This is a genomic window from Streptomyces sp. NPDC050535 (assembly GCF_044457665.1).
Taxonomy (GTDB): domain Bacteria; phylum Actinomycetota; class Actinomycetes; order Streptomycetales; family Streptomycetaceae; genus Streptomyces.
This window is the reverse complement of the sequence record NZ_JBITHE010000018.1, coordinates 1-56,657: the sequence shown is the minus strand read 5'-3', so window position 1 is coordinate 56,657 and position 56,657 is coordinate 1. Positions and strand designations below refer to the sequence as shown.

Genomic DNA, 56,657 nt, shown 5'->3' with positions numbered 1-56,657 from the left:
CCCTTCTCGGCGGCGACGGCGTCCCCGGCGAGGTGCGCACGGAACCGCCGCTTCTTCAGCACCCCGAGGGCGGCCTCACGGACCTGCTCCGGCTCCGCGGCGGTGCGCCAGGTCGCGTACGCGGGCAGCCGGTTCAGCCGCTTGGGCGCGCCCGGCGGACGGCCGCGGAGCTGCCCGACGAACTGCCAGGTGCGCGGCACGATGCAGCCGATGAGCGAGACGAAGAGAAGGATGTAGATCGCCGAGAACCACACGGAGCTGTAGACGTGGAACAGCCCGAGCTTTCCGAAGACGGGCCCGAGCACGCTGTGCGCGTCCTTGAAGTCCTGCACCTTCACCGCGTCGGTCCCGGACTGCGGGATCAGCGAGCCGGGGATCGCCCCGAGCGACAACAGGAACAGCAGGAGCAGCGCGATCCGCATGGAGGTGAGCTGCCGCCAGAACCAGCGGGTCCAGCCGAAGACCTCGCGCCCGGTCCAGGCCAGCCGGCCGGCCGCGCCGGGCCCGCGTACGCCGCCGAAGGAGCCGGGGACGACGGTGTCCACAGGGGCTGTGGACAGTTGGGATCCGGCCGCGCCGAGTTCGCCGTCGGCGCTCACACCGACATGCCGGCTGGCGGGCACCGGTTCCGTCGCCTCTTCACCGCCGTCGGTCGCCGTCTTGCCGGTGTCAGTCGTGCTCATCGATCAGATCCCTACCGTGAAACCGTTGGACCAGACCTGCATCTGCTGAACGAGGCTGTCCCACGCGCCGGTCAGCAGCAGGAGGCCGGTCACGATCATCATGCCGCCGCCGATGCGCATCACCCACGCGTAGTGGGCCTTGACCCAGCCGAAGGCGCCGAGCGCCTTGCGGAAGGCGACCGCGGCGAGGACGAAGGGCACCCCGAGACCGGCGCAGTACGCGACGGTCAGTATGGCCCCTCGGCCGGCGCTCGCCTGCTCCATCGACAGAGCCTGCACGGAGGAGAGCGTCGGGCCGATGCACGGGGTCCAGCCGATCCCGAAGAGCGCGCCGAGGAGCGGCGCGCCGAGGAGGCCGGTGACCGGCCGCTTGTGGAAACGGAACTCGCGCTGGGTGAGCCAGGGCATCATCCCCATGAAGAAGACACCCATGAGGACCATGAGGACACCGAGCACCTTGGACAGCGTGCTCTGGTGCTCGTACAGGGTCGAGCCGAAGTATCCGAACAGCGCCCCGCCGGAGACGAACACGACGGTGAAGCCGAGCACGAACAGGCTCGCCCCCACCACCATCCGCCCGCGTCTGGCCTCCGCCAGATCGGTGCCGCTGACCCCGGTGACGTAGGAGAGGTAACCGGGCACGAGCGGCAGCACGCAGGGCGAGAAGAAGGAGATGAGCCCGCCGAGTACGGCGATCGGCAGGGCGAGCAGCAGTGCCCCGTCGTAGACCGTCTGGTTCGTGCCGGTCGGCGCGGCGAGCGCGGTGGCGAGGTGCGTGGACCCCGCGAGCTGCGCGGACGTCGCGAAATCCGTGGACGCGGCGAGGAGGGACACGGCAGGTCACTTCTCCGCGAGGACGGGAGCGAGCATCTCGCGCAGCTTGTCTTCGCTGAGGGCCTGAAGCGTGCGGGCCGCGATCTTCCCGTCCCGGTCGATGATGAGCGTCGACGGAATCGCCTGCGGGTTCAGCGTGCCCTTCTTGAAGCGGAGCATCAGCTTGCCCGTCGGGTCGTACAGACTGGGGTACGTGACCCCCTGCTCCTCCTCGAACGCCTTGGCCGGAGCGGTGCTGGGGTCGCGGGTGTTGATGCCGACGAACTGCACGCCCTGGTCCGCCGTGTCCTTGGCGACCTTGACGAAGTTCGGTGCCTCGGCGCGGCACGGCGGGCACCAGGAGCCCCACACGTTGAGGACGACGACCTTGCCCTTGTAGTCGGCGACGTCGAGCTGCTTGCCGTCGACGGTCTCGCCGGAGAGGTCGGGCGCGTCGGTCCGCTCACCCTTGGCGACGGTGGCGATGCCGTTCTTGCCGGCGACGAAGTTGGTGTTGCCCGAGCCTCCGGACGTACCCCCGGAACCGCAAGCGGACAGGGCGAGAGCGGCGACGGCGGCTCCGGCGGTCAGCAGGGCGGTGCGACCACGGGTGCGGTTCGAACGCTGGTCGGCGCGGCAGGCAGCACTCATGTGAAAAGTTTCGCATGTCCGTTCCGGGGATCTTGCGCACCCCCCTTGCGGACGGAAACCCGCATTTCAGGCGGCCTTTTCAGACCCCTTGGAGGACTGTGTACCGACATCGCCGAGGAAGGACCTCCAGCCGCCGGCCGGCTCCTGCCCCACGTCGAGGGACTGCAGCCCGGCCACCACCTCGGGTTTCTGCACGTCCAGCCACTCCACGAACTCCCGGAAGGAGACGAGACGGACGTCCTCGCCCTTCTCCTTCTCCCGCGCGATGTACTTGAAGGCGTTCTCGACGGCGTCCATGTAGATGCCGCCGTTCCACTGCTCGAAGTGGTTGCCGACGAAGAAGGGTGCGCGGTTCGTCTCGTACGCGCGCTTGAATCCGGCGATGTAGGACTGGCTCGCCTGGGTGCGCCAGGCCGGGTAGTTGTAGGCGGGCGCGTTGGTCGAGTTGACCGACTGGTTGGCGAGGATGTTGTAGTCCATCGACAGCACCTCGAAGCCGCGGCCCGGGAAGGGCATCGCCTGGAGCGGCAGGTCCCACAGGCCCTGCCGCTTGCGCGGCCAGACCTGGAGGCCGCCGGGCGAGGAGGCGTCGTAGCGCCAGCCGAGTTCCCTGGCGGTGGGCAGCAGGTTGTCCCGGCCCAGCAGGCACGGGGTGCGTCCGCCGATGAGTTCCTTCTCGTAGTCGAAGGGCAGCGCGGGCAGATCGGTCCAGCCGCTGTTGGTCCGCCACTCCTTGACGAAGGACTTCGCCTGGTCGATCTCGCTGCGCCACTGCGCGGCCGTCCAGTTGGCGACCGTGCCGCTGCCGGCGCAGAAGTGGCCGTTGAAATGCGTGCCGATCTCATGGCCCTCGAGCCAGGCCTGCCGGACGAGTTTCAGCGTGGTCCTGATGTGGTCGTCGGTGAGATAACCGATGTCCGAGGCGCCCTGGGGATTGTTGGGCGGCGAGTACAGACGCTTCTTCGACTCGGGCAGCAGATACAGCCCGGAGAGGAAGAACGTCATGTGGGCGTCATGGTGCTTGGCGAGTTCGAGAAAGCGGGAGAAAAGACCGGTCCCGACCTCTCCGGCGCCGTCCCAGGAGAAGACCACGAACTGCGGCGGGGTCTCGCCGGGTTCGAGCGGCACCGGCTCCGCGTGCTGTCCTGGCTGCTTTCCGGTGAAGGCGGTGGAGCCGTCGCCGAGGGGTCGCACGGGGTGCTTGGGGGCACCCGGCGGTCCGTCGGCGGAACCGCCACCGTGCTCCGCGCCCTCTTGCTGTGCGGTACCGCAGGCCGCGAGTCCCAGCGCGGCGGCGGCGCCCGCCCCGAGACCGATCATTCCCCTGCGACTGATGTCCCGCATTCCGTCCCCGCTTCCTCGCGCCTTCTCGGTCGGCTCCGGCCGACACCTCATGAGAGGGCGCGAGGAAGACGGGGGTTCCGCCAAACTCGCCCATATTCAACTGTTTTTACGAAAATACGCTCAGATGACTTGAATCAGTACGCTAAGTAATGATGTGTGCGCCTTGGGCGGCTTACGCGCCGAACGCCTTGTCCTTGCCCTTCACCGGCTTGGCGCCCGCGAGGAGATGGGCGGGGACGAGATCGCGGGCGGGCTCGGTGTAGCCCACGGAGACGATCCTGTCGCCGCGGTAGGTGAAGGACGTCAGGGACGCCAGCGTGCACTGCCGCTTGCGCGGGTCGTGCCACAGCCGCCGCCGCTCCACGTAGGAGCGCACGGTCCAGATGGGCAGCTGGTGCGAGACGCACACCGCCTCGTGCCCACGGGCCGCGTCCTTGGCGGCGTCCAGCGCCCCCATCATCCGTACGACCTGGTCCACGTACGGCTCGCCCCAGGACGGCCTGAAGGGGTTGACGAGGTGCTTCCAGTTCTCGGGCCGCCGCAGCGCGCCGTCCCCCACACCGAAGGTCTTGCCCTGGAAGACGTTCCCCGCCTCGATCAGCCGGCCGTCGGTCGACAGGTCGAGCCCGTGCGACTTGGCGATGGGGGTCGCGGTCTCCTGCGCCCGCTCCAGCGGGGAGGCGACGACATGCGTGACGTCCCGTGACGAGAGGTGCTCGGCGACCCGGTCGGCCATCCGCCGCCCGAGCTCGGAGAGGTGGTACCCCTCCAGCCGCCCGTACAGAACGCCGTCCGGGTTGGCCACCTCACCGTGCCGCATCACGTGTACGACGGTGATGTCCTCGTTGCGCTCGCTCATGCCGTGGCCTCCGCTGCTGCCCGTGCCGCCGCCGGAAGGGCGTCGGCGATCCGTTGAATCGCCCGGTCGTCGTGCGCGGTGGAGACGAACCAGGACTCGAACGACGACGGCGGCAGGTACACGCCCTGCGCCAGCATCGACTGGAAGAACGCGGTGTAGCGGAAGGACTCCTGCGCCTTGGCGTCCTCGTAGTCGCGCACCTCACGCCCGGTGAAGAAGACGGAGAACATGCTGGAGGCGTTCTGCAGCCGGTGGGCCACACCCTCCTTGCCGAGCGCCTCCGTGACGAGACCACGGACCTGCTCGCTCACCGCGTCGATCTTCTCGTACGCGGCGTCGTCGAGCAGCCGGAGCTGCGCGAGCCCGGCGGCGGTGGCGACCGGGTTCCCGGACAGCGTGCCCGCCTGGTAGACCGGCCCGGCCGGCGCCAGGTGGCCCATGACATCGGCGCGCCCGCCGAAGGCCGCGGCCGGGAAGCCGCCGCCCATGACCTTGCCGAAGGTCATCAGGTCGGGCTTGACCCCGTCGATGCCGTACCAGCCGGCCCTGCTGGTCCTGAACCCGGTCATGACCTCGTCGGAGACGAACAGGGCGCCGTTCTTGGCGCAGGCGTCCTTCAGCCCCTGGTTGAACCCGGGCCGCGGCGGCACGACGCCCATGTTGCCGGGCGAGGCCTCGGTGATCACACACGCGATCTCGCCGGGGTGCGCGTGGAACGCCGCGTGCACGGCTTCGAGATCGTTGTAGGGCAGGACGATGGTGTCGCCGGCCTGGGCCCCGGTGACGCCCGGGGTGTCGGGCAGCGCGAAGGTGGCCACTCCGCTCCCGGCCGCGGCGAGCAGCGAGTCGACGTGACCGTGGTAACACCCGGCGAACTTGATGACCTTGGCCCGCCGGGTGAACCCGCGCGCGAGCCGGATGGCGGACATGGTCGCCTCGGTCCCGCTGGAGACCAGCCGGACCTGCTCGACGGGCTCGACACGGGCGACGATCTCCTCGGCCAGCGTGACCTCACCCTCACCGGGCGTACCGAAGGACGTGCCCCGGGAGACGGCGTCCTGGATCGCGGCGATGACATCGGGCTGAGAATGCCCGAGAATCATCGGCCCCCAGGAGCAGACAAGATCGACATACTCCCTCCCGTCGGCGTCGGTCAGGTAGGGACCGTTACCGGACACCATGAACCGGGGCGTACCGCCCACGGCCCGGAACGCGCGCACAGGAGAATTCACGCCACCTGGCGTGACGACGGCCGCACGGTCGAATAGGGACTGCGATGCTGGGGCTTCATAGGGATAAGGCAGTTCGGTCATGACCTGCGACGTCTCCGACTCCGGGGGGCTAGTGACCTACTCAGGGTAGGCCAGCGGCTTCCGGCCGCCGCGGGCGCGCGAGCCCGGCCTCGCGGGCACGCCAGGGGCACACAGGACGCGGCGGCGTGAACGCGGGCGCCCGCGTGCACGTACGAGAAGATCCCAGCCATCGCGCGCGCGGCGGGCCGGTGCTCGGTACGACAAACGGGCGGCGGTCCTCGCGCATCTGCGAAACTGGGGCCTGGTACGGACAGCTCCGATGAACGATGGTGTTCAGCGGGCGGAGATCCTGCGGACAGGTGTTTCAGCGCACGTTTCGGCGTGCGGCCGTGGGGGAGGTCACTGTCACGATGATCGGGTTGCGTGACGGGGGTCGCGCGCCTTGGAAAAGCAGTCGGGTGGAGATATGCATCGCGGTGGCGGACTGGGCGAAGGGACCGACGACCTCGGTCCTCGGCGTGCCCGCGGGGGAAAGCACCGACGCGAGGCGGAGGAGGCGGCCGGCGCCAGAGCCGGCCAGGAACCCGAGCGTGCCGCCCGCAGGATCGAACGGCTGGGTGCAGGGAGCGGGAATGGTGGCCGGGTGGGGGTGACCTACAAATACTTCGGCGCGCCCGACGGCGCGACGGCGGCCCGGGTCCCGATCTCGATGCGCCCCGAAGAACTCGGCGGCGACGAACTCGGGATGAACGGCATGTTCACCAAGATCAAGCCGGAAACCATGGCAGCCATGGTCCTCACCGGCATAGAGGGCGTCCCGCTCAACAAGGTGCCCCCGCTCGAACTCGTCGTCCTCCACCCCGACTACGCCGTCGTCAAGCTCCCCATGACCGTCGTGGACCCCCTCCGTGGAATAGGCGAGGAAGCGGTCGGCGCGGCCGCGTTCATCTGGTCGACGGTGCCGGACCGCGGGGGGCCGCGGGACGCGTTCAACGTGTATCAACTGCTGCACGAGTGGCAGGACTTCAGCCACCGGCTGCATGAGGCTGGGCATCAGCCCTACTGTCTTGTCTGGCCGTGAGCCGAGGTGGCGCTGGTAGTGGCGGGCGGGGTCTTCGGACCTCGCCTTTTTCATGTGCCGGGACAGGTGGGAGGCAGCCGGGACCGGGACGAGGCGGCGAGCCCCCCGCTCCGGGCCTGAATCGTCTCGTCGACGGGCGAGTTGGGCGCCGTTAGGGTGAGGCGGCGCTCCGGTCCGGTCGCGTGCAGCGGATTCTCCAGATGCAGAGGTGTACGAGCGTATGAAGCGACCTGGGTGGTTGTGGAAGACACCGGGACCGGGAAGCCGGCTGGCCGCGTCCTTCGCCATGGCGCGCCCGGCGCGCGGAAGCTCCACGACGGACCTGCTGCGCAGGGCGGCCTCGCACGACGCGATCTGGCTGGGTGCCGCGGCCGTGCTCGGGGCGTCCGGCGGCAGGACCGCCCGCCGGGCCGCGCTGCGTGGCGTCGGCTCGGTGGCGATCGTCGCGGTGATCAATCACACGCTGGGCAAACCGGCCGCCCGCAGTGCGCGCCCCGTCCTCGACAGCCTCCCCAAGGTCTTCCCCCGGCCGGACACCGCGTCCCTCCCGTCGAGCCCGCTGGCGGCGGCCGCCGCCTTCGTCTCGGGAGCCGCCCTGGAGTCGCCCCGGCACGGCCTCGCCGTCCTGCCCTTCGCCGCGGGGCTGGCCTACGTACGCGGCCGGGAAGGTCTCACCCACCGCGGCCGGGCCGCGGCGGGGCTGATCGTCGGCGGGGGCGCGGCGCTGCTCACCTGCCGTTGGTGGCCGGTGAAGCCGGAGGCCGCGGCGGCGGCCGCACCGCCGCGCAGGCCGGCCCCCGCACTCGAGGACGGCAAGGGCCTGCATCTGGTGGTCAACCCGTCGTCCGGCATCTCCTGGACCAAGGACACCGCCGAGACCCTGGGCGTCCTGCTGCCCGGCGCCTCGATCACCGTGCTCGAGCCGGGCGACGACCTGGTGAGCCTCCTCGACGAGGCGGCGCTGCGCGCCGTCGCGGACGGCGGGGCGCTGGGGGTGTGCGGCGGCGACGGGACCGTCAACGCGGGCAGTACGACGGCCGCCCGCCACCGTGTGCCGCTGGCCGTCTTCCCCGGGGGCACGTTCAACCACTTCGCCGTCGACCTCGGCAACCAGACCATGGAGGACGTGGTCCGCGCGATCCAGGCGGGCGACGCGGTCACCGCCGACGTGGGCCGGGCCTCGTCCCCCGAGGGTCCGGGCACCCGCCCCGAGGAGGGCGCGCCGGACGGCTCCCCTGCCGAGTCGGCGGACCCCCCGGAGGCCGGCCAGCAGTTCTTCCTCAACACCTTCAGCATCGGGGTGTACTCCGAGCTCGTGCACGCCAGGGAGCGGCTGGAGAAGCGCATCGGCAAGTGGCCGGCACTGGCCGTGGGCCTGGCCAAGGTCCTGGCCACCGGCAGCCCGCTCTCCGTGGTCATCAACGGCCGCCCCCGCCGTATCTGGCTGCTCTTCGCGGGAAACGGGATATACCACCCGGCCGGTTTCGCCCCGACCTACCGCACCCAGCTCGACGACGGACTGCTCGACGTCCGCGCCGTGGAGGCCGGCACCCCGCTGGCCCGCACCCGGCTGCTCATCGCCGTCCTGACCGGCACCCTGCACAACTCCCGGGTACTGACGACCGCCCAGGTGCGCCGGATCGACCTGGAGGTCCTGCGGGGCGAACCGCACTTCGCGTACGACGGAGAGGTCACGGACGCCACCTACCGGCGCCTGGTCCTCGACAAGATCCCCAAGGCGATCACCTTGTACCGCCCCGCCGACCAGGACCAATGGCTGCGCTGACACCAGCCGTCCTCCGCCGCCCGGGGCCCGTGTCGGAAGCCGGGCGCACACCCGTGCCGGAAGCCCGGCGCGCACCCGTGCCGGAAGACGCGCGTAAAACCGTGTCGGAAGACGCGTGCATATACGACTGAGAGCGGGGCACACGGAGGCTGCACAAGCAAGAATCCAGCAGACGTAAAGATTGGAACCGACATGATTGCCCTGGGCGTCATCCTGCTCATACTCGGCCTGCTGCTCGGTGTCGGCCTCCTGACGACCGTCGGCGGCGTGCTCGTCGTCGTAGGCGCGGTCCTGTGGATCCTCGGCTCGACCGGTCGCGCGGTCGGTGGCCGGAAGCACTACTTCTAGGAACCGCGCTCCGCGCGGTTACCCCGCGATGTGAACTCTGAGGATGGTGCGCTGCTGCGGATGTTGGCTTACACCCCGGCGGCGCTCCTCCTCGTTTTTTTCTGCGTGCGCGCGCTGCGCGAGCGCAGAAGGTTCGGCAACGCCGTGATTCTCGGGCTCGCCGCGCTCTGCGCGCTGGCGGCCTGGATGTTCCAACTGGCCCGGTCCGACTCGACATCCGGCCTGGTCATCGCCTGGTCGCTCGTGGTTCTGGGATCACTGGCCGTCCTCGTGCTGACGTGCTTCCTGTTCCTGAACGGCCTGCGGATGGCGCGCAAGGAGGGCAGGAGCCCCTCCAACCTTCTGTCGCTGGTGGCCGCCCTCTCCATCCTGATCGTCATCGCACTGCTGATCACCGCCGCCGCGGTGAGGACACCCGTGCTGATCGGGGTGGGAGCGGCGGTCGGCGGCATCGCTGTCTACGTCTCCTTCCTCTTCCTGAGCTTTGTCATCTACGCCTTCCTCTACGGACGGCTCCGGGTGCGCCGCAAGGCCGACTACGTGGTCGTGCTCGGCTCGGGCCTCGTGGACGGCTCCACCGTGCCGCCCCTCCTGGCCAGCCGCCTCAAGCGGGCCCAAGCGGTCCACGCGCGGCTCGCCAAGCGCGGGAGTGCCCCCGTACTCATCACCTCGGGCGGCCAGGGACCGGACGAGGATGTGCCGGAGTCGCACGCCATGGCCGACTACCTGACGGCCCAGGGGTTCCCCGCCGGCCTGATCGAGCGGGAGGACCGCTCGACGACGACGGAGGAGAACCTGCGGTACAGCAAGGCGATCATGGAAAAGGCGAACCCGGACTACCGGTGCGTCATCGTCACGAACAACTACCACGCCTTCCGCGCCGCCCTCACCGCACGGCGGACCCGGATCAGAGGCCAGGTGGTGGGGTCACCCACAGCCGCGTATTTCTGGCCCAACGCCACGCTCCGCGAGTTCGCGGCGATCCTCGTCACGTATCGACGGACCAATACGGCGATGTGCCTGCTGTTCGTCCTGGGCGGGGTACTCGCCTGGTGGACCCGGAACAACATGTCCGGCTAGCAGTCGGCCGGGCACCGGCCCCCGGCTGCGCTTTCGTCCCGCCGAACCCTCGTACGCGACGACCCGGTGGGCCACGGCCCTCCCCCAAGGACCGAATGAGGAAAGAACCAACTACCCTCCCCCACCCACCCGTTCACCCTCAGGAGTGACCCGGTTGCGGAGAGTCGTTGCGGGAGGTTACGTTCCCGGCGACAACTCCACACAAACGACGGCCCCCGCCAGGACGGCAATCCTGAACGAGGGCCTGACCGCTCAGGAAGAAGACGCTTCCCGATGGCTGATCCGCAGTCTAACGCGCCCTCGCGCGCCGACACCGGAGCTCCGACCTCCGGTGTGATCCACGTCCGCACCCGCCTCACCGCCAACTTCACCGTGATCGCCAACGCCCTTGCGCAGCGGCGCGGCAGCGCGGTCACCGTCGGCGTCGCGGCGTACATCCTCTCGCTGCCCGACGGCTCGATCGTCAGCATCGCCGCGCTCTGCGCCCACTTCGACGAGGGCGAGATCCTGATCTCGCGTGCGCTACGGGAGTTGGAGGCCGCCGGTTACCTGGAGCGGCGGCGAGAGCGCGGCCCGGACGGCCAGATCCGTACCCGGACGTACTTCCACGACGTACCGCGCGGGCAGGGCGAGTCCACTCCGCCGCCCGAACGGCCCCTGCGGGCAAGGAAGTTCGCGGCGAGGAACACACCCCGGCCCAGCACGCCGCCCACGACAGAGTCCGCGCCGGACCCCGCACACCCGTCGCCCCCTTCCCCGCTGGGGCTCGACACCGTCGACCCTCAGGCCGTCGTCGTCCTCTCCTCCCTCCGGATCCTCGACCGCAGGCTGATCCTGTCCCGCCGCGAGGTCGCCGAGCTGGCCCCGGCCGTCACCGAGTGGCTCGCGCGGGGCCTGGGCCCCGAGGAGATCGCCGGACTGCTCACCACAGGGCTCCCCGAGACCTTCCGCTCCCGCCCGGCACGCGTCCTCGCGTACCGCCTGAGCGAAGTCCCCCTCCCCGCACCACCCGCTCCGCCCACCGCAGCCGCCCCGCACCCTTGGCAGACCTGCGAGGGCTGCGAACGCGCCTTCCGGGCCCCGGCGCCCACGTCGTGCCGCGACTGCCGGAACACGCCCACGCCACGCGCCACTCGTGCATCGGGCCGCACCGACACGGACAGGGCAGCCGTCAGTCCCCTTCATCGCCGTGGCGGAGGCCCACGTCCTGCGCTCGCTCGGGCTGCGATGAGTGCGATCCAAGAGGCGACGTGGCACTGACCGCTCACGCACGTAATAGGACTACCGTTCCAACTGGGCCTGACGGGTTCGGTCCACAGGGCTCTCTGGGTAGCGTCCGGCCATGGAAGAGATTTCGATCGGGGACGCGGTCGATCATCTGCGGGCCGAGCTGATATCCGCGCGGGACCGGGCGGTCGGCTCGGAGCTTCAGTTCGAACTCGGAGACATTGAGCTCGAGTTCGCCGTGGAAATGCGCCGGGACAGCGCCAGAAAGGGAGCGATCGCCGCCTGGGTCGTGTCGGCCGAGACGGGGGGCAGCCGATCGTCCGGCGCCACCCACCGCGTGTCGTTCGTGCTCAAGCCACAGGACGGCGGCGGGCGGCGGATCACCATCGGAAACACCGGGAACGACGCCACGTCCAGTCCGGGGCTACCCGCGCCGGTCCCCGGCCTGGACCGCTGACCTCCCCTTATAGAGCATGGGGCACCAGAGGCGGCAGCGATAAGGGCAGTAGGGGGACACTATGGAACTGCGCCGTGCCGTCGCCGTACTGCTGCGTGATGCCGAGGGGTCCCCTCGCGGCAACGGGACGGGGTATCTCCTCGCCCGACGGCTCATCCTGACCGCACGTCATGTGCTGGACGGCGTTCCCGAGTCCGGGTCGTTCGGGGTGCAGGCACCCGGCGGCGCCTTCGTGGCCTGCTCTGTCGTCTGGCAGGGCGGACGCGTGGGGTCGGTCGAGGTCGACGCGGCGCTACTGCTCGCCGAGGAGGACGTCGGTGATCGGGTGGCCCCGGTTCGCTGGGGCCGTGTGGTCACCGCCCGGCATCACCCCTGCCTGGTGGCCGGGTACCCGGTCGCCGGGCACCGCGCGGACGGCGCACTGGACGTGCAGCAGCCGCGGGGCACGCTGTCACCCGGCACCGGGGCACTGTCGCACCGCTACACGGTGGAGCTGACCAGCGCCCCGCCGTCGACGCGCGCGCCGTCGCCGTGGAGCGGACAGTCCGGGGCCGCGTTGTTCTGCGGCGGGTCCGACTGGTCGGCCTCCCTGCTCACCGGGGTGGTGGTCGCGGACGTCACCGGCTGGCAGCCACCCCGCTGGGAAGCGCTGCCCGCGTACGTGCTTCTCGCCGACGCCCGATTCCGGCAGGTCGTGACGGAACACACGGGCCGTACGCCCGCCCTCGAACCGGTGGACATCCAGGATCTCGTGGCGCCGCGTACCCCCTGGCAGGTCCGGTCTCCGGCCACGCTCCTCGATCACCGGGCCGAAGCCGTCCGCTTCCACGGCAGAGAGGAGCTCCTGCGGGCCTTTCAGGACGACTGGTGCCAGGACGGCGGGGTGCGCCTCGCGGTGTTCACCGGGCCGGGCGGCGCCGGCAAGTCACGCTTCGCCAGGGAGCTTTCGCACCGTCTCGCCGACCAGCACGGCTGGGTCTGCGGCTGGCTCGACGAGAAGGACCCGCGGCAGGGATACGAGGTGCTGGCCGAGGTGGACCGGCCGATGCTGATCGTCGTGGACTACGCCGAGCGCAGACTCACCCAGCTGGAGCGGATCGCGTCCGTACTGGACCGGCGCCCGGACGAAAGCCCTCCGGTACGGGTGCTGCTGACCGCGCGGAGCCTCGGCGAGGCCACCGCAGGCTGGTGGGACCAACTGCGAGCACGGACCCGGGAGACGCGGGCACTCACCTACGACGCGATCCACCACGAGCTGGAACCGCTGACCCGATTAGCGGAGCGCCCGGCCCGCTACCGTGACGCCCTCGGCGATCTGGCCCGGCAGTTGGCGCAGGCACTCCCCCGGGCGCTGCGGGAGCTGGACATCGACTGGCCCGGGCAGCTGGCGCTGGTACCCGACCGCGACCTGTCGGACCCTGCCTACGGCTCGGGCCTGACCCTCCACATGACGGCGCTCACCGATCTGCTGGCCACCCACCCGGCCACCAGGCCGTCCGAACCAGGGCTCGCGGTGGAGGAGCAACTGCTGCTGCACGAGCGTGCCTACTGGGAGGACACCGCCGTACTGCGGCCGGCGCTCGCGGCGACCGGACCGGTGGCCCACGCCCACGCGACGGCGGTCGCCGTGCTCACCGCGGGCGCCCCCGACATCATGGGCCCGGCCATCCTGAAGACCTCACCCGGCTTCCACGACGCCGGTCAGGCACTGCTCGCCGAGGGAGCGGGCTGGCTGCACACGCTCTACCCCGCGCCCGGCGGGGCGTGTTGGGGGGCACTCCAGCCGGACCGGCTCGGCGAGTACCACCTAGGGGAACGCACCCTGCGCGCCCCCGGTCTGCTCGCGGGGACCCTGCCGTCGCTCGCGTACAGCGAAGAGTCGGTCAGGGCGCTGATCACCGTGTCACGCGCGGGTGCGCATCCCCACCACGACGCCGCTGTCGCGCGCGCTCTCGACGAGGCCCTGCGCCGCTCACCGGGAGGGGTCGGCCAGTCCATGCTGTCGGCGGCGACGCTGACCGAGTCGCCCGGCCCACTCGTCGGTGCCTTGGAGCGGCTGACCGAGGCGGACACCACCGACCCGCTGGAGTTGCTTGCGCTCCTGGAGAGCCTCGGAGCGGGCAGCAGCACCGTGCTGGCGTCCTGGGGGCTGCGCACCGCGTCCCGGCTTGCGCGGATTCTGCATGAGGCAGGGGCGGCCTGGAACCAGCTCGCGTCGGCCCTACTGCTCGAAGGTGGCTGGCTTCTCGCCACCGGAACCGTCGAAGCCGGGCTGAACCCGATCGTGAGTGCGCAGGAGCTGTACCGGCAGCACACGGAGGCACTCTCAGCGCGAGTGGGACTGGCTTCGGCCCTCGCGATGCGCGGCCAGGCGTTGTATCTACTGGGCAGGTTCGAGGAGTCGCTCAAAGCCTGCGACGAGGCCCGGGTCGCGTGTGCCGGATTGCCGGGCACCGACGGCAGAGACGACCTGCGGCTCGCCAGCAGCGTGATGAACCTGGCCGGGATGACGCTCTACGAGCTCGGGGAGTACGAGAAGGCCCTGAAGGCACTCGAATCAGCGGTGGACACCAGGACCGCCCTGGAACGCGAGGATGACGACAACTCGCAAATTAATCTGGCCATGGTGCGGGGCAACCTCGCCATCGTCCAGGCCCGGCTGGGCAGGGAGCGGGAGGCGCTGGCGACCACCGAGCTCACGGCGACGGTTCATCAGCGGCTCGGCGAGAAGTATCCGGACGCGACCGGCCCCACCACGGCCAGGGGGCTTGCGAGCCATGCCAACAGACTGCGCAACCTCGGCCGCGACGCCGAGTCGCTGGAGGTTTCACGGGCCGTGCTCCAGAAGTTCGAGGCCCTGGCACAGGAGCTGCCCGCCGCGTATCTGCCGGACCTGGCCGCAACGCTCAACAACTACGGTTCGTCGCTGGTCGACAACGGAGACGCCGTCGAGGCGGGCAAAGCCCTCGAGCGCTCCACCGGCATCCGGCGTGAGCTGTACGCCGCTGACCCCGATCGGTACGGTGCGGCGCTGGCGAGTTCGCTCAACAACCTCACGTACTGCCTGATCGACCTTGAGCAGCCGGCACGTGCGCTCGCCACGGCGCGCGAGAATCTCGCTCTGCACACCCGGCTCGCGAAGCGGAAACCCGCCGCCTACCAGGCCAAGCTCGCGGCGGCCTACACGACCCTCGCCAATGCGCTGACGGAGTGCGGCGAGCTGCGCGCCGCACTGCGGGCGTCGAGGCGGACGATCGCCCTTTATCGCAAGCTGGCCAGGTCCCGGCCGGACGCGCATCTGGTGGATCTGGCACAGGCGTGGAACAACCGGGCTCACATCCTCTCCATCATGGACCGCCGTGTGGCCACGTATGGGGCGCGCAGAATGCTGCATGCCTGTCGTCGGCTGCTCGCCACAAGAGACCCGGAGCGACATCTCGCGACGCTCGCGGACGATCTACGGGAGACCGCGCGTGCCTGTGCGCAGTACGGCTGGCCGGGTTCGGCCCTGGCGGCACGCGACGAAGCGGTCGCGGTCCGCCGCTCCCTCGTCGACCTGTCCGCCACCGAGCAGAGCATCCTCGAACTGGCGCGGGAGGTCGAGGCCCAGGCGATCGTCCTCGCCGAGTTGGGGCGGTTCGGCGAGGCGAAGGAAGCCTTACAGGAGACGCTGGGCCTGGTCGAGGAACTGGCCCTGATGGGACCCCAGACCTACCGCGAGCACGTCGCGACCTCTCGCTACAACCTCTCTGGCCTGCTCGTTGCGACCGGAGAGCCGGCGGAAGCGCGCGCCCTTGCCCGCTCGGCGGCCGAAGTCTTCCGGCAGTTGAACACGGAGCAACCAGGCAAGTACCGAGAACATCTGGACGACTGTGCGGAGCGGCTGGAGATCATCGACTCACCGGAGTCCCCGGCCCACGGGTTCGCTGCCGCTCTGCCACAGCAGCGCCGGAGCGGTCTCCTGCGGCGCCTGGGCCGAAGGCGGCACAGCGCCTCGTAGCATTCGAACCCGTCCACGCCGCCTTGTTGCGCATACTCCACACGACGGCCCGCCTCCGTCGGCGAAAGGACCAGGGTGGCTCAGCCAAAGCCCGGCAAGCAGCAGCAAGCTCTCAAGCCCGCCCTCGGATCCATGACCGTGCTGGTCGCCGCCGTCATCGTCCATGATCTGGCCGGCGGCCGTGTGGTGCTTCTCCAGCGTGGTGAGAGGGCCAAGTTCGGCCGGGGTATGTGGGATCTCCCCGTCGGCAAGAGCGAACCCGGGGAGTCGATCACCGGGACCGCCGTGCGGGAGTTGCACGAGGAGACGGGGCTGACGGTGAAGGCGGAGTCGCTGAAGGTCGTGCACGTCATCCACGGAGCGTGGGGAGCCGAAGCACCCAACGGTTTCCTCACCGTCGTCTTCGCCGCCCATGAGTGGAGTGGCGAACCCGAGAACCGCGAACCGCTCAAGCACGCCCAGGTGCGCTGGACCGACATCGGCGCCCTCCCCGATCCCTTCGTGAAATCCAGCGCCGCCGCCCTCCGCCGATACCTCGCTTCCGGCACACCCGAAGTCTCGCTGCACGGCTGGGCGTAGCCGCGCCGGGCGGCCTCACCTGGCTTCCGGCGGGTCCGCCACGACCTCCGCCCACACCGTCTTCCCGATGGGCGTGCGGGGTGCCGTCCCCCACCGTGCGGCGAGCACCGCCACCAGGAGCAGGCCCCGCCCGGACTCGTCCTCCGGCCCGGCGACGGTCTCCGAACCGAACCGGGGCTGCCGCGTGGACGCGTCCCCGACCTCGATACGGATCAGCCGAGTGCGTACGTCGAGGGTGAGCCGGAGGTGGAAGTCCCGTCCGGGCAACCGGCCGTGCTGTACGGCGTTGGCGGCCAGTTCGGCGACCAGGAGTGAGACCGTCGCGGACGTGTCCGACGTCGGCGGATAGCCCCACTCGGCCATGCGGCACACCGTCAGATGCCGGGCGAGACGGGCACCCCGAGGTGACGAGGTGAACTGCATGGTGAACAGGGGGCGTTCGGTCGCCGCGGGTTCCTTCGACGCGGGTTCCTTCGACGCAGTGCCGTCCATCGCATCCCTTTCCTAGCCGCGAGCGCGACCCGCAGCGTGTGCGAGCCGTGACGTTACGTACACAAGGGTCGTCAAACGGGCCTACGCTCAAAAGGGGACCGAGCCTTACCGTGCGGACCGTAAGGAATGGAAGTAGCGCCTTGGCCAAGGAAATTGACCCGGAATCGTCCATGGCGGCCCTCTTCGGTTCGCGCGTGCGCAGACTCCGTACGGCGGCGGGGCTGACCCAGGCGGAGCTGGGCGCGAAGACGCACGTGGTCGCCTCCCGGATCACCCAGATCGAGCGGTGCTCGGGGGCGAAGCCGACCCTGGAACTGGCCCGCGTTCTTGACGAAGTCCTGGGCGGAGACGGGCTTTTGGTGGACCTATGGCCGTACGTCTACCGGGAGGCGTTCCCCGACTGGTCGCGGGCGTTCATGGCGCACTCGGAGAGGGCCGTCTTCATTCGCGAGTACGGGGCGCACCTCGTGCCTGGCCTCTTGCAGACGGAGGATTACGCACGGGCCGTGCTCAGCGTCGGGCTGTCCCTCCAGGGCGAGGACCACCTGGAGGAGCGGGTGTCGGCGCGACTCGGTCGACAGGAGCGGCTGACCTCGTCCGACCGACCCGCGCTGTGGGTCGTACTGGACGAGGCGGTGCTACGGCGACCGGTCGGCGGATGGGCGGTCATGCGAGCCCAGTTGGCGCGTGTGCTGGATGCCGCCTCCGACCGTCACATCACGGTGCAGGTGTTGCCGTTCGAACAGGGTGAGCACGACGTGATGGGCGGCTCGCTGACCATCCTGGAGCTGCCGGACGGCAGCGAGGTCGCCTACACGGAAGGCGCCCACTACGGCCAGCTCGTGGAAGAACCGGCAGAGGTCGAGCGCTTTCGGCTGTTTTACGATCGGCTCCGGGCGGCAGCCCTGCCCCCGCTCATGTCACTCGACATGATCCGATCAGTAATGGAGGGCAATCACCGTGACGCGAACACCCCGTCCCGAACTGAACGGCGCCGCCTGGCGCAAGAGCAGTCACAGCAATCAGGAGGGCGGCAACTGCGTCGAGGTGGCAACCGGAATCCCCGGCATCGTCCCCGTCCGTGACAGCAAGGCCCCGGACGGTCCGTCGCTCGCCTTCGCGGCGGGACCCTGGGCCGTATTCATAGGCGAGTTGAAAACCCGTCACCGCACCTGAGCCGATCAGGGACCGGCTCCGGACGGCGTCCCGGCTGTCGGCCCTACGGTGGCGTCTCGCCGGGCGGGGGCCCGTACTGAGTGGGCTGCTGCCCGTACTGCGTCGGCGGGTAGCCCTGTTGGGGCGGATAACCGTACGGCTGCTGCGGTGGGACCTGCTGTTGCGGTGGCGCGTAGCCCGTCGTGACGGTCTTGCGGCCCATGGCTGCGGCGATCGGCCATCCCGTGACTGCCCACAGGCCGCAGCTGATGATCGTCAGAAACACGTGCAGGCCGTGGTTGGCGCCGCGCCTCTCGACGTAGCGGTGTGGCTGCTGATGCATGCCCTCTCCCCCTGGAACGGAGAGCCAGCGTGGCACGGAGGTGGGCGCTGTGCGGCGAAACCGTGAGGCTTCAACCTGACGAGTGACTGCCAGCCCTTCTGCCACTTGTATCAGTGCCGTCGCAGTGCCGGGCAGCGGGTGTTGGACGGTTTGTCGGCGCACTGGCGCCCAGCGCCCCTCGACGGAGTCGGCAGTGGGCGGCGGCTCACCACCAAGACGCGGGATAGACCTCCTGCTGCAAGCGGGAGGAGATCATCTGCACCACGACGAGCAGCACCGCACCGGCGGCAAGCAGGGGCACGAAGTGAGTGGCCGGCGGGTGGGCAAGCATGATCATGACGGCGGTCGCCATGGCCGGCGGGTGGGCCGCTTTGAGCGCCAGCACGAGTCCGCAGGCGATGCCGCAGGCCACGGCGGCGGCCCAAGGACCGTGCCAGCCGAGGGCGAGCACCGCGAAGCAGACGAGGCAGGCCAGCATGTGGCCGCCGATGACATGGCGGGGCTGAGCGAGAGGCGAGTGAGGGGTCGCGGTGACGATCGCCATCGTGGCCGCGAGCGGCGGTACCAGCGCCGTCTGTTGTGTGAGCGCCCCCACGGCCACCAGCACGGTCAGCCCGACCGATGTGGTGATGGCCGCCGACGCGACTGTGCGCCGGGGAAGTCGCGGCTCGTCGGGTTTCCACCAGCGGTTCGCAGGCCGCTTCGCCGGGCGCTCTGGGACGTCCGCTGCAGCCGGTTCCTCCCGCGCGTCAAACGCCATGAAGGCGGGATTCCTGTCGGAAGGTGCGGACTGCAGCCGCAGGACAGCCCAGCTCAGGCGGGGCGCACACCTGCGGGGCACACACCTGCGGAGCGCACGAAATCAGCACGGGAACTCCTCGCAGCAGTCCCCGCCTCCGGCCACGGCGGCTCGTCGTCCGTGAAAACGGGGATCATCCCCGGCATCGTGACCTTGCCGACCGACACCCGTCCAAGATCGCCTCGTTATCGCTCGATCGAAAGCCTCTATCGAAACCGCTCGTGCCAGGTCACCTGGCCACCGACTGGGCTGCTCAGGCGGGCTGTCAGCCCCGCAGCCCCCGGCTCCGTCATGCCGCCTCCCCCGTGGCGTGTGGCATGTCGCACATGGCCGCACCAGTGTCCGGTCTCCGGGACGGTGACGCCAGGCGTGCGCCCGGTCGGACCTCACTCGGCGGCCTCCCCGTAAGCATCGCGTTACGGCAGCCGCCCCGGCCGTCAAGCATGCGTCAGCGGGACCCCCCGTACCCCCTCACCCGGGCATAGCTTTCGACGAAGCGCCGGGCCGGTGGAGCAGAACACCGGCATCCGCATCGGCAGCGCGGCGCACGTCGTCTTCGTCAAGGAGCTGCACGATGTCTCCAGTGGACCGTTCCGAGGACCCCGAGCCTTCTGAACCCACCCCGGCCGGACTTCTCTTCGTACCTGTCCGGTCGGGGCCCGCGGGCTGTACGGCCCGGTTCTTCCGCACTCCCCTGGGCGGCCGTACGGCCGTCGGATTCACCTCGGCGGCGAAGCTCACCGCCACCCTCGGCACGGAACAGGCCTGCGTCAGGCTCTCCGAACGCGCGCTGCGCTCGCTCGCCGCGCCCCTGGGCGTCACCGCCCTCACCGTCGACCCGCCGTTCTCCGCCCCGGCGCCCTCCGCGACCCCGGTGCCGGAACGAGAGCACACCTGGCGCGACTGGCACCCCCAGCACGTCGGGGCCCTGCGCGTGACCGGCGCCGCCGCCGTCATCGCGTATCTGAACCTGCTGATCGGCTGAGGAGACGTCATGTCCGTAACTGTTCTCCAGGAAGGTCCCGGCGCCGCCACGAGCGACACCGACGACGACCTGTCCGTCTGGCCCCGCTCCGCCCGCCGTGAGCCCGACGGGGACGTCTCCGTCGGCGGCGTCTCCCTCACCGAGGCGGCCGACCGCTTCGGCACCCCCGTGTACGTGCTGGACGAGCAGGAGGTCCGGGAGCGCTGCCGTACGTACCGCACGGTGTTCCCCGAGGCCGACATCGTCTACGCGGCGAAGGCGTTCCTGTGCCGTGCGATGGCGCACTGGGTGCGGGAGGAGGGCCTCGGCCTGGACGTGTGTTCGGCCGGGGAGCTGGCGCTCGCCGTCACCACCGGGTTCCCGCCGGAGAAGATCGTGATGCACGGCAACGCCAAGAGCCCCGAGGACCTGCGCACCGCGCTGCGCCTCGGCGTCGGGCGCATCGTCGTGGACAGCACCTCGGAGATCGCCCGGCTGGCCGCGATCACGCCCGACGGCACCCGGCAGAAGGTCATGGTGCGGGTGGTGCCCGGCATCGCGGCCGGCGGCCACAGCAAGATCCGTACCGGCACCGAGGACCAGAAGTTCGGTCTGTCGATCACGGACGGCTCGGCGCAGCACGCGGTGGCCCGGATACTCGACCAGCCGCACCTCGAACTGGTCGGCCTGCACTGCCACATCGGCTCGCAGGTCACCGCGGTCAAGCCGTACGTCGCCGCCGTGCGCCGCATGACCGGGCTGATGGCCCGGATCCGGGACCAGCACGGCATCACCCTGCCGCAGCTCGACATCGGCGGCGGGCACGCCATCGCCTACCGGCCCGGCGAGGACAGCCTCGACGTGGACGCCCTGGCCGGCCGGGTCCGCGCCGAGCTGGCGGACGGCTGCGCGCGGGCCCGACTGCCCCTCCCCCGGCTCACCTTGGAGCCGGGCCGGGCGATCGTCGGTCCCGCCGGAGTCGCCGTCTACCGGGTCCTGTCGGTCAAGCGCACCGGGGACCACGTCTTCGTCGCCGTCGACGGCGGGATGAGCGACAACCCGCGGCCCGCGCTGTACGGCGTCCGGTACGCGCCCCGGCTCATCGGCCGCCCGTCCGCCGCCGCGCCGCGCCTGGTCACCGTCGTGGGCCGGCACTGCGAGGCGGGCGACATCCTCGCGGACGAGGTGGCGCTCCCGGGTGACGTACACCCCGGCGATCTCCTCGCCGTCCCGGCGGCCGGCGCCTACCACCTGTCCATGGCCTCCGGCTACAACCTCGTCGGCCGGCCCCCGGTCGTCGCCGCGTCCGAAGGCATCGCCCGCGTCCTGATACGCCGCGAGTCACTGGACGACATGAGCCGCCGGGACGTCGGCCTGTAGGCCAACTCCCGCAACTGCACCGGTCCTTCGCCGAGCTCCCCCGGCGGAGGGCCGGTCGACGGGGGGGCTTTCTGCTCGCCCGGCCTCTTCGGACAGGCGCGGCGCCCTAGTCTTGGCTCCTGGGCAAAGCGCGTTCAGGGGGACGATGTTGTGCTGCACATGCCGCTGCACCGGGAGTTCCGGTACATCCATGAGCCGTTGCCCGCCGGTGACAGGGCCATCCCCGCGCTGGGGCACGAGTCGCTGGTCGAGGCGCTGAAGGAGCGGCTGACCTACTCGCACGGCGGCGCCTTCCTGGTGAGCGGCTTCCGCGGGGTCGGCAAGTCGACCCTGGTACTACGGGCGCTGGCCGAGGCCACGGCCGCGCAGAGCACCCGGGACGTCATGCTGGTCGTCCACCTCAACGTGGCACGCTCCATGACGACCGATCAGCTGCTGTTCGCCGTAGTGCGGCGCATCTTCGAGACCCTCGACGACCGCGACCTGCTGGCGCGGCTGCCGCGCGAGGTGCAACGGTCGCTGCTGCTTGCCTACTCACGTACGTCGCTGTCCTTCACCCAGACCCAGTCGGAGAGCACGGAGCGCGGCACCAGTCTGGGGCTCGCCCCGCAGCACCGGCTGGCGCCCACCATGAACTTCAACAGCCGCCGTACCCGCTCGCAGGCCACGGAGGCCGCGTTCCTCGCGTACTCCGAGACCGACGTCGAGCACGACCTCGTCCGCATCGTCCACCTGCTCAACGGCAGTGAGGGCCGGACCGGACAACGCCCGCGCTCCCGGCGGCTGTTGCGGCGATGGCGACGGCAGGAGACCGCGCGGTTACGGGTGCACCCGGTCGTCGTCCTCGACGAGGTCGACAAGCTGACCGACAACAAGGACGACGCGATCGCCCTCTTCGAGGGGCTGTTGGGCCGGATCAAGAACGTACTCACCGCGCGCGGCGCGCACTTCATCATCGTCGCCGGCCCCGATCTGCACGACCGCGCGATCCAGGACGCCGACCGCGGCAACGGCGTGTACGAGAGCGTCTTCGGCTGGCGGATGTACGTGCCGTGTCTGTGGGAGGCGCCCGAGCGGCTGGTGAGGGGCCTGGTCGAAGCGGGCCGGGACCAGGCGCCCCGGCCCGACTGGGGTCCTCCCGCTCCGGCCCCCACGGGAGTGAACGGCGCTCCGGGCACGTACGCCGGATACCCGCCCGAGACCACGTACCGCATTCCGCGGACGTCGCTGGACGAGGTACGGCTGGCCCGGTTCATCGGATATCTCAGCTTCAAGGCGCGCGGCGTACCGCGACGGCTGCTCCAGGAGTTCAACTCGCTCGTGGTGTGGGAGGACGGCAGCCCCTCGCTGAGCGTGAGTGAGAGCGACTGGGCGCGGATCGACTTCTACGCACGCCTGGAAGGGGTGGTGTCCGAGGCGATCGCCTCGGGCGATCCCGAAGGACCCGCGCGGGTCGTGATCGACGACGACCGACGGCGGCTCGGCGGCTACCACGTGGTGGACTGGGCGTTGCGCAGCGAGGGCAGGCCCTTCACCTCCACCGATGTCACGGGCGCCCAGGGGATCGATCCGCTGCTGCGGATGGCGCCACCCGCGGTCGAGCGGCTGGTACGGCATCTGGTGCGGGCCGGCATGCTGGACGTGGTGAGCGAGCCGGGCCGTCCCGACGCCACGCGGTACGGCGGCGCGGAGTCCGCGCTCGCCTACTACAAGCTGTCGGACGCCTACAAACGCCAGCTCGCCGGCTTCGTGCACAGCAGCGAGAGCGAACGGGCCGATCTGGGGATCGTCTCCCCGCTGCCCGAGCCCGGCCCGTACGGCTCGACCGTGAGCGTTTCCGCCGACCCGCCTTTTTCGCCGGGGCCTGGCTACGGCTTCCCCCAGCCCGGTGCGACACCACCGCCGTACGGACAGCGGTCCGGGTACCCGGAGCCCGCGGCGCGCGCCGCCGCGCCGCCCCCCGCCGGGATCGGCACGCCCGCGGTCGCCGTACTGGCCGAGCGGTACGAGATGAGCAGCCTCCTCGGCCAGGGCGGTATGGGCGCCGTCTACCGGGGGCGGGACCTGCTGACCGGGCAGTCCATCGCCATCAAGGTCCTGCACAACTCGGCGCGCCACGACGACCAGATGCTGGCGAGGTTCCAGCGTGAGGCCCAGGTGAGCCGTCAGCTCAACCATCCGCAGATCGTTCGCACGCTCGACGCGCTGGGCAGCGCGGACACCGAGCCCGCGCTGATCATGGAGCTGGTGGAAGGGCCCTCTCTGGGGGACGTGCTGAGCCGGCGCGGCGCTCTGCCCGTGGGACTGGTCGCGCGGATCGGCCGGCAACTGGGCGAGGCTCTCGCCTTCATCGACGACATGGGCATCTCGCGGATCGACCTCAAGCCGAGCAACGTACTGCTCCATGCCGACCGTGGCGCTGTGATCATCGACCTGGGAATCGCCCGGTCGCTGGCGGACGCCACGGAGGTGACCGTCGCGGGAATGGTGGTCGGCACACCGGGCTACATGGCGCCCGAGCAGGCCCGGGGCGCTCACACGGACATCCGGACGGATCTCTACACGCTGGGGATCCTCATGTACCAGTGCCTGGCCGGATCACTGCCGTGGAACGAGTCGTCGGCGCTTCACATGCTCTACGAGATCGCGAACACGGACGTGTCCGTGGACGCCCTGCCCGCCTCCGAGGAACTCCGTCTGCTGCTCCGCCGGACACTCGCCCGCTCACCCGACGACCGTCCGCAGAACCCCGTGGACTTCCTGGCCGGGCTCGCCTCGACACCGGAGGCGCGGCTGGAGACGGGCCTCGAGGACCTGTGGACGCCGGAGCGGACACCGGTGACCGACCTCGACGCCGGATGGGACACCGTCGACTGACACCGCCTCCCACATGGATCTCAAAGCACTCGTCCCGGGGTCTCCCACACACCGCGCCTAACGTACGGGGCGCCACGTGGAGCCAGGTCTCGTCCAGAGCCGGGTCTCAGTCAGACACGGGGCGGTCCCCGGACTCCCTCAGTGGAGGAGTCCGGGGACTTCGTCATGGGCGGCTCTCAGCCAACCCCCAGCTTTCGCCAAGCCGACGCTCATGAAGAGGGGGGAGAGTCGGCGTCATGGCCGAGCATCGCGAGCCCCACGCCCCCCACCGGCTCCTCGTCGTCGAGGACGAGCCGAGCATCCGCGCCCTGCTGGAGTCCACACTGCGGCTCAGCGGCTACGCGGTGAGCAGCGTGGAGTCGGGCGCCGCCGCACTGCTGGAGACCGAGCGGTTCGGCCCCGACCTGGTGCTGCTCGACGTGATGCTGCCGGACCTGGACGGCTTCGAGGTGACCCGGGCGATGCGGGCGGGCGGCAAGAAGACCCCCGTGCTGTTCCTGACCGCGCGCACCGACCTGTCCGACCGCATCGACGGGCTGCGGGCCGGCGGCGACGACTACGTCACCAAGCCCTTCAGCCTCGAAGAGGTGCTGCTGCGGATCCAGGCGATCCTGCGCCGCACCGGCGCCGAGGAACCGCCCCCGGGCGAGGCGGACGAGGACGACGAGAGCATCCTGCTCTTCGCCGACCTGCGGCTCGACGAGCGGGCGTACGAGGTGTACCGCGCGGAGCGTTACGTGCCGCTGTCGCCCACCGAGTTCCAGCTGCTCGCCTACCTCATGGCGAACGCCAACCGGGTGCTGACCAGGGCACAGATCGTGCAGCACGTGTGGGGGTACGACTTCGCCGGTGACGTGCGGATCGTCGAGACGTACGTGAAGTACCTGCGCAAGAAGATCGACTGCGTCGAACCGCCGCTGATCCACACGGTGCGCGGAATCGGGTACTCGCTGCGGCTGCCGCGCGACCACACCCCGCGGACCGCCGAGACCGCCGAGACCGCCGAGCGGTGAAACGGCCCGTCTCCCTGCGGGGCCGGCTCGTCCTCGGTCTCGCCGTCGTCGCCACCACCGCGGTACTGGCCGCCGAGGTCGTCGGCTTCGTCGTGCTGCGCTCCTGGATGATGGACGGCCTAGACGAACAGCTCACCCACTTCAACACGCCCCGGAAGGCGTACCAGGACGCGGCGAGCGACGACGGGTTCCCGAGCAGGTTCACCACCCCAGGGGCGCTGCCCTCCGACTACCGGGTCTACTTCTACGGCGCCGACGGCCGCCTCCTGAGCGCCTCGCTGGGTGACCAGCAGCCGACCGAGCCCGAGCTGGCGTCCACCCTCGACGGCCTGGGCCTGACCGTGGACCGGCCCGCCACGGTGCCTGCCACCTCGGGCGGCGGGCGCTGGCGGATCGTCGTGCGGGACGGCCCGCACGGCATGAAGGCGGTCGTCGCGCTGCCGCTCGCCACCATCGACGGCGCCACCTCCAAGATCCTCTACGTGGACGGCGCGCTGCTCGCCCTCACCGTCACCGGCGTCGTACTCCTCGGCCGCTGGGTCGTACGCCTCGGACTGCTCCCCCTCACCCGCATGGAACGCACCGCCCAGGACATCACCGACGGCGACCTCGATCTGCGGCTGCCCGACACCGACGCGCGCACCGAGACCGGGCGGCTCGGCCGGGTCCTCAACACCATGCTCGAACGGCTCCAGGGCGCCCTGCGAGAGCGCGAGACCTCCGAGGCCCGGCTGCGCCGCTTCGTCGCCGACGCCGGGCACGAACTGCGGACGCCGCTCACCGCGATCCAGGGCTTCGCCGAACTGGCGCTCCGGCACGAACAGCGGTCCGCCGCGGGCCGCCGCGAGGCGAACCGGCTCATCGCCCAGAACGCCGAACGCATGGGCCTCCTCGTCGACGACCTGCAACTCCTCGCCAAACTCGACCAGGAACCGTCGTACGGCTGTGAACCCGTCGACCTGCTGTCCCTGGCCGCCGACGCGGTGAGCGCCGCCGCACTGGGCGACTCCGGCCGCCGGATCGGCCTGGGCCCGCTGCGGACCTCGAAGGAACCCGGGGAAAAGGACGGGGAAGAGGACGGGGAACTGGAGCTGGTGGAGGCTCTCGGCGACCCGCACCGGCTGCGGCAGGTCGTGGAGAACCTGCTGTCGAACGCACGCGCCCACACTCCCCCCGGCACCCCCGTCCACGTCCGCGTCGGCACCGCCCTGGTCGCCCCGGACACCGGCGGCGCGGACCGGCCGGGACGCGCCGGCGCCTCCCCGCCGCTGGCCCCGGGCACCGCCGTGGGAATTCTGGAGATCGCCGACGCCGGCCCGGGCCTGGCCCCCGAAGAGGCCCAGCGCGTCTTCGAACGCTTCTACCGCGTGGACCGCTCCCGGTCCCGCTCGCACGCCCACGACCAGGGAGGAAGCGGCCTCGGGCTGTCCATCGCCGCCGCCATCGCCCAGGGCCACGGGGGCCGGCTGGAGCTGGACACCGCGCCCGGCGAGGGGTGCACGTTCCGGCTGGTGCTGCCGGAGGCGGGGCGCCCTTGAGGGTTTCCCGACGTGATTGCAGGGCACACGCAGTTGTTCCGAGACCGGCGGCAGGTGAAGAGCGATCCTTTTCATGACGAGTACGACGAGTGCGACGAGCACGACGAGTGCGACAGCGAAGTCCGCGAGTACGGCGAGTACGGGAACCACCGCCGGCCGGGGCTTCCCCTCAGCCATGCAGCGCGCCGGGCGGGTGAGCGGTCTCGACGGGCTGCGCACCCTCGCCGTCGCCGTGGTGCTCGTGTACCACGTGAGACCCGAGGTGCTGCCGGGCGGCTCCGTGGGCGTGGACGTCTTCTTCACCATCAGCGGCTTCGTGATCACCCGGCTGCTGCTCGCCGAGTACGCCCGTACCGGAACGGTCGGTCTCTCCGCGTTCTACCGGCGGCGCTGGCGGCGGCTGGTGCCGGCGCTGTTCGCCCTGTGCGCGGTGTGCGCGGTGCTGGCGCTCACCACGTCGTTGCGGGGCTTCGACGGCTCTCTCCTGGCGGTCGGGCTCGCGGCGACGTTCGTGGTGAACATCGTGCGGGCCGCGCAGCCCGGCGTGTACTCCGACGTGACGGGGCCGCTGGCGCACACCTGGTCACTGGGGGTGGAGGAGCAGTTCTACCTGATCTGGCCGCCCGTGATGATCCTGCTGCTGCGCCGGCTGCGGGCCCGTACGGTGCTGATCGCCACGGCCGTGCTCTGCGCACTGCCTGTGCTGTGGCGCTTCAGCCTGTGGGCCCCGGACGCGGCGCACCGGGTCTACAACGGCACCGACACCCGCGCCGACCAGTTGCTCGCGGGCGCCCTGGTGGCCGTGGTGCTGGCCCGGCTGCCCGCCGGTGACCCGCGTCTGGAGCGGTTCCGCCTCTGGGCGGGCCGGCTGGCCTGGCCCGCGCTGGGCGCACTGGCGCTGGTCGCCTGGCAGGTACCGATCACCGGCGTCTCGGGCTGGTGGACCCCCGCCTGGTACACGGTCGGTTTCCTGGCCGTGGCGGTGGTCTCCGCCACCCTGGTCGCGGGCCTGGAGCTACGCCCGCACGGAACGCTGTCCCGACTCCTGTCCCTGACTCCGCTGTCCTGGACAGGCCGCAACCTCAGCTACGGCATGTACCTCTGGCACTACCCCATCGCCCGCATGCTGGGCCTCCTGGGCGTCGACACCTGGCAACTCCCCGCCACCGCCGCCCTCACCGTCCTGGCAGCCCTGATCTCCTACTACGCCGTCGAACGCCCGGTCCTGCGCCGCGGCCGGAAGAAGAGCGCCGCACCAGCGCCCTCCGCTCCCGCCGCCGCCGAGGCCGCCTAGCGCCTTTCAGGACACGACCGTCGCCGTGTCCTCGGAGTCCGTCGGTGCCCGCCCGGCCCCCGCAGACCGCAGTGTGAGCACCATGGTGAGTCCGCCGCCGGGGGTGTCCTCGGCGTCGAGGGTGCCGCCCATGGCCTCGGCGAAGCCGCGGGCGACCGCCAGGCCCAGGCCGACGCCCGCGCCGCGCGGAGCGTCACCGTGGCGCTGGAAGGGTTCGAAGATCCGGTCCTTGGCCTCGTCGGGAACCCCGGGACCGCGGTCCACCACGCGCAGCTCCACCCGGTCCGCCAGGGTGCTGGCGGAGACCAGGACCGGTTCGTCGGAGGGGCTGTACTTCACCGCGTTCTCCACGAGGTTGGCGACCCCGCGCTCCAGGAGCCCGGGGTCGACGACGACCATCGGAAGGGTCTCGGGGATGTCCAGTCCGACGCTGCCCTCGGGTACGCCGCCGAGTGCCATCGGGACCACCTCGTCGAGGTCGATCTCGCGGATCAGCGGGGAGACGGTGCCGGTCTGGAGGCGCGACATGTCCAGCAGGTTGCCCACCAGGTGGTCGAGCCGGTCGGCGCCGTCCTCGATGCCCTCCAGCAGCTCCGCCTGATCCTCCTCCGACCAGGCCACGTCGTCCGAACGCAGGGAGGAGACCGCCGCCTTGATGCCCGCGAGGGGGGTTCGCAGGTCGTGGCTGACGGCCGCCAGCAGCGCCGTGCGGATGCGGTTGCCCTCCGCCAACTCCTTGGCCTGGCCCGCCTCGTGCTGGAGGCGCTGCCGGTCCAGGACCACCGCGGCCTGCGCGGCGAAGGCGGCCAGCACACGCCGGTCGGAAGCCGGCAGCACCCGCCCCGACAGCGCGAGCGCCATGTGGTCGCCCACCGGCATGTCCACGTCCGCGTACTCGGGTCGGACACACGGACTCGGGCCCACACTCCCCGCGCAGGTCCACGGATCGACATCGCTCTCCCGCTCGAGCAGCGCCACCGACTCCATCCCGAAGGTCTCCCGGACCCGTTCCAGGAGCGCCTCCAGGCTGTTCTCGCCGCGCAGCACACTGCCCGCCAGGAACGAGAGGATCTCCGACTCGGCACGCAGCCGCGCCGCCAACTGCGTGCGGCGGGCCGCCAGATCCACCACCGACGCCACCGAGACGGCGACCCCGAGGAAGATCACGATGGCGACGATGTTCTGGGGGTCGGCGATCGTCAGCCGGTGAATGGGCGGCGTGTAGTAGTAGTTGAGAAGCAGCGAGCCGAAGGCCGCCGAGGCGAGCGCCGGGTACAGGCCGCCCAGCAGGGCCGCCGCCACCGTCGCCGTCAGGAACAGCAGCATGTCGTTGGCGAGACCGAGGTCCACCGTGTTCAGCAACAGGGTGAGGGCCACCGGGCCGAGCACGCCGACGAGCCAGCCCCAGATGAGCCGGGAGCGCCCCAGCCGCGTACCCCGGCCGGCCGGCAGTCCGCGGCCCTTCCCCGCCTCGCCGTGGGTGATGAGGTGCACGTCCAGGTGGGGCCCCGACTCGCGGGCCACCGTGGCACCGACGCCCGGGCCGAAGACGTACTGCCATCCCTTGCGGCGGGACACCCCGAGGACGATCTGCGTGGCGTTCACCCCGCGCGCGAACTCCAGGAGCGCGGCCGGGACGTCCTCGCCGATGACGTGGTGGAAGGTGCCGCCGAGGTCCTCGGCCAGGGTGCGCTGGACGGCGAGTTCCTTGGGCGAGGCGGAGGTCAGGCCGTCGCTGCGGGCGATGTAGACGGCCATCACCTCCCCGCCCGCACCCTTCTCCGCCAGCCGCGCGGCCCGCCGGATCAACGTCCGGCCCTCCGGACCGCCGGTCAGGCCGACGACGATCCGCTCCCGGGAACCCCAGATCTTCGACACCCGGTGGTCGGTGCGGTACTCGGTCAGGTACTCGTCGACCCGGTCGGCCACCCACAACAGCGCCAGCTCACGCAGCGCGGTGAGGTTGCCCGGGCGGAAGTAGTTCGACAACGCCGCGTCGACCTTGTCGGACTTGTAGATGTTGCCGTGCGCCATCCGACGGCGCAGCGCCTGCGGCGACATGTCCACCAGCTCTATCTGGTCCGCCCGCCGCACCACCTCGTCCGGAACGGTCTCCCGCTGCCGCACCCCCGTGATCGACTCCACCACATCGCCCAGCGACTCCAGATGCTGGATGTTCACCGTCGAGACGACATCGATACCGGCCGCGAGAAGCTCCTCCACGTCCTGCCAGCGCTTGTCGTTCCGCGAACCCGGCACATTGGTGTGCGCGAGCTCGTCCACCAGGGCCACCTGGGGGCGGCGGGCGAGTACCGCGTCCACGTCCATCTCGCTGAAGACCGTGCCGCGGTACTCCAGCTCCCTGCGCGGGACCTGCTCCAGGCCGTGCAGCATCACCTCGGTACGCGGCCTGTTGTGATGCTCGACGAACGCGACCACACAGTCGGTCCCGCGTTCGACACGCCGGTGCGCCTCGGAGAGCATCGCGTACGTCTTGCCGACGCCCGGTGCCGCGCCGAGGTAGATCCGAAGTCTGCCGCGTCCCATGGTCCTTCCGGTCCCCTCGTCCCTCTCAGGCCTCGAAGCGGTAGCCCATCCCGGGCTCGGTCCCGCAGATGGTTGGTCTTGTCGCTGTGGGAGGCGCCCCAGACCTCCTGGAGGAGCCGGCGCCTGCTGACGAGCCGGCCCGGATTGCAGACCAGGATGTCCAGCGGATGCCACTCGGGGGCGGCGTGGGCCTCCCAAGTCGTACGTCGGGGGCACGGGTGCCGGATGCGGTGCGGGAGTCGGCGGATCCGGAGGGTTTCCCCGGGCGCCGACTCCCGCGTACCGCACGTGAGTCCGTCAGCTCTTGGCCACAAGTCCCTTGAGCGCGATGTTGAGTTCGAGGACGTTGACGGTGGGCTCGCCGATGAAGCCCAGGGTGCGGCCGTCGGTGTTCTCGTCGACAAGCTTCCGCACCTCGGCGACGGGGAGGCCGTTCTTCTCCGCGACGCGGTGCACCTGGATGTCGGCGTACTCCGGGGAGATCGCCGGGTCCAGGCCGGAGCCCGAGGACGTCACCGCGTCGGCGGGTACGTCCGAGGCCCTGACCGTGTAGCCGGGCACCGAGTTGTCCTTGATGACGGCCTTCTTGGCGGCGGTCACCCAGTCGATGAGGTCCTTGTTGTCGCCGGAACGGTTGGTGGCGCCGGACAGGATCAGGCTGTACTGGGTGTTGACGCTGTTGGTGCCGAGGCCGTTCTGCGGGCGGCCCTGGAACCACTTCAGGTCGGGCTCGGGGGTCTCGTCGCCCTTGACCGGCAGGTTGTACGCCTGGCCGATCAGGGACGAGCCGACGACCCTGCCGTCCGCCTTGATCTCCGAGCCGTTGGCCTTGTCGTTGAACAGTCCCTGGGCGACACCCGTGACGGCGAGCGGGTAGATGACACCCGTCACCAGGGTGAGCACCAGCAGAGCCCGCAGGCCGGCCCAGAGCAACCGGGCAGTGTTCGTAACCGAGTTGTTCATGGTGATCAGCACGCTTTCGAGAAGTTACAGCCCGGGGATCAGAGAGATGAGCAGGTCGATGACCTTGATGCCGATGAACGGGGCGATCAGACCGCCGAGCCCGTAGATCCCCAGGTTCCGCCGCAGCAGGCGGTCCGCGCTCACCGGCCGGTACTGCACGCCCCGCAGGGCGAGCGGGACCAGCGCGATGATGATCAGCGCGTTGAAGATGACCGCGGACAGGATCGCGGAGTCGGGCGAGGACAGGTGCATGATGTTGAGCTTGTCCAGGCCCGGGTAGACCGCCGCGAACAGCGCCGGGATGATCGCGAAGTACTTCGCGACGTCGTTGGCGATGGAGAACGTGGTCAGCGCGCCACGGGTGATCAGCAACTGCTTGCCGATCTCCACGATCTCGATGAGCTTGGTGGGGTTGGAGTCCAGGTCCACCATGTTCCCGGCCTCCTTGGCGGCCGAGGTACCGGTGTTCATGGCCACACCCACGTCGGCCTGCGCCAGTGCCGGGGCGTCGTTCGTACCGTCACCGGTCATCGCGACGAGCTTGCCGCCGGCCTGCTCACGCTTGATGAGCGCCATCTTGTCCTCGGGAGTCGCCTCCGCGAGGAAGTCGTCGACGCCCGCCTCGTCGGCGATCGCCTTGGCCGTCAGCGGGTTGTCACCCGTGATCATGACGGTCTTGATGCCCATGCGGCGCAGTTCGTCGAACCGCTCGCGCATGCCTTCCTTGACGACGTCCTTGAGGTGGATGACGCCGAGGACGCGGGCACCCCGCGTGTCCTCGACGGCCACCAGCAGCGGCGTGCCGCCCGCCTCGGAGATCCGGTTGGCGAGGGTGTCGGCGTCGGCGGAGATCTCGCCGCCCCGCTCCCGCACCCAGGCGATGACCGAACCGGCCGCGCCCTTGCGGATCTTCCGCCCGTCGACGTCCACACCCGACATCCGGGTCTGGGCGGTGAAGGCGATCCACTCGGCGCCGGCCAGCTCGCCCTGGTGCCGCTCGCGCAGCCCGTACTTCTCCTTCGCCAGTACGACGATGGAGCGGCCCTCGGGTGTCTCGTCGGCCAGCGAGGAGAGCTGCGCGGCGTCGGCCAGCTCGGCGTCGGCGGTGCCGGTCACCGGCACGAACTCGGACGCCTGACGGTTGCCGAGGGTGATGGTGCCGGTCTTGTCGAGGAGGAGGGTGGAGACGTCACCGGCGGCTTCGACCGCCCTGCCGGACATGGCCAGTACGTTCCGCTGCACCAGCCGGTCCATGCCCGCGATGCCGATCGCGGAGAGCAGGGCGCCGATCGTGGTCGGGATCAGACAGACCAGGAGGGCGACCAGGACGACCATGGTGAGGTGCGTGCCCGCGTAGTCCGCGAACGGCGGCAGGGTGGCCACCGCGAGCAGGAAGACGATGGTGAGGGACGCGAGCAGGATGTTCAGCGCGATCTCGTTGGGCGTCTTCTGCCGTGCGGCGCCCTCGACCAGGGCGATCATGCGGTCGATGAAGGTCTCGCCCGGCTTCGTCGTGATCTTGACGACGATGCGGTCGGAGAGGACCTTCGTGCCGCCGGTGACGGCCGAGCGGTCGCCGCCGGACTCGCGGATGACGGGCGCCGACTCGCCGGTGATGGCCGACTCGTCGACGCTCGCGACACCCTCGACGACGTCACCGTCGCCGGGAATGATGTCGCCCGCCTCACAGACGACCAGGTCGCCCACGCGCAGTTCGGTGCCGGGCACCTGCTCTTCCACGGAGCCGTTGAGGCGCCGGGCGACCGTGTCGGTCTTGGCCTTGCGCAGGGTGTCGGCCTGCGCCTTGCCGCGGCCCTCGGCCACCGCCTCCGCCAGGTTGGCGAAGATGACGGTCAGCCACAGCCAGGCGCTGATCGTCCAGCCGAACCAGTCGCCCGGGTCCTTGAACGAGAAGACCGTCGTCAGCACCGAGCCGACGAGGACCACGAACATCACGGGCGACTTGACCATGATGCGCGGGTCGAGCTTGCGGCAGGCGTCGGGCAGCGACCTGAGCAGCTGCTTCGGGTCGAAGACACCCGCGCCGACCTTGCTTTCGTCCTTGTGGCCGGTCGGCACATCGCTGTGCGGCGCCCGGGTCGGAGTGGCTGTGGACATCGAGCCCTCTTCTTTGTGCGTTTTCGCTGTCCGGGTGCTCATGACGCCAGCCCTTCGGCCAGCGGGCCCAGCGCGAGCGCCGGGAAGTAGGTCAGTCCGGTGATGATCAGAATCGCGCCCACCAGGAGACCGGTGAACAGCGGCTTCTCGGTGCGCAGGGTGCCTGCCGTGGCCGGCACGGGCTTCTGCTCGGCGAGCGAGCCGGCCAGGGCCAGTACGAACACCATGGGCAGGAAGCGGCCGAGGAGCATGCAGAGACCCAGGGTGCTGTTGAACCACTGCGTGTCGGCGTTCAGACCGGCGAAGGCCGAGCCGTTGTTGTTGGCGGCCGAGGTGTAGGCGTACAGGATCTCGGAGAAGCCGTGCGCCCCGCTGTTGGTCATCGAGTTGCCCGGGGTGGGCAGCGCCATCGCCGCGGCGGCGAAGACGAGCACCAGCGCCGGGGTGATGAGGATGTAGCAGGCCGCGAACTTGATCTCGCGGGTGCCGATCTTCTTGCCCAGGTACTCGGGGGTGCGGCCGACCATCAGACCGGCGATGAACACCGCGATGATCGCCATGATCAGCATGCCGTAGAGGCCGGATCCGGTACCACCGGGCGCGATCTCGCCGAGCTGCATGCCCAGCATGGTGATGCCGCCGCCGAGGCCGGTGAACGAGGAGTGGAAGGAGTCGACCGCGCCGGTCGAGGTGAGCGTGGTCGCCACCGCGAAGATCGACGAACCGCCGACGCCGAAACGGTTCTCCTTGCCTTCCATCGCACCGCCGGCGATGTCGAACGCCGGGCCGTGGTGGGCGAACTCGGTCCACATCATGAGGGCCGTGAAGCCGATCCAGATGGTGACCATCGTCGCGAGGATCGCGTAGCCCTGCCTGACCGAGCCGACCATCCTGCCGAAGGTCCGGGTGAGCGCGAACGGGATCAGCAGGATGAGGAAGATCTCGAACAGGTTGGAGAACGGGGTGGGGTTCTCGAAGGGGTGGGCCGAGTTGGCGTTGAAGTAACCGCCGCCGTTGGTGCCCAGCTCCTTGATGGCCTCCTGGGAGGCGACCGCGCCGCCGTTCCACTCCTGCGAGCCGCCCATGAACTGGCCGACCGCGTGGATGCCGGCGAAGTTCTGGATCGCCCCGCACGCCACCAGGACGATCGCGGAGACCACCGCGATGGGCAGCAAGATGCGGATGACACCGCGCACCATGTCGGCCCAGAAGTTGCCGAGCTCACCGGTGCGCGAGCGGGCGAAGCCGCGCACCAGCGCCACCGCGACGGCGATGCCGACCGCGGCGGAGACGAAGTTCTGCACCGCGAGACCGCCGGTCTGTACGACGTGGCCCATGGCCTGCTCGCCGTAGTACGACTGCCAGTTGGTGTTCGACACGAAGGACGCGGCGGTGTTGAACGCCTGGTCCGGGTCGATGGAGGAGAAGCCGAGCGAGCCGGGCAGGATGCCCTGGACGCGCTGGAGGAGGTAGAGGAAGAGGACGCCGACGGCCGAGAAGGCGAGGACGCTGCGCAGGTACGCGGGCCAGCGCATCTCGGTGTTCGGATTGGCGCCGATGCCCTTGTAGATCCACTTCTCGACGCGCAGGTGCTTGTCGGAGGAGTAGACCCGGGCCATGTAGTCGCCGAGGGGACGGTAGGCGAGTGCCAGTGCCGCTATCAGCGCGACCAGCTGGAGCACGCCGGCGAGGACGGGTCCCATGTCAGTGCTCAGAACCTCTCCGGGAAGACGAGGGCAAGGACGAGATAGCCCAGCAGGGCGACGGCCACGACGAGGCCGACGATGTTTTCGGCGGTCACAGCTTCGTCACCCCCTTGGCGACGAGGGCCACCAGCGCGAACACCGCGATCGTGGTGACGACGAAGGCCACGTCGGCCATCGTGAGCTCCTAGAGATGAGGTTCGGGATCGAGCGGACTCAGTAGAGGTAAACGCCTCGCCGGCCGGATCCAGCCACCGTTGACGGGTCCCATACGGGTCGCGGTGCGCCTTTGACGCATCCCTTACGGGCGTGTTTCAGGTGAGGTTCCGGAAGCCGTCCCCCGCTCGCCCTCCGCGAGCGGCACGGCGCCGCGAGCGGGCGGCCCGGCGGCGCGAGCGGGCGGCCCGGCGGCGGCGAAACGACTCGGACACGACGCTATGGGGCGGTCCGGGGCTCGGCGCCCGGGGACGATCCGAACGAGTGGGACGCGGGACGCGAGGGTCACCCGCCTCCGGGAGACGTGGGCGCCCGTGGCCCTTGTCGCGACCTTGACGCCGGCTTCCGTCAGAGAGCCGTCAAGGGGTGCTGCCCCCGACGTCCCAGATCCCTACCTTCGGCCGTATGGAACGCCGCAACGAGACACGCGACGCGGTCGGCGCGGTCGCCCAGGCACCCGAGGAGGTGGCGTACGACCGCCGCTGGGCCCAGGACCTGCGCGGCTCGGTCCGCTGCTCCGCCGTACTGCTCGCCCTGCTCCTGCTGATCGACGCCGTAGCGGGCACCCTCTCACCGCCGCGGGCCGCCCTGTGGGTCGCGCTCGCCGTACTGCTGTTCCTCGTGCTCTGCCCCACCCGGGTCGCCGTGGGCGAGGGCTGGCTGTCCGCCCGCGGACTGCTGGGCACCCGCCGGGTACGCACCGACCGGCTGGTGTCGGTGCGCTGCCTCGACGGCGTCGGACAGCGGCTCGTCCTGCGGGACGTCTCCGGCGCCCGCGTCGAGATCGACCCCCGTGTGCTGGTCACCAACCCGCCGCTCTGGCACCGCCTCGACGAGGACGCCCGCCGCTCCGCCCTGCGCGGCTCGCTGGTCTGTGGGGGGACGGCGCTGCGCCTGGTCTCGGAGCGGATCGACCGGGAGACGGCGATGACGGTGTTCAAGGTCTCGCGGCTGGAATAGGGCCATGCGCGTCCGCCGTACCCGGGGATGCCAGACTGGCCGTATGACGACAAAGGTTTACTTCGACATCAGCATCGGCGGCGAGCCCGCCGGACGGATCGTCTTCGATCTGTACGACGACGTGGTTCCGAAGACCGCGGAGAACTTCCGCGCCCTGGCGACCGGCGAGAACGGCTACGGCTACGCGGGTTCCAAGTTCCACCGGATCATCCCCCAGTTCATGCTCCAGGGCGGTGACTTCACCAGGGGTGACGGCACCGGCGGCAAGAGCATCTACGGCGAGAAGTTCGCCGACGAGAACTTCACGCTCAAGCACACCAAGCCCGGCCTGCTGTCGATGGCCAACGCGGGGCCCAACACCAACGGCTCGCAGTTCTTCGTCACGACCATCGTGACGGACTGGCTGGACGGCAAGCACGTCGTCTTCGGCGAGGTCACCGAGGGCTTCGACCTGGTCAAGAAGATCGAGGGCTACGGCAGCCGCAGCGGCACGCCGAGCACCACCGTGGAGATCACGAGCAGCGGGGTCCTCTGACCTCTCCCGTGAGGTGATCCGGGGCCGGCGTCAGAGACGCGCGGAGGCGGTGCGGCCACCTGCGACACGCAGGAGGTCCACCTCTCCCACGTCGCTGCCGCCGGCCCCCGCGCTCCGACCGAACGGAGCGAGGCGTGCGGGGCGGCCGGTCGTCGCGGGGCAACCGGCGTCGGCCGGGGAGAGACGGTCACGCCAGGCGTGCGGGAGGGTGAACCTCGTCCCGCGAGCGCTCCCCCCGCTCCGCGAACGGCAGCGACAGCCCCCCGCCCGGGGTGTACTCCGGCACCAGCGTCCCGTCCGTCGCCTCCGTCAGCCCCCGGGACAGCTCGAGCCCGAGGCCCACATCTACTTCGAGTGGACCGAGGGCAGCCCTTTCACCAACTTTCTGCGCTTCTTCCTCTTCGGCCAGGGCGAGGTGGCGCCGGTGACCCGGGAGGTGCTGCGTGAGGCGGAGCCCGACCGCGCACGCCGCCCCCGGGTGCACGTCGGCTAGACGGGCGCCCGGGGGCGGCGGGGTGGTGCGGCTCGGCGTGCGCGGAGCCGGGGTCAGACGAGACGCCTGCGGCCCCAGAAGAGGATGAACGCCGTGGTGGCAACGGTCAGGGCCAGCAGGATGGAGGCGCCGAACCACTGCATGGACGACATCTGCGAGAAGGGGATGTAGTCGACCGACCAGCCGATGACCTGCTTGTCATTCAGGCAGGCGTTGGTCGCCTTCTCCGTCGCCTCGTTGCAGCTGCCCCAGCCGATGAGGTCGCCGTTGGCGGTGAGATAGGACTCGTCGACCCAGTAGGCGCCGCCCGGCAGGCGCGGGGTGGCGTTCTCACCGACCCCGCTGTTGGTGGTCACCGTGACCACGTCGGCGAGGTCCAGCCGGAAGTACGACCAGACGAGCTGCACGGCGACGGCGAAGCCGAGGGTGACGACCATGGACAGCAGCGTCCGGCGCAGCAGCATGCCGATCGCGACGCCGCCGACCAGGGTGAACAGGGTGAGCGCCACCGGCACGGGTCCGGTGGTGTCGAACGCGGTGCCGGAGGTCCAGTCGAGGATGTTCGGCCTGCTCCTGACCGGCTGCCACCACCAGTTGAAGGTCACGGACAGCACGACGGAGAGCGGGACGACCACGAGTGCGGTGATGCCCAGCTTGGTGGCGATCCAGCGGACCCGGCTCACCGACTGGGAGGCGACCAGTTTCGCGGTGCCGTTCTCCAGGTCTCCCGCGACCAGCGGCGCGCCGAGGAAGACGCCGATCACGACGGGGATGAACCCGAGACCGGAGCCGGTCAAGGTCAGCCAACTGTTGTCGACCTTCATCTCCCAGTCGCCCGCCTTCGGGTGTGGCCACCCGGGGATGCCGTTGAGCTGGTCCGTCAACTGCCCGCGCTGGTAGGCCATCCAGCCGACGGCGACGACGGTGAAGGCGATGAGGGTCCAGAAGGCGGCCCGGTGCTGGTGCCAGACCAGCCAGTTCAGCCCGCTGAGGCGAGGCCCGCGGCGTACCGGCTCGGTGCCGGCCGGGATGCTCGTGCTGGTCAACGTACTCATGCCGCCACCGCCTTCGCGGCGGCGAGGTCGCCGGCCTGGGCGGTCGGAGTGATCAGCGGCGGGGCCTGCGGGGAACGCAGGTAGCCGAGCAGCAGCTCCTCCAGGTTCGGGGTCTCGGCCTGCCAGGAGCCGCCGAGGGGCCCCTCGGGGCGCACCAGCGCCCTGACCTGCCGTCCGCTGGTGCGGGACTCGACGACCGTGTGGTGTGCCAGCGACTCGGGGAGGCCCGGACCGTCGTGGACGCCGGTGAGCAGGGTGTGCGCGGTGAGGAGTTCGTCCACGTCACCGGCCAGCCGCAGGCCCCCCTCGGCGATGACCACCAGGTAGTCGCAGACGTTCTCCAGCTCGGTGATCATGTGCGTGGACATCAGCACCGTCGTTCCGTGCTCGGCGGCCTCGGCCAGCAGGGTGCCCATCATCTCGTGGCGCACCAGCGGGTCCAGGTCGGACATCGGCTCGTCCAGGAGCAGCAGACCGGGCCGCTTGCCGAAGGCGAGGGCGAAGGCCACCCGGGTGCGCTGCCCGCCGGACAGGGTGCCGATCTTCGCGTCGAGGGGGACGTTGCCCGCGCGGACGATGTCCTCGGCGGCCTTCTGGTCCCAGCCGGGGTTCAGCTCGCGGCCAAGTCGCAGGGTGTCGGCGACGGTGAACCGGCGGAAGAGCGGCTTCTCCTGTGCCAGGAACGCGGTGCGCCGGCCGGCCTCCGCCGACTCCGGGGCCTCTCCGAACAGCCGCAGCGAGCCGGAGGTCGCGTCGAGCAGGTTCGCCGCGATCTGGAGGAACGTGGTCTTTCCTGCCCCGTTGGGGCCGACCAGCCCGCAGATCCGGCCGGCCGGCAGCCGGAACGAACAGTCCCGCAGGGCCCAGCCCCGCCGGTACTTCTTGCCCACGCCGTACGCCTCTATCGCGCTGTCCGCGTGTGTCATCGCGTTTCTCACCTGTGTTCCCCGCTCATTGAGACTTCCGTGTTCCCCGCGGTCGCCGCGCTCGGCGGATACCGGTCCTCCAGAACCGCCGCGACCAGCGCCGCCACGTCCTCCCGCTCCAGGCCCGCCTCGCGCGCCTGGTCCATCCACTCCTCCAGCGCCCCGCGCAGCGGCGAGTCCGCGCCCGCCTGGGGGCTGGCCAGCGACCGGCGCACGAAGGTGCCCTGACCCGGGCGCGGCTCGACGAGACCCTCGCGCTCCAGCTCGCGGTACGCCTTCAGCGTCGTGTTGGGATTGACCGCGCAGGTCGCCGCGACCTCCTTGGCTGTCGGCAGCCGGTCCCCCGGCACCAGCACACCCAGCCGCAGAGCCTGCTTCGTCTGCAGCACGATCTGCTGGTAGGCGGCCACTCCGCTGCGCCTGTCGATGCGAAACTCCACCCTCCCTCCTCCACCCTTTCACTACTTGATTAGTGGAATGATGATGGAGGGATATGGTGGCCCTGTCAAAGGAGCAGGTCAGCCCGGCCGCCCAGCTGGGTGAAGCGGAGTCGTGACTACTGGGTGCCGGCCTGTGGCCGCTCGTGCGCGTGGAGCCTGGCCCGGAGCAGGTCGGCGTAGGGGTGGTCAAGCTGGTCGAGGATGTCCACGGCCTGGAGCCATGCCCGGCGGGCGGCGGCGGAGTCACCCGAACCCTGGTGGGTGTCGCCGAGATCGGCGAGCGTATTCGCCTCGTCGTAACGGTCGCCGAACTCCCGGCACAGGTCGAGAGAGCGCTGATAGGAGATGACAGCCTGCTCGTGGTTGCCGAGGCGGCTGTGGATGAAGCCGAGGCTGTCCCACGTCGCGGACTCCCCGACCCGTTCCCCGGCCTCCTGGTACGCGGCGAGAGCCTGCTCGCAGTAGACGAGGGCCCGCTGGTGGTGGCCGAGCCTGGCGTGACACCAGCCGATCTCGTTGAGAACCCTCGTCTGCCCGGTCGGGTTCCCGGTGGCCCGGAACAGATCGAGGGCTCGCAGGGCGTGGACGAGTGCTTCGGCGGGGCGGTCCTCCCGGTCCGACAGCCAGGAGAGGCTGAGGTGGGTACGTGCCTGGCTGGTCTGTTCGCCCGCCTCCTCGAACAGCCGAAGGGCATGCCGCAGGTGAGGGCGGGCGTCGTGGCAGCGGCCCGAACGCGCGTAACCGTAGGCGAGGTCGTGGAGGGCGTGGGCCTCGGCGACCGGGTCCTCGATGCGGCGGGCGGCGTCCAGTGCGGCGCTCTGCGCCGAGGTCTGGTCGTGCCAGTGTCCACAGCGTACGAAGTAGACGGTCAGAGCCGAGGCGAGCTGCCAGGTGTGGGTGTCGAGGCCGGCTTCCGCGGCCAGGTGCACGGCGGCGAGGAGTGCGGCGTGTTCTGCGGCGAACCAGAGCTGCGCGCCCTCTGCAGTGACGGGTTCCCCGCGGGTGACCCCGGGCAGGGCCGGGATCGCGGTGACCGGAGTGAAGTAGGGCTCGTCGAGGAGCACGGCGCCGGTGCGGGCGGTGTGCAGGTAGTGGTCGAGCATCCGGTTCACCGCGGTGTGCCGGGCTGCCTCGCTGTCGTACAGGGTGACCAGCTCCGCGGCGTAGGTGCGGAGCAGATCGTGGAAGGAGTACCGGCCCGCTGCCTGCTCGGTGAGGAGGTGTGCGTGGGCCAGTTCCGTCAGCAGCACCGACGTCTGCCGCAGTGGCAGGCCGGCCAGACTGGCGGCGGCGTGTGGCGCGATGTCCGGGCCGGGGTGCAGACCCAACAGCCTGAACAACCGTGCGGCGTCGGGGTTAAGGGCCTGGTAGGACCAGGAGAACACCGCCCGCACATCGCTGGCCGGGTCGCCGCCGCGGAAGGCGTCGAGTGCGGCGTCGGCCCCGTCACGTAACTCGTCGGCGAGGCCGGAGAGTGGTGACCGGGGGCGGGTGGAGGCGCGCGCGGAGGCGATGGCGAGGGCCAGGGGAAGCCGTGCGCACCGGCCGATGATCTCGGACGTGGCGATGGTCTCGGCCGTGACGCGTTCGGTTCCCAGACGGGCGGTGAGCAGTTCGCGGGCCTCGGCGACGGTGAGCACGTCCAAGGTCAGGGGTTGAGCGCCCTCGGCCACGACGAGCGGAGTGAGCTGGTTGCGGCTGGTCACCACCACCAGGCACCCCGGCGTGCCGGGCAGCAGTGGGCGGACCTGCTCGGCGTCACGGGCGTTGTCGAGCAGCACCAGCACCCGCTTGCCGGCCAGCAGACTGCGGTAGAGGCTCACCCGGGCTTCCGCTCCGGCCGGGATCCGCTGCACCGGCACCCCCAGCACGTCCAGAAACTCACGAACCGCGTCGGCCGGATCCACCACTGATCCGCCGGGGTCGAACCCGCGCAGGTTCACATACAACTGCCCGTCGGGGAACCGCCCGGCGACCCGGTGGGCCCAGTGCAGGGCCAACGCGGTCTTGCCCACCCCCGCGGTCCCCGACACCACGGAGATCACCACCGCGGCCGGGCGCGCCGCTCTCGCGTCGACAAGGCCGTCCAGCCGGGCCAGCTCGCCGGCTCGACCGGCGAAGCCCGCAACGGCCATGGGCAGTTGCGCCGGAACCGCCCCCGCAACGGGGGGCGATGGCGGAGGCAGGGGCGGTTCGAGCGTCGCGTCCTGCCGCAGGACGGCTGCCTCAAGGTCACGCAGATCCTGGACGGGGCTGAGCCCCAGGTCTTCGTCGAGCACGCGCCGCAACCGCTGGTACGCCGCGAGTGCGTCGGCCTGCCGGCCCGCTCGGTACAGCGCGAGCATCAACTGCCCGCAGAGCTGTTCGTGCAAGGGGTACTGCCGGCTGAGGCTCTCCAGTTCCGGCACGAGCTGCGCGTGCTGGCCCAGCGCCAGGCGGCTTTCGATCAGGGCCTGTCTGGCTTGCAGCAGCAGGTGGTCCAGCCGGTGCACCTGTCCGTCGAACCAGGCCGGCCCGGCGACGTCCGCCAGCGGCTGTCCGCGCCACAGGGCGACGGCGGCCTCCAACTGGGTCGCGCCCCGGCCGCGGTCGGGGCACTGACTGCCCTGCCGGACAAGGCGTTCCGCGACCTCGACATCGGTGGCCTCGTCTCCGAGATCCAGGATGTAGCCCGGAGGACGCGCGAGAATCGCGGTTCTGGCGCCGAGTACGCGGCGCAGATACGACACATGGCTCTGGAGTGTGTTGGCCGCCGTCGCCGGTGCCGAGTCACCCCAGACGATGTCGATGAGGCGGTCGGTGCTGACGATCTCGCCCGGGTGGAGTGCCAGGCCCGCGAGGACGGCTTTGCGACGCCGACCGGGTACGGCCCGCGGCATACCGTCCACCATCACATCCACCGGACCAAGAAGCCTGACTCGCATATGGTCCGTCCCCCCGACGGTGACATCAGCCCCAGATTAACGGCGGCCCCCCGCTTGAACCCCATGGTTACGCGCCTGACGGCCGCGTGTTCCAGCGCCGCGTCAGCGTCGTTTCAGCGCCGCGTGCCAGATTGCCTCTGGTCGGAGCGCACGGCGGCGGGACGTTGTCGACAGCCCGCCGCGCACGCCCGGCCGTCAAGGAGTGCGGGGTGCCCCACGGTCACCTCGGCACTCGTGCCGGTGGACGACACGCCCACCGGCGTCTCAGCAACCAACGGGGAGAAACCATGTTCAATCGATCACTGCTCACGACGATGCTCACCGGCGGCGCACTGGTCGGTGCGATGGTGGCAGGCGGGGCACCGGCCGGCGCCGCGCCGGCCGACGTGAAGGCGTCGGACGCCCGCACGCCGTCGGCATGTCGTGTGTTCGCGGATCTCTACCGGGTCGGCAACACCATCGTGGCGGACGCCGAGACCACCTGCGCCGTCCCCATCTCCCTGAGCCTGTTCCGCGACGGTGTTCTCGTCAACCGGCAGTCCGGCGCCGTCGCGATCAATCTCATCCAGCCCTGCACACCGGTCAGCTTCGACGTGGTGTGGAAGACAAGCGCCGGACTGACACTGACGACGAACTGCTTCTGATCCATCCACCGCCTCCGGTAACACCGCCTCCAGTAACACCGGTTCCGGTTCCTGCGGCCGGCCGCCCCGCTCGAGATCGAGCGAAGCGGCCGGCCGGCACAGTCATCCCCCATGGCGGTGGCTCTGCCGAAGAACGGTTCCCCGTCGGCCAGGTCTCCGGTACGGCCCTGCGTGACCCAGGCCCTACCGGCCGCCCTCGTCCGCCGGGCCCTCCGCGTCCCCCACCGTGAACCCGATCACCACGCCGCCCCCGTCCCGCAGGCGGGCGAACGGCGCTCCCCCGTGCCCCACGGCGACCTCCCGCACGATGGACAGCCCGAGCCCGGACCCGGGCAGACTGCGCGCGTCCGCGGCCCGGTAGAAGCGGTCGAAAGCCCTCTCCAGATCCCCCGCGCCGATCCCGGGCCCCCGGTCGAGCACCTCGACACGGACGCTCCCGGGGCGGCCACCGGGCACAGCGCCGGTGACGGCGACCTCGATCGCCGCCGCCCCGCCCCGGTCGAACTTGACCGCGTTCTCCACCAGGTTGGACACGGCCCGCTGCAACGCGGTCGGCCGCCCGTCGATCTCGGTGTCCCCGCTCAGCCGTACGACGATGTCCCGCCCGCTGCGCCGCCGGGCGACGACGGCGACCTCCTCGGCGAGCTCCCCCAGATCGACCCGCCGCACCGGCTCGGTGTCGGACCGCCCCGCCGCCAGTGCCACCAACTCGTTGACGAGGTCGGTCAGTTCACGGGACTCCAGGGCCAGATCGGCGACGAGTTCCTCGCGCGCGGCGGGCGGCAGTTCGTCGATGCGCCGGAGCATGGAGATGTTCGTACGCAGCGAGGTCAGCGGCGTACGGAGTTCGTGTCCCGCGTCCTGGACCAGCCGCCGCTGGTCCTCCTCGGACTGGGCGAGCCGGCCGAGCATCCGGTCGAAGGAGCGCCCGAGCCTGGCCACCTCGTCGTACCCCGCGACCGGCACCTGGATCCCGAGCCGCCCGGTCCGCGCCACGTCCTCCGCGGCCCCCGCGAGCCGCACCAGCCGCCGGGTGAGCCGGCGGGCCAGCCACCACCCGAAAAGCCCCGAGGCGATGACGACGGCCGCGACGAGCAGGACGGTCCGCTGCTGGAGCTCGTTCAGCAGGTCCTCGGTGTCGCTGAACTCCTGCGCGACCTGAACCGCGCCCCGCCCGCCGCCGAGCGCCACGGTCGCCACCCGGAACCGGCTGTCCCGGACCTCGACCTCCTTGTGCTCCGCGAAGGTGCCCGCGGCCGAGGCGTCCGCGACCTGCCGGTCGGCGGCGACCACGGGCAGCGGAGGGTGCCCGGGGCCGACGGCCGCGCCACCGGGCCCCAGCACCTGTACGTCCGTACGGCTGGGCCGCACGATCCTGTCGAGCGCCCCGCTGTGGCCGGGATCGGACGCGGTGAAGTCCGCCGGGCCCAGGTCCCGCTGACGGACCTCGTCGCGCAGGTCCTGCACGACCCCTGCGAAGACGGTCTGCTGGTCCACGCGTACCAGCCGGGCGGCGGCGTCGTAGCTCAGGAACCCGACCAGCACGGTGACGACGGCGGCCACGGCCGCGAAGGACAGCGTGAAGGTCGCCCGCAGCGAGGAGACCCGCCGAAGCCGGACCCCGGACAGCCGCCCGGGGAGCCTCGGAGGCACCTCAGTCCTCCCTCAGCACGTACCCCACACCCCGCACCGTGTGGATCAGCCCCGGCGCCTCCGGCCGGTCGAGCTTACGCCGCAGATACCCCACGTACACGGCGAGGTTCTTCGACCCGGGGCCGAAGTCGTACCCCCAGATACGGTCGTAGATCGTGGCGTGGTCGAGGACGATGCCCGCGTTGCGGACGAGCAGCTCAAGCAGTTCGAACTCGGTGCGCGTGAGCTCCACCTCACGCTCGCCGCGCCAGACCCGCCGGGCCTGGGTGTCCATACGCAGTCCGGCCGCGCGGACCTGCCCCGGCGGAACGGGCAGCTCAGGGAGTACCCGCGCCGCCTCCGGCCCGCTCGCGTCGACGCGGGCGCGGTCTCCGCCGCCCGTACGGCGCAACAGAGCCCGCAGCCGCGCGAAGACCTCCTCGACGTCGAACGGCTTGACCACGTAGTCGTCAGCCCCCGCGTCCAGCCCCGCGATACGGTCGGCGGTCTCCACGAGCGCGGTGAGCATCAGAATCGGCGTCCGGTTCCCCTCCGCGCGCAGCACCCGGCACACCTGCAACCCGTCGATGCCGGGCATCATCACATCAAGAACCAGCACGTCCGGCGGCATCCGGTGGGCCTGGGCCAGGGCCGCCACCCCGTCGGCGACGGCCGTCACCTCGTACCCCTCCAGCGTCAGCGCCCTCTCCAGCGCATGACGAATGGCCCGGTCGTCCTCGGCGAGCAGCACATTCTGGGGCACCCCATCAGTCTGCCTGGCCCCGGCCCCGTACCACCTGCCGAACGGCGTCCGGGGCATCCTTCTTACCCGCCTCTCACCGCGGGCCGGGGACACCCCGCGCGGCTACGGCCGCAGCGCGGCGAGCTGCTGCTCGAAGGGGACCACCGTGAAGCCGCCGTCCGTGGCGGGCGCCACGGACCGGTCCACGGACGCCGTGGCGACGGCCGCAGACTCCCCTCGCACATACGCGGCCCCTGCCATCAGGCCCGCCAGCTCCCCCGCGGCCCTCTCAACGCGCGAGGCCAGCCCCTCGGCTCCCCAGTCCTCCGAGGCCGCGTACACGGCGGTCGGTACGACCACGGCCCGCAGATAGGAGAAGAGGGGACGGAGCGCGTGCTCCAGCACGAGCGAATGCCGGGCGGAGCCGCCGGTCGCCGCGATCAGGACCGGCTTTCCGGCGAGCGCGTCCTGGTCGCTGACACTCAGCACGTCGAAGAAGGACTTGAAGAGCCCGCTGTAGGAGGCGGAGAACACCGGCGTGACGACGATGAGCCCGTCAGCCGCCGCCACCGCCTCGAACGCGGAGGCCAGCGCCCGCCCCGGGAAACCGTTCGTGAAGTTGTGGGCGATCTCGACGGCCAGGTCGCGCAGTTCGACGACCTGGATGTCGGCGGACGCGTCCCGGGCCGCGGCGGCGGCCAGCCGGTCGGCCAGCAGCCGGGTGGAGGACGGGACGCTCAGTCCCGCCGAGACGACGACGAGTCTCGTACGGCGCTTCATGCGACGGTCACCCCTTCCGGGGAATCCGAGTGCGCGGCCAGCAGGGACCGGTGGGTCGGCGCGTCCGGCACCCCGGCCGGACGGCCCTTCGCGAACTCCTCGCGCAGCACCGGCACGACCTCCTCGCCCAGCATGTCGAGCTGCTCCAGGACGGACTTCAGCGGCAGCCCCGCGTGGTCCACCAGGAACAACTGCCGCTGGTAGTCACCGGCGTACTCCCGGAAGGCCAGCGTCTTCTCGATCACCTGCTGCGGCGAACCGACCGTCAGCGGCGTCTGGTCGGTGAAGTCCTCGAGGGACGGCCCGTGCCCGTACACCGGCGCGTTGTCGAAGTACGGCCTGAACTCCCGTACCGCGTCCTGCGAGTTGTGCCGCATGAACACCTGCCCGCCGAGCCCGACGATGGCCTGCTCCTGCGTCCCGTGCCCGTAGTGCGCGTACCGCTCGCGGTACAGCTCGACCATCTTCTTCGTGTGGTCGGCCGGCCAGAAGATGTTGTTGTGGAAGAAGCCGTCGCCGTAGTAGGCGGCCTGCTCGGCGATCTCCGGCGAACGGATGGAGCCGTGCCAGACGAACGGCGGTACGCCGTCCAGCGGGCGCGGGGTGGCGGTGAAGGACTGCAGGGGCGTACGGAACTTGCCCTCCCAGGTCACCACGTCCTCGCGCCACAGCCGGTGCAGCAGCGCGTAGTTCTCGATCGCGAGGTTGATGCCCTGGCGGATGTCCTGGCCGAACCACGGGTAGACCGGGCCGGTGTTGCCGCGGCCCATCATCACGTCGACCCGGCCGTCCGCGAGGTGCTGGAGCATCGCGAAGTCCTCGGCGATCTTCACCGGGTCGTTGGTGGTGATCAGCGTGGTCGAGGTGGAGAGGATCAGCTTCTCGGTCTTCGCCGCGACATAGCCGAGCATCGTGGTCGGGGACGACGGCACGAACGGCGGGTTGTGGTGCTCGCCGGTCGCGAAGACGTCGAGGCCGACCTCCTCGGCCTTGCGCGCGATGGCGACCATGGCCTTGATGCGCTCGTGCTCGGTCGGCGTCCGTCCCGTCGTCGGGTCCGGTGTCACATCGCCGACGCTGAAGATCCCGAACTGCATGGTCGCTCACCCTCCACAGGTTGTTTACGATTCAACTATACCCGCAAACGAGACCCACCGTCTCCCTATTCCCGCACCACCCGCGACTGTCGGTGCCCGGCCCTACGATCCGGTCATGGCCGCCCCACGCCGTGACACCCGAGGCATCGTCGACCCCGCCGAGCTCCTCTCCCGGGTCCGCTTCCGCCGCCGCGAGCCCGCACCGCCCCTGCGCCCCTACCTCGAGCACTACTGGCTGATCGACTGGGACCTGCCCCAGCCGTACGCCTCCCACGTGGTCCCGCACCCCTCCGTGAACGTCGTCTTCCAGCGGTTCGAGGGACGGGAACCCTTCGGCGAGGTCGCCGGCATCGGACTCGGCCTCTTCACCCAGAAGCTGGAGGGCAGGGGACGGGTGTGCGGCATCCAGTTCCGGCCCGGCGGCTTCCGCCCCTTCGCACCGGATCACGCGCTGACCGAATGGACAGGCCGCCGCGTACCACTGGCCGAGGCCTTCCCCGCGCTCCTGGCATCCCCGGGGGTCCCTGCTTCCCCGAGGTCCGTTGCTTCCTCGGGGTCCCCGGTCTCCCCCGAGAGCGCGCCGGTCTCCCCCGAGAGCGTCCCGGCGATGGTCCTCGCCCCCGACGACGAGGACGCGCGTGTCACCGCCCTCGACACCTTCCTCCAGAACCTGAACCCCCGCCCGGATCCCCAGTCCGACCTCGCGATGACCCTCGTCGACCACATCCGCACCGACCGCAGCATCCGCCACGTCGGCGACTTCGCCCACACCCAGGGCATGACCGTACGCAGCCTGCAACGCCTCTTCGCCGCGTACGTCGGAGTCGGCCCGAAGTGGATCATCCTGCGGTACCGCATCCACGAGGCCCTGGAACACGCGGAGGCCGCCGGCCCACCGGACTGGGCAACGCTTGCCGCCGAGCTGGGCTATGCCGACCAGGCTCACTTGGTCCGGGATTTCGCGGCGACGGTGGGGGTGTCGCCTACGGGGTATGCGCGGGCAGTGCGGTGAGTGGCCACCGGGGGTGGCCGGCTGACGGTCACCGGGATGGCCGACGGAGGCCATCGGGGGTGGCCGGCGGAGGCCATCGGGGGTGGCCGGCGGAGGCCATCGGGGGTGGCCGGTGATGGCGCCGTGAGGCCGTCCGATGGATGGTGGGCCGCTGGTCAGGGGACCAGGACCAGTCGCCCCCGCACCCCGCCCTCCGCAAGCCGCTCATGGGCCTTCGCCGCGTCGGTGAGGGCGTAGGTCTCCGCCACCCGGGCGGTCAGCACGCCCTCGTCCACGAGGGCCACCAGCTCGGCGAGACGGGCACCGTCGGCGGTCACCTCGACGGCGGTGGTCCGCACACCCCGTACGGACGCCGGCTCGGTGTGCGGGATGACGCCCACGTAGGAACCCCCGTCGCGGACCCACTCCAGTGCGGTCGCGCCGAGGACCGCGGCGTCCAGGACCGCGTCCACGCTCCGGGGCTCGACCCCGCCCGCCACGGACCGGCCCGCCCCGAACGACCGGACGAGCGCATCGTCGGCCTCCCGGGCCAGCGCGGTGACCGAGATCCCCCGCCGGGCGGCGAGCTGGACGGCGTAACCGCCGACCGCTCCCGCCGCCCCGGTGACCAGCAGACTCTGGCCCGCCTCCAGCGCCAACAGGTCGAGCGCCTGCGCGGCGGTAAGGGCGTTCAGCGGCACGGTCGCCGCGTGCGCCGCGTCGAGGGAGGCGGGCGCGACGGCCACCGCGTCCGCGTCAACGACGACGTAATCGGCGTGCGTACCAAGGGACTTGAGGGCCCCGTACGCCATCGCCACCACCTGGTCCCCCACCGTCCACCCCGCCTCGGCGCCCAGCGCGTCGACGGTCCCGGCCACATCCCAGCCGAGCCCCAGCCGCCGGCCCGCACCCCCGAAGACGCCCGCGCGCACTCCCGCGTCGACCGGGTTGAGCGCGGCGGCCGCGACCTTGATCCGTATCTGCCGGGCACCCGGCTCGGGCACATCCGTCTCGACGATCTCCACGGCCTCAGGACCGCCGAACGCCGTAACAACTGCTGCACGCATGACAACTCTCCCAATGACACCCAATGACACCCGATGACGAGCGATTCGCCCGGGAAGATCTAGATATCCACCCGGCAGCAACAACCCTAGGAAGAGTTACTCTCTTTCGGTAAGTAGGCACCTCAAGGTGCGTACGTCACCCGGAGGTGCGCCATGGCGACCACGACCGCGGCCCAGCGGCGCGAACAGGCACGCATGGAGTACGACGCGTTCCTCAAGGGCTGCCCCACCAACCAGCTCCTCGACCGCATCAGCGACAAGTGGGTCAGCCTCGTCGTCAGCGCGCTGGCCGCCGGCTCGATGCGCTACAGCGACATCGGGCGCAAGATCGCGGGCGTCAGCCCCAAAATGCTCACGCAGACCCTGCGCTCACTGGAACGCGACGGCCTCCTGTCCCGCACCGTGACCCCGTCCGTCCCCGTCCGAGTCGACTACGAACTGACCCCCCTGGGCGCCAGCCTCAGCCTCCTCCTCTCCGCCGTAAAAGACTGGGCCGAACTACACATCGAGCAGGTCAACGAAGCACGGGACCACTACGACTCCACCCCGACCTGACACCCCACGCCCTCCCTCCCGCACCACGGTCGTCCCGCACCCGCGAGACGACGGAAGGGGCCGTGCCGGTACATCACATGCCCGTCGCGTACGTGGTCACCACCAGCTCCAGCCATCCCACCGACCCGAGTGCCCGTCCGGCGACGGGCGGATGTACCGGCACGGCCCCGACCCCCCACCGGCGGGCGGGCGACGGTGAGCCCCACGCCCGGGAGCACGACCCCGGGGCCCGGGAACCCGGCGGACGCCCGGAACGGACGACGCGGCCCGCCGTGCGAAGGTGACCGCATGCTCGTCGTCCGCTCCGCCGCCCTCTTCGTCCTCGCCGCCCTCTTCGAGATCGGCGGCGCCTGGCTGGTCTGGCAGGGCGTACGCGAGCACCGCGGCTGGCTGTGGGCCGGCGCGGGCGTGATGGCGCTAGGCGTGTACGGCTTCGTGGCCACGCTCCAGCCGGACGCCGAGTTCGGACGCGTCCTCGCCGCGTACGGCGGCGTCTTCGTCGCGGGGTCCATCGCGTGGGGCATGGTGGCGGACGGTTACCGGCCGGACCGCTGGGACGTCACGGGCGCGCTGATCTGCCTGGCGGGCATGGCGGTGATCATGTACGGGCCACGGGGAAACTGAAGGACCGGCCACCCGGCAGCCTGCGATCCGCGCACCGAAAGCAGCGCTCCCGCCGAGGAGCAGGTCAGCGACCACCCCCGCACCCACCCCGCCTATCCTGGCGAGGTGCACGGACGCCCCGGTCACACCCGCCCGCCCCGCATGACATCGCATGACATCGCAGGACATCGCACCGCTACAGCCAGCGCCAGCGACACCGCCCCGAGGAGCACCCGTATGAGCCCCGCCGCCGCGTCCCGTATCGCCGTCGTCACCGGTGCCAGCAGTGGCATCGGCGCCGCGACGGCCCGGCAACTGGCGGCCGCGGGCTACCGCGTCGTCCTGACCGCCCGCCGCAAGGACCGCATCGAGGCCCTCGCGGAGGAGCTGACCGCGACGGGCCACCAGGCGACGGCGTACACGCTCGACGTCACGGACCGCGCGGCGGTCGACGAGTTCGCGAGCGCCTTCAAGACGATCGGCGTCCTGGTCAACAACGCCGGCGGCGCGCTGGGCGCCGACCCCGTCGCGACGGGCGACCCGAACGACTGGCGCCAGATGTACGAGACGAACGTCATCGGCACGCTGAACGTCACCCAGGCCCTGCTCCCCGCCCTGACGGCGAGCGGCGACGGAACCGTGGTCGTCCTCTCCTCCACCGCCGGACACGGCACGTACGAGGGTGGCGGCGGCTACGTGGCCGCCAAGCACGCCGAACACGTACTCGCCGAGACCCTCCGTCTGGAGATCGTCGGCACTCCGGTCCGCGTCATCGAGGTCGCGCCCGGCATGGTCAGGACGGACGAGTTCGCGCTGACCCGCTTCGGCGGCGACGAGGAGAAGGCAGCCAAGGTCTACGCGGGCGTGGCCCAGCCCCTCACCGCGGAGGACGTGGCCGACACGATCACCTGGGCGGTCACCCGCCCCAGCCACGTCAATATCGATCTCCTCGTCGTCCGCCCCCGAGCCCAGGCGTCGAACGCGAAGGTCCACCGGGAGTTGTGATGCCGGAGGACCCGACGGGAGAGCGGGACCGGGAACAGCGCCGGCTGACCCAGGAGACGAAGGACGAACGCTATGTCTGGTGGTACCTCGCGTACTTCCTCTTCGGCATCCACATCGTGGCGTTCGTCATGATCTACGCGGTCATGCACGCGAAGTAGCGAACTCCCCGCCTACGCTGGCGAGTTGTGACCAGAGACATCCCTTCCGCACCCCAGACCGCAGCGGCAGCGGCAGCGGCAGCGGCGGACAGCAAGGTCCCGCCGCCCGATCTCCCGCCCCTGACCTTCCGCCGGGCGACCGAGGCCGACCTCACCGCCCTGGTCCGCCTGCGCGACGCGGCGGCCAACTGGCAGGTCTCACGCGGAATCGACCAGTGGACGCCGGGCGAGATGACGGAGACCCACTTCCGCGCCAACCTCCAACAGGCGGAAGTCTGGCTGGCCTTCAGCGGCCCCGACCCTGCCCCCGACCCGGTCGGCGCCTGGGAACTCTGGTGGGAGGACCCGGCGGCCTGGGGCCCCCAACCCCCAACCGCCGCCTACATCCACCGCCTGATGACCGACCGCGCCACGGCCCCACCCGGCACCGGCCGCCACCTCCTCGCAGCGGCGGAACACCGCATCACCACCACCGCCCGCCCCCTCGCCCGCCTCGACTGCCTCACCGCCAACACCCGCCTGCACACGTACTACGAGTCCGCCGGCTACACCCAGATAGGCGAACGCCACGTCACAGCGGGCCTGGGCGACCCCTACACAGTCACCCTCTTCGAAAAGCAACTCCACTGAACTCCACAGGGCACAGGAACGCCCTCGGCCGGAACCGCCGTCCCGGCCGAGGGAATTACACTTGGGCTCTACGCATAAGCCTGTACGCCTAGCCCTTCACACAGACAACCTGCTTCAGCTTCGCGACGACCTCCACCAGGTCACGCTGCTGCTCCATCACCTGCTCGATCGGCTTGTAGGCACCCGGAATCTCGTCCACGACGCCCGAATCCTTACGGCACTCGACACCCCGTGTCTGATCTTCCAGGTCCTTCGTCGAGAAGCGACGCTTGGCCGCGGTGCGGCTCATGCGCCGACCGGCACCGTGCGAGGCCGAGTTGAACGCCTTCTCATTACCGAGCCCCTTCACGATGTACGAACCCGTGCCCATCGAGCCCGGGATGATTCCGTACTCTCCGGCGCCCGCGCGAATGGCGCCCTTACGGGTCACCAGCAGATCCATCCCGTCGTAGCGCTCCTCGGATACGTAGTTGTGATGAGCACTTATCTCCGCCTCGAAAGTCGGCTTCGCCTTCCTGAACTCCTTGCGGACCACGTCCTTCAGGAGCGCCATCATCAGCGTGCGGTTGTACTTCGCGTATTCCTGCGCCCAGAAAAGGTCATTCCTGTACGCGGCCATCTGCGGGGTGTCCGATACGAATACCGCGAGGTCGCGGTCGACCAGGCCCTGATTGTGCGGAAGCTTCTGGGCCACACCGATGTGATGCTCGGCCAGTTCCTTGCCGATGTTCCGGGACCCGGAATGGAGCATGAGCCACACCGAATCGGACGAATCAATGCAAATTTCAACAAAATGATTGCCCCCGCCAAGCGTGCCCATCTGCGAAGCAGCCCGTCCCCGACGGAACTTCACCGCATCCGCAACTCCATCGAACCGCCCCCAGAAATCGTCCCACCCCGCCGTGGCCAGCCCATAGAACCGCCCCGGTTCCACCGCCGACTCATGCATCCCACGCCCCACCGGAATGGCCTGCTCGACCTTCGACCGGAGTCGGGACAGATCCCCCGGCAGATCATTGGCGGTCAGCAAGGTCTTGACGGCGGACATGCCACACCCGATGTCCACCCCCACCGCCGCCGGACACACCGCGTCCCGCATGGCGATGACGGACCCGACCGTCGCGCCCTTGCCGTAGTGGACGTCAGGCATGACGGCGAGCCCTTTGATCCACGGCAGGGTCGCCACGTTCTGGAGCTGACGCAGGGCCACGTCCTCGACCGACGCCGGGTCGGTCCACATACGGATGGGAACCCTGGCGCCCGGTATCTCTACGTACGACATATCATTCTCTTTCCCCCGGAAACAAACAGAAGCCTCAGAACGCAAAACCCGCGCCAAGGTCGACGTACAGGACAACGGACCGGCGTTCAGGGCAGCGCGTGCGATACACATTGTCTCCAGGGGCCGCCCCCACGCGGCAACCGAATAACCACAGGACATCCCCGGCCCCAGGCCGTCGGGAAGGGTCGAGAGGAGCCTGACCGTGCAGCGGAAGGCGTATGTATCCGGCGTCGCCGCACTCCTCGCGGCACTGCTGGCCGGCTGCACGGGCGGTTCCGGCGGCGACGGCACGTCGGACGACTCGAAGCCGGGCGACTCCGGTACGACGGCCGCCGCGGCCCAGCCCGGCAAGTACCGCACGCTCCCCGAGGCCTGCGCCGCCGTCGACCACGGCACCCTCGACTCGCTGCTGCCCGGCATCAGGCAGATCGCCGACGAGGAGCAGCGCGGCACCGCGTACGAGGGGACGCCGACGCTCACGTACGACACCGACCGCCGGGTCGGCTGCCGTTGGAAGGTGGAGTCCGACAGCGCCACCGACCACCTCCTCGTCGATTTCGAGCGCGTGGTCTCGTACGACAACGCGGTGAGCGACGACAGCAGGGCCACGGACCTCTACACGGGCAAGGAGACGGCGGCGGACCTCCCCGAGCCCTCCGCCTCCGCGACCTCGGAGAGTTCGGACAGTTCGGATTCGGAGAGCCCGGACGCCGACAGCTCCACGTCCCCGTCGGACTCAGCCTCCGCCTCCTCCTCCGCCGGCGGGGGCTCGTCCCCCTCCTCGACCCCTTCCGGCTCGGCCTCGGTCTCCTCTTCCGCCTCCGCCTCCGCCTCAGCCTCAGCCTCAGCCGAGGCGACCCCCACCTCCCTCCAGCCGCGCACGCTCGACGGTCTGGGCGACGAGGCGTACCTGGACGACACCCTCAGCCCGGGCACCTCGACGGCGCAGCAGCGCACGGTGACTGTGGTGTTCCGCACGTCGAATGTGATCGTGACGATCGAGTACGACGAGCAGCCGGCGGTCACGGGCGAGGTGCCGGACAGCAAGGAAATGCAGGACAGGGCGCGGAATCTGGCCGCGAAGCTGGCTGACACGCTCAACGGATAGCGGGCCCGGAGGGGGTACCGCGGCGCTGCGCAAAGCCCGCGAAGCGGGACCTCTCCCCTGTCTCACCGCGTACCGTGGCCCCTCGGACCCGACCGGACGCACGTTCCATGTGCGGCCGCACCACGAGCGCCACGAGTGAAGGAACCATGCACCGACCAGTACAGCGAGTAGGCCGAGTACCGCGACTCACCCGCATCCTTGTCAGCGCAGCCGCCGTCCCGGTGATGCTTGTCGCCGCAGGCTGTTCCTCGGACTCGGACTCGGATTCCGGCTCCGCGTCCGGTGACACGGAGACCAGTGCCGGTGCGAGCCCGGACGCGCAGGCGTCGGAGAGTGCTTCGGCGAACGCCGTGCAGGTGGCCGCGTACGCGACGTTGCCCGAGTCCTGCTCGGTGCTGTCGAAGAAGACGCTGGGCGAACTCGTACCGGAGGCAGGCAAGTCCGGCAAGAAGGGCACGACGGGCGAGGCGTCCTCGCGCGGCAACTGCTACTGGACGAGCCTCGACAGCAACGGTGTGAAGGGCTCGCAGTACCGCTGGCTGAACGTGGCCCTGCTGCGCTTCGAGTCGGACGGGCGCGGTGCCGGCGAGGACCAGGCGCACGCGTACTTCGAGAAGCAGGTCAGCGGCGCCAAGGCGGTTTCGGGCGGAAAGAACACGAAGTCGGCCCCGGTGTCCGGTACGGGCGACGAGGCGACGGCGGTGAGCTACGACCTGAAGAAGAAGGAAGGCGCCTTCAAGCAGCAGACGGTCGTGGCCCGCGTCGAGAACGTCGTCGTCACGGTCGACTTCAACGGCGCGGGTCTGGCGGGCGAGAAGACGCCGTCCGCCGCCTCGCTGCTGAAGGCGGCGGAGAAGGCCGCGAAGGAGGCGGTGGCGGCGGTGACCGCCGCGAACGAGAGTGGTGGCGCCGGGTCGAGCGCCTCGCCCTCGAAGTCGGCTTCGAAGCCGGCCTCGAAGAGCGCGTCGGCGTCCGCGTCCCCGTCCAAGTCGTCGGCGAAGAGCTGATCCGGACGGGCTCGATCCGGGCAGGCTCGAACCGGGCAGGGGCTCGGTTCGAGCAGGGGCCCGATTCGAGTGGATCCGTTCCGCACGCGGACAGATCCGGATCTGCGGCGTAACTCGTAGTCCCACCAGGCCATTTGCCGGAGCCCGGCCCCTACGGGGACCGGGCTCGTGCCGTACCGTGCGCCCGTGCGCCGCACACATGTGCCACCCTGTTGCGCGCAACGACAAGTAAGGGGAGGGGAGTACGGGTGTCCGCGCCCATTCAGCTCACACGCACGCACCGCATTCTCATCGGCGTGGTCGTCGCCGGTGCGGTTGTCATCGCGGGCATCGGCTTCGCCGGTTCGTACGCGGCCGTCCGCGAGCTCGCGATCGAGAAGGGTTTCGGGAACTTCAGTTATGTGTTCCCGATCGGCATCGACGCGGGCATCTGCGTCCTGCTCGCCCTCGACCTGCTCCT

Annotated in this window: 53 protein-coding genes (1 of these 53 running past the window's edge); 29 read left to right on the top strand and 24 right to left on the bottom strand. The window is 70.5% G+C overall.

The window, feature by feature from the left end; translation table 11 throughout:
- The 6 genes from ACIBLC_RS31430 to hemL all read right to left on the bottom strand — a co-directional run.
- Positions 1-683, bottom strand: the start of a protein-coding gene (locus tag ACIBLC_RS31430) for a cytochrome c biogenesis protein ResB (protein WP_399214721.1). The gene continues 1,195 nt to the left of window position 1, outside the view; 683 of the gene's 1,878 nt are visible here — the first part of the coding sequence; it begins with the start codon at positions 681-683; the stop codon falls past the left edge of the window.
- Between the two features lie 3 nt (positions 684-686).
- Complete coding sequence (locus ACIBLC_RS31425) at positions 687-1,397, bottom strand: cytochrome c biogenesis CcdA family protein (RefSeq protein WP_399214829.1); 711 nt, start codon at positions 1,395-1,397, stop codon at positions 687-689.
- A gap of 126 nt (positions 1,398-1,523) precedes the next feature.
- Positions 1,524-2,147: a TlpA family protein disulfide reductase gene (locus ACIBLC_RS31420; protein WP_399214720.1), complete on the bottom strand. Its 624-nt coding sequence runs from the start codon at positions 2,145-2,147 to the stop codon at positions 1,524-1,526.
- A 66-nt stretch (positions 2,148-2,213) separates the two neighbouring features.
- Entirely contained in the window at positions 2,214-3,491 is a 1,278-nt protein-coding gene (locus ACIBLC_RS31415) for a hypothetical protein (protein ID WP_399214719.1), read from the bottom strand.
- Between the two features lie 172 nt (positions 3,492-3,663).
- Positions 3,664-4,350 carry a histidine phosphatase family protein gene (locus ACIBLC_RS31410; protein WP_399214718.1) on the bottom strand — a complete coding sequence of 229 codons (687 nt, stop codon included), beginning with the start codon at positions 4,348-4,350 and terminating at the stop codon, positions 3,664-3,666.
- Complete coding sequence (gene hemL / locus ACIBLC_RS31405) at positions 4,347-5,663, bottom strand: glutamate-1-semialdehyde 2,1-aminomutase (protein ID WP_399214717.1); 1,317 nt, start codon at positions 5,661-5,663, stop codon at positions 4,347-4,349. The genes ACIBLC_RS31410 and hemL overlap by 4 nt, the downstream gene beginning before the upstream one ends.
- A gap of 583 nt (positions 5,664-6,246) precedes the next feature.
- Between hemL and ACIBLC_RS31400 the strand changes: the two genes are divergently transcribed.
- The 8 genes from ACIBLC_RS31400 (at position 6,247) to ACIBLC_RS31365 (ending at position 16,161) form a co-directional block, all read left to right on the top strand.
- On the top strand, positions 6,247-6,684 hold the full coding sequence (locus ACIBLC_RS31400) for a hypothetical protein (RefSeq protein WP_019061278.1): 438 nt from the start codon (positions 6,247-6,249) through the stop codon (positions 6,682-6,684).
- Positions 6,685-6,904: 220 nt separating this feature from the next.
- The gene (locus ACIBLC_RS31395; RefSeq protein ID WP_399214716.1) at positions 6,905-8,470 is read left to right on the top strand and encodes a diacylglycerol/lipid kinase family protein; all 1,566 of its coding nucleotides are present in this window, start codon (positions 6,905-6,907) and stop codon (positions 8,468-8,470) included.
- A gap of 192 nt (positions 8,471-8,662) precedes the next feature.
- The gene (locus tag ACIBLC_RS31390; protein WP_399214715.1) at positions 8,663-8,818 is read left to right on the top strand and encodes a DUF6131 family protein; all 156 of its coding nucleotides are present in this window, start codon (positions 8,663-8,665) and stop codon (positions 8,816-8,818) included.
- A gap of 60 nt (positions 8,819-8,878) precedes the next feature.
- Positions 8,879-9,898, top strand: a complete 1,020-nt coding sequence (locus tag ACIBLC_RS31385; RefSeq protein ID WP_399214714.1) for a YdcF family protein — start codon at positions 8,879-8,881, stop codon at positions 9,896-9,898.
- A gap of 273 nt (positions 9,899-10,171) precedes the next feature.
- Positions 10,172-11,158, top strand: coding sequence for a hypothetical protein (locus tag ACIBLC_RS31380; RefSeq protein WP_399214713.1), 987 nt, complete (start codon positions 10,172-10,174; stop codon positions 11,156-11,158).
- 82 nt (positions 11,159-11,240) lie between these two features.
- Entirely contained in the window at positions 11,241-11,582 is a 342-nt protein-coding gene (locus ACIBLC_RS31375; protein WP_399214712.1) for a trypco2 family protein, read from the top strand.
- Positions 11,583-11,643: 61 nt separating this feature from the next.
- Complete coding sequence (locus tag ACIBLC_RS31370; RefSeq protein ID WP_399214711.1) at positions 11,644-15,582, top strand: tetratricopeptide repeat protein; 3,939 nt, start codon at positions 11,644-11,646, stop codon at positions 15,580-15,582.
- Between the two features lie 132 nt (positions 15,583-15,714).
- Positions 15,715-16,161: an NUDIX domain-containing protein gene (locus ACIBLC_RS31365; protein ID WP_399214828.1), complete on the top strand. Its 447-nt coding sequence runs from the start codon at positions 15,715-15,717 to the stop codon at positions 16,159-16,161.
- Between the two features lie 15 nt (positions 16,162-16,176).
- Here ACIBLC_RS31365 and ACIBLC_RS31360 read toward each other — a convergent pair whose 3' ends face one another.
- Positions 16,177-16,653, bottom strand: coding sequence for an ATP-binding protein (locus ACIBLC_RS31360; RefSeq protein ID WP_399214710.1), 477 nt, complete (start codon positions 16,651-16,653; stop codon positions 16,177-16,179).
- A gap of 170 nt (positions 16,654-16,823) precedes the next feature.
- On the opposite strand from ACIBLC_RS31360, the gene ACIBLC_RS31355 reads away from it, so the two are divergent.
- Both ACIBLC_RS31355 and ACIBLC_RS31350 read left to right on the top strand, forming a co-directional pair.
- Positions 16,824-17,738: a Scr1 family TA system antitoxin-like transcriptional regulator gene (locus ACIBLC_RS31355; RefSeq protein WP_399214827.1), complete on the top strand. Its 915-nt coding sequence runs from the start codon at positions 16,824-16,826 to the stop codon at positions 17,736-17,738.
- Entirely contained in the window at positions 17,701-17,829 is a 129-nt protein-coding gene (locus ACIBLC_RS31350) for a DUF397 domain-containing protein (protein WP_399214709.1), read from the top strand. The genes ACIBLC_RS31355 and ACIBLC_RS31350 overlap by 38 nt, the downstream gene beginning before the upstream one ends.
- A 43-nt stretch (positions 17,830-17,872) precedes the next feature.
- Here ACIBLC_RS31350 and ACIBLC_RS31345 read toward each other — a convergent pair whose 3' ends face one another.
- Both ACIBLC_RS31345 and ACIBLC_RS31340 read right to left on the bottom strand, forming a co-directional pair.
- Complete coding sequence (locus ACIBLC_RS31345; RefSeq protein ID WP_399214708.1) at positions 17,873-18,151, bottom strand: hypothetical protein; 279 nt, start codon at positions 18,149-18,151, stop codon at positions 17,873-17,875.
- A gap of 205 nt (positions 18,152-18,356) precedes the next feature.
- Complete coding sequence (locus ACIBLC_RS31340; RefSeq protein ID WP_399214707.1) at positions 18,357-18,911, bottom strand: HPP family protein; 555 nt, start codon at positions 18,909-18,911, stop codon at positions 18,357-18,359.
- Positions 18,912-19,524: 613 nt separating this feature from the next.
- Here ACIBLC_RS31340 and ACIBLC_RS31335 point away from each other — a divergent pair.
- The 6 genes from ACIBLC_RS31335 (at position 19,525) to ACIBLC_RS31310 (ending at position 28,016) form a co-directional block, all read left to right on the top strand.
- Positions 19,525-19,935 (top strand): SAV_915 family protein, encoded by a 411-nt coding sequence (locus tag ACIBLC_RS31335; protein ID WP_399214706.1) that lies wholly within the window; start codon positions 19,525-19,527, stop codon positions 19,933-19,935.
- A 9-nt stretch (positions 19,936-19,944) separates the two neighbouring features.
- Complete coding sequence (lysA, locus tag ACIBLC_RS31330; RefSeq protein ID WP_399214705.1) at positions 19,945-21,294, top strand: diaminopimelate decarboxylase; 1,350 nt, start codon at positions 19,945-19,947, stop codon at positions 21,292-21,294.
- 159 nt (positions 21,295-21,453) lie between these two features.
- Complete coding sequence (locus ACIBLC_RS31325) at positions 21,454-24,171, top strand: protein kinase (protein WP_399214826.1); 2,718 nt, start codon at positions 21,454-21,456, stop codon at positions 24,169-24,171.
- A 236-nt stretch (positions 24,172-24,407) separates the two neighbouring features.
- A complete protein-coding gene (locus tag ACIBLC_RS31320) occupies positions 24,408-25,184 on the top strand; it encodes a response regulator transcription factor (RefSeq protein WP_399214704.1) in 777 nt (258 codons plus the stop codon).
- Positions 25,181-26,722, top strand: a complete 1,542-nt coding sequence (locus tag ACIBLC_RS31315) for an ATP-binding protein (RefSeq protein WP_399214703.1) — start codon at positions 25,181-25,183, stop codon at positions 26,720-26,722. The genes ACIBLC_RS31320 and ACIBLC_RS31315 overlap by 4 nt, the downstream gene beginning before the upstream one ends.
- 73 nt (positions 26,723-26,795) lie before the next feature.
- Positions 26,796-28,016, top strand: coding sequence for an acyltransferase family protein (locus ACIBLC_RS31310; RefSeq protein WP_399214702.1), 1,221 nt, complete (start codon positions 26,796-26,798; stop codon positions 28,014-28,016).
- Between the two features lie 6 nt (positions 28,017-28,022).
- Here ACIBLC_RS31310 and ACIBLC_RS31305 read toward each other — a convergent pair whose 3' ends face one another.
- From ACIBLC_RS31305 to kdpF, 5 genes are all read right to left on the bottom strand, one after another.
- Positions 28,023-30,563 (bottom strand): ATP-binding protein, encoded by a 2,541-nt coding sequence (locus ACIBLC_RS31305; RefSeq protein WP_399214701.1) that lies wholly within the window; start codon positions 30,561-30,563, stop codon positions 28,023-28,025.
- A 297-nt stretch (positions 30,564-30,860) separates the two neighbouring features.
- On the bottom strand, positions 30,861-31,526 hold the full coding sequence (locus tag ACIBLC_RS31300) for a potassium-transporting ATPase subunit C (protein WP_399214700.1): 666 nt from the start codon (positions 31,524-31,526) through the stop codon (positions 30,861-30,863).
- A 24-nt stretch (positions 31,527-31,550) separates the two neighbouring features.
- Complete coding sequence (kdpB, locus tag ACIBLC_RS31295; RefSeq protein ID WP_399214699.1) at positions 31,551-33,644, bottom strand: potassium-transporting ATPase subunit KdpB; 2,094 nt, start codon at positions 33,642-33,644, stop codon at positions 31,551-31,553.
- Between the two features lie 38 nt (positions 33,645-33,682).
- Positions 33,683-35,347: a potassium-transporting ATPase subunit KdpA gene (gene kdpA, locus ACIBLC_RS31290; RefSeq protein ID WP_399214698.1), complete on the bottom strand. Its 1,665-nt coding sequence runs from the start codon at positions 35,345-35,347 to the stop codon at positions 33,683-33,685.
- 8 nt (positions 35,348-35,355) lie between these two features.
- A complete protein-coding gene (gene kdpF, locus ACIBLC_RS31285; RefSeq protein ID WP_033264828.1) occupies positions 35,356-35,445 on the bottom strand; it encodes a K(+)-transporting ATPase subunit F in 90 nt (29 codons plus the stop codon).
- Between the two features lie 523 nt (positions 35,446-35,968).
- Here kdpF and ACIBLC_RS31280 point away from each other — a divergent pair.
- The 3 genes from ACIBLC_RS31280 (at position 35,969) to ACIBLC_RS31270 (ending at position 37,551) form a co-directional block, all read left to right on the top strand.
- Complete coding sequence (locus tag ACIBLC_RS31280) at positions 35,969-36,523, top strand: hypothetical protein (protein ID WP_399214697.1); 555 nt, start codon at positions 35,969-35,971, stop codon at positions 36,521-36,523.
- A gap of 43 nt (positions 36,524-36,566) precedes the next feature.
- On the top strand, positions 36,567-37,058 hold the full coding sequence (locus ACIBLC_RS31275; protein WP_399214696.1) for a peptidylprolyl isomerase: 492 nt from the start codon (positions 36,567-36,569) through the stop codon (positions 37,056-37,058).
- A gap of 208 nt (positions 37,059-37,266) precedes the next feature.
- Entirely contained in the window at positions 37,267-37,551 is a 285-nt protein-coding gene (locus ACIBLC_RS31270) for a hypothetical protein (RefSeq protein WP_399214834.1), read from the top strand.
- A 53-nt stretch (positions 37,552-37,604) separates the two neighbouring features.
- Here the strand turns inward: ACIBLC_RS31270 and ACIBLC_RS31265 are convergent, their stop codons facing one another.
- The 4 genes from ACIBLC_RS31265 to ACIBLC_RS31250 all read right to left on the bottom strand — a co-directional run bounded on the left by ACIBLC_RS31265 (position 37,605) and on the right by ACIBLC_RS31250 (position 42,863).
- The gene (locus ACIBLC_RS31265; protein ID WP_399214695.1) at positions 37,605-38,606 is read right to left on the bottom strand and encodes an ABC transporter; all 1,002 of its coding nucleotides are present in this window, start codon (positions 38,604-38,606) and stop codon (positions 37,605-37,607) included.
- Complete coding sequence (locus ACIBLC_RS31260; protein ID WP_399214694.1) at positions 38,603-39,532, bottom strand: ABC transporter ATP-binding protein; 930 nt, start codon at positions 39,530-39,532, stop codon at positions 38,603-38,605. Before ACIBLC_RS31260 ends, ACIBLC_RS31265 begins: the two co-directional genes overlap by 4 nt.
- A gap of 8 nt (positions 39,533-39,540) precedes the next feature.
- A complete protein-coding gene (locus tag ACIBLC_RS31255) occupies positions 39,541-39,972 on the bottom strand; it encodes a GntR family transcriptional regulator (RefSeq protein WP_399214693.1) in 432 nt (143 codons plus the stop codon).
- Positions 39,973-40,088: 116 nt separating this feature from the next.
- Positions 40,089-42,863 (bottom strand): BTAD domain-containing putative transcriptional regulator, encoded by a 2,775-nt coding sequence (locus tag ACIBLC_RS31250; protein ID WP_399214692.1) that lies wholly within the window; start codon positions 42,861-42,863, stop codon positions 40,089-40,091.
- Between the two features lie 320 nt (positions 42,864-43,183).
- On the opposite strand from ACIBLC_RS31250, the gene ACIBLC_RS31245 reads away from it, so the two are divergent.
- On the top strand, positions 43,184-43,540 hold the full coding sequence (locus tag ACIBLC_RS31245) for a hypothetical protein (protein ID WP_399214691.1): 357 nt from the start codon (positions 43,184-43,186) through the stop codon (positions 43,538-43,540).
- Between the two features lie 183 nt (positions 43,541-43,723).
- On the opposite strand, the gene ACIBLC_RS31240 is transcribed toward ACIBLC_RS31245, so the two are convergent.
- From ACIBLC_RS31240 to ACIBLC_RS31225, 4 genes are all read right to left on the bottom strand, one after another.
- A complete protein-coding gene (locus tag ACIBLC_RS31240) occupies positions 43,724-45,193 on the bottom strand; it encodes an ATP-binding protein (protein WP_399214690.1) in 1,470 nt (489 codons plus the stop codon).
- 1 nt (position 45,194) lies between these two features.
- The gene (locus tag ACIBLC_RS31235) at positions 45,195-45,923 is read right to left on the bottom strand and encodes a response regulator transcription factor (RefSeq protein ID WP_399214825.1); all 729 of its coding nucleotides are present in this window, start codon (positions 45,921-45,923) and stop codon (positions 45,195-45,197) included.
- A 114-nt stretch (positions 45,924-46,037) separates the two neighbouring features.
- The gene (locus ACIBLC_RS31230) at positions 46,038-46,694 is read right to left on the bottom strand and encodes a CE1759 family FMN reductase (RefSeq protein WP_399214689.1); all 657 of its coding nucleotides are present in this window, start codon (positions 46,692-46,694) and stop codon (positions 46,038-46,040) included.
- Positions 46,691-47,791, bottom strand: a complete 1,101-nt coding sequence (locus tag ACIBLC_RS31225) for an LLM class flavin-dependent oxidoreductase (RefSeq protein WP_399214688.1) — start codon at positions 47,789-47,791, stop codon at positions 46,691-46,693. Before ACIBLC_RS31225 ends, ACIBLC_RS31230 begins: the two co-directional genes overlap by 4 nt.
- Before the next feature lie 115 nt (positions 47,792-47,906).
- Here ACIBLC_RS31225 and ACIBLC_RS31220 point away from each other — a divergent pair, with 115 nt between their 5' ends.
- Positions 47,907-48,803 (top strand): DUF6597 domain-containing transcriptional factor, encoded by an 897-nt coding sequence (locus tag ACIBLC_RS31220; protein ID WP_399214687.1) that lies wholly within the window; start codon positions 47,907-47,909, stop codon positions 48,801-48,803.
- A gap of 155 nt (positions 48,804-48,958) precedes the next feature.
- Here ACIBLC_RS31220 and ACIBLC_RS31215 read toward each other — a convergent pair whose 3' ends face one another.
- Positions 48,959-49,849, bottom strand: a complete 891-nt coding sequence (locus tag ACIBLC_RS31215) for a zinc-binding dehydrogenase (RefSeq protein ID WP_399214686.1) — start codon at positions 49,847-49,849, stop codon at positions 48,959-48,961.
- A 153-nt stretch (positions 49,850-50,002) separates the two neighbouring features.
- Between ACIBLC_RS31215 and ACIBLC_RS31210 the strand changes: the two genes are divergently transcribed.
- The 5 genes from ACIBLC_RS31210 (at position 50,003) to ACIBLC_RS31190 (ending at position 52,800) form a co-directional block, all read left to right on the top strand.
- Positions 50,003-50,404, top strand: coding sequence for a winged helix-turn-helix transcriptional regulator (locus ACIBLC_RS31210; protein WP_399214685.1), 402 nt, complete (start codon positions 50,003-50,005; stop codon positions 50,402-50,404).
- A 288-nt stretch (positions 50,405-50,692) separates the two neighbouring features.
- On the top strand, positions 50,693-51,028 hold the full coding sequence (locus ACIBLC_RS31205; protein ID WP_399214684.1) for a YnfA family protein: 336 nt from the start codon (positions 50,693-50,695) through the stop codon (positions 51,026-51,028).
- Positions 51,029-51,244: 216 nt separating this feature from the next.
- Positions 51,245-52,012, top strand: a complete 768-nt coding sequence (locus tag ACIBLC_RS31200) for an SDR family NAD(P)-dependent oxidoreductase (RefSeq protein ID WP_399214683.1) — start codon at positions 51,245-51,247, stop codon at positions 52,010-52,012.
- Positions 52,012-52,170 carry a hypothetical protein gene (locus ACIBLC_RS31195; protein WP_399214682.1) on the top strand — a complete coding sequence of 53 codons (159 nt, stop codon included), beginning with the start codon at positions 52,012-52,014 and terminating at the stop codon, positions 52,168-52,170. The genes ACIBLC_RS31200 and ACIBLC_RS31195 overlap by 1 nt, the downstream gene beginning before the upstream one ends.
- 27 nt (positions 52,171-52,197) lie before the next feature.
- On the top strand, positions 52,198-52,800 hold the full coding sequence (locus tag ACIBLC_RS31190; RefSeq protein WP_399214681.1) for a GNAT family N-acetyltransferase: 603 nt from the start codon (positions 52,198-52,200) through the stop codon (positions 52,798-52,800).
- Positions 52,801-52,888: 88 nt separating this feature from the next.
- Here ACIBLC_RS31190 and ACIBLC_RS31185 read toward each other — a convergent pair whose 3' ends face one another.
- Complete coding sequence (locus ACIBLC_RS31185; protein ID WP_399214680.1) at positions 52,889-54,082, bottom strand: RtcB family protein; 1,194 nt, start codon at positions 54,080-54,082, stop codon at positions 52,889-52,891.
- Between the two features lie 202 nt (positions 54,083-54,284).
- Here ACIBLC_RS31185 and ACIBLC_RS31180 point away from each other — a divergent pair, with 202 nt between their 5' ends.
- The 3 genes from ACIBLC_RS31180 to ACIBLC_RS31170 form a co-directional block, all read left to right on the top strand.
- A complete protein-coding gene (locus tag ACIBLC_RS31180; protein WP_399214679.1) occupies positions 54,285-55,190 on the top strand; it encodes a DUF3558 domain-containing protein in 906 nt (301 codons plus the stop codon).
- A 224-nt stretch (positions 55,191-55,414) separates the two neighbouring features.
- Complete coding sequence (locus ACIBLC_RS31175; RefSeq protein WP_399214678.1) at positions 55,415-56,197, top strand: DUF3558 domain-containing protein; 783 nt, start codon at positions 55,415-55,417, stop codon at positions 56,195-56,197.
- A 248-nt stretch (positions 56,198-56,445) separates the two neighbouring features.
- Positions 56,446-56,657 (top strand): DUF2637 domain-containing protein (locus ACIBLC_RS31170; protein ID WP_399214677.1); only part of this gene is annotated, 212 nt, incomplete at its 3' end.

Coding starts and splice junctions, on each gene's coding strand:
- ACIBLC_RS31375 (WP_399214712.1), top strand. CDS start 11,241: ATGGAAGAGATTTCGATCGGGGACGCGGTCGATCATCTGCGGGCCGAG.
- ACIBLC_RS31200 (WP_399214683.1), top strand. CDS start 51,245: ATGAGCCCCGCCGCCGCGTCCCGTATCGCCGTCGTCACCGGTGCCAGC.
- ACIBLC_RS31340 (WP_399214707.1), bottom strand. CDS start 18,911: ATGGCGTTTGACGCGCGGGAGGAACCGGCTGCAGCGGACGTCCCAGAG.
- ACIBLC_RS31415 (WP_399214719.1), bottom strand. CDS start 3,491: ATGCGGGACATCAGTCGCAGGGGAATGATCGGTCTCGGGGCGGGCGCC.
- ACIBLC_RS31310 (WP_399214702.1), top strand. CDS start 26,796: ATGACGAGTACGACGAGTGCGACGAGCACGACGAGTGCGACAGCGAAG.
- ACIBLC_RS31345 (WP_399214708.1), bottom strand. CDS start 18,151: ATGCATCAGCAGCCACACCGCTACGTCGAGAGGCGCGGCGCCAACCAC.
- kdpB (WP_399214699.1), bottom strand. CDS start 33,644: ATGTCCACAGCCACTCCGACCCGGGCGCCGCACAGCGATGTGCCGACC.
- ACIBLC_RS31370 (WP_399214711.1), top strand. CDS start 11,644: ATGGAACTGCGCCGTGCCGTCGCCGTACTGCTGCGTGATGCCGAGGGG.
- ACIBLC_RS31390 (WP_399214715.1), top strand. CDS start 8,663: ATGATTGCCCTGGGCGTCATCCTGCTCATACTCGGCCTGCTGCTCGGT.
- ACIBLC_RS31360 (WP_399214710.1), bottom strand. CDS start 16,653: ATGGACGGCACTGCGTCGAAGGAACCCGCGTCGAAGGAACCCGCGGCG.
- ACIBLC_RS31385 (WP_399214714.1), top strand. CDS start 8,879: ATGTTGGCTTACACCCCGGCGGCGCTCCTCCTCGTTTTTTTCTGCGTG.
- lysA (WP_399214705.1), top strand. CDS start 19,945: ATGTCCGTAACTGTTCTCCAGGAAGGTCCCGGCGCCGCCACGAGCGAC.
- ACIBLC_RS31215 (WP_399214686.1), bottom strand. CDS start 49,849: ATGCGTGCAGCAGTTGTTACGGCGTTCGGCGGTCCTGAGGCCGTGGAG.
- ACIBLC_RS31280 (WP_399214697.1), top strand. CDS start 35,969: ATGGAACGCCGCAACGAGACACGCGACGCGGTCGGCGCGGTCGCCCAG.
- ACIBLC_RS31210 (WP_399214685.1), top strand. CDS start 50,003: ATGGCGACCACGACCGCGGCCCAGCGGCGCGAACAGGCACGCATGGAG.
- ACIBLC_RS31410 (WP_399214718.1), bottom strand. CDS start 4,350: ATGAGCGAGCGCAACGAGGACATCACCGTCGTACACGTGATGCGGCAC.
- ACIBLC_RS31185 (WP_399214680.1), bottom strand. CDS start 54,082: ATGTCGTACGTAGAGATACCGGGCGCCAGGGTTCCCATCCGTATGTGG.
- ACIBLC_RS31395 (WP_399214716.1), top strand. CDS start 6,905: ATGAAGCGACCTGGGTGGTTGTGGAAGACACCGGGACCGGGAAGCCGG.
- ACIBLC_RS31195 (WP_399214682.1), top strand. CDS start 52,012: ATGCCGGAGGACCCGACGGGAGAGCGGGACCGGGAACAGCGCCGGCTG.
- ACIBLC_RS31230 (WP_399214689.1), bottom strand. CDS start 46,694: ATGAAGCGCCGTACGAGACTCGTCGTCGTCTCGGCGGGACTGAGCGTC.
- ACIBLC_RS31225 (WP_399214688.1), bottom strand. CDS start 47,791: ATGCAGTTCGGGATCTTCAGCGTCGGCGATGTGACACCGGACCCGACG.
- ACIBLC_RS31380 (WP_399214713.1), top strand. CDS start 10,172: ATGGCTGATCCGCAGTCTAACGCGCCCTCGCGCGCCGACACCGGAGCT.
- hemL (WP_399214717.1), bottom strand. CDS start 5,663: ATGACCGAACTGCCTTATCCCTATGAAGCCCCAGCATCGCAGTCCCTA.
- ACIBLC_RS31250 (WP_399214692.1), bottom strand. CDS start 42,863: ATGGTGGACGGTATGCCGCGGGCCGTACCCGGTCGGCGTCGCAAAGCC.
- ACIBLC_RS31260 (WP_399214694.1), bottom strand. CDS start 39,532: ATGACACACGCGGACAGCGCGATAGAGGCGTACGGCGTGGGCAAGAAG.
- ACIBLC_RS31265 (WP_399214695.1), bottom strand. CDS start 38,606: ATGAGTACGTTGACCAGCACGAGCATCCCGGCCGGCACCGAGCCGGTA.
- ACIBLC_RS31300 (WP_399214700.1), bottom strand. CDS start 31,526: ATGAACAACTCGGTTACGAACACTGCCCGGTTGCTCTGGGCCGGCCTG.
- ACIBLC_RS31325 (WP_399214826.1), top strand. CDS start 21,454: ATGCCGCTGCACCGGGAGTTCCGGTACATCCATGAGCCGTTGCCCGCC.
- ACIBLC_RS31335 (WP_399214706.1), top strand. CDS start 19,525: ATGTCTCCAGTGGACCGTTCCGAGGACCCCGAGCCTTCTGAACCCACC.
- ACIBLC_RS31245 (WP_399214691.1), top strand. CDS start 43,184: ATGTTCAATCGATCACTGCTCACGACGATGCTCACCGGCGGCGCACTG.
- ACIBLC_RS31205 (WP_399214684.1), top strand. CDS start 50,693: ATGCTCGTCGTCCGCTCCGCCGCCCTCTTCGTCCTCGCCGCCCTCTTC.
- ACIBLC_RS31305 (WP_399214701.1), bottom strand. CDS start 30,563: ATGGGACGCGGCAGACTTCGGATCTACCTCGGCGCGGCACCGGGCGTC.
- ACIBLC_RS31275 (WP_399214696.1), top strand. CDS start 36,567: ATGACGACAAAGGTTTACTTCGACATCAGCATCGGCGGCGAGCCCGCC.
- ACIBLC_RS31320 (WP_399214704.1), top strand. CDS start 24,408: ATGGCCGAGCATCGCGAGCCCCACGCCCCCCACCGGCTCCTCGTCGTC.
- ACIBLC_RS31420 (WP_399214720.1), bottom strand. CDS start 2,147: ATGAGTGCTGCCTGCCGCGCCGACCAGCGTTCGAACCGCACCCGTGGT.
- ACIBLC_RS31220 (WP_399214687.1), top strand. CDS start 47,907: ATGGCCGCCCCACGCCGTGACACCCGAGGCATCGTCGACCCCGCCGAG.
- ACIBLC_RS31355 (WP_399214827.1), top strand. CDS start 16,824: ATGGCGGCCCTCTTCGGTTCGCGCGTGCGCAGACTCCGTACGGCGGCG.
- ACIBLC_RS31365 (WP_399214828.1), top strand. CDS start 15,715: ATGACCGTGCTGGTCGCCGCCGTCATCGTCCATGATCTGGCCGGCGGC.
- ACIBLC_RS31175 (WP_399214678.1), top strand. CDS start 55,415: ATGCTTGTCGCCGCAGGCTGTTCCTCGGACTCGGACTCGGATTCCGGC.
- kdpA (WP_399214698.1), bottom strand. CDS start 35,347: ATGGGACCCGTCCTCGCCGGCGTGCTCCAGCTGGTCGCGCTGATAGCG.